This window comes from Longimicrobium sp. (assembly GCF_048594345.1).
Lineage (GTDB): Bacteria > Gemmatimonadota > Gemmatimonadetes > Longimicrobiales > Longimicrobiaceae > Longimicrobium.
The window spans coordinates 1-47,319 of the sequence record NZ_JBMDXM010000080.1 but is presented as its reverse complement, the minus strand read 5'-3'; the positions used below and the strand labels follow the sequence as shown (position 1 = coordinate 47,319).

Genomic DNA, 47,319 nt, shown 5'->3' with positions numbered 1-47,319 from the left:
ACCTCCGCGCAGGCGGTGGGGAGCCCGGCCGCGCGCCAGGCGCCGTGGGCGGAAGGCGACCGCTTTGTGCTGTCGGAGCCGGGGACGGCGGCGGTGCATGCGCGCGTGGTGCGCGTGTACGGCGGGCACCTGGTGTTCGCGCTGGCCGAGGGCGAGGAGCCCGCGGGCGGCGTGGAGGCGTGGACGGCCCGCGCCGACAGCGCGTTTCGCCTGCTGGTGCAGCACGGCTACCCGGTGATGGAACGCGCGCTGACGGCCACGCGTCCGTCCAGCGGCGCGGGCGCGGGGCAGCTGCTGGTCGTGGCCCGGCGCGAGGCCAGCGCGTACCTGGGCGCCACCGTCACGGTGGGGGCGGAGGGGCGCGCGTACCCGTACGTGCTGGCCAACAGCGCCTACGCGTTCAGCGCGGCGGGGCTGCTGCGCACGCTCTCGCACGAGGTGGCGCACGCGTGGCAGACGGCGTGGGCGTCGGAAACGCGCCCGGCGGGGACGCTGGGCACCGGCGCGCCGAGCTGGGCGGTGGAGGGGAACGCCGACCTGCTGGCGTGGGCCACCCTGCGCCGGGCGCTGGGCATTGGCGCGGCGGAGAACTGGGAGTGGGCGGGGCGGATGACGGACGCGTCGGTGGCGCCCTACGCGCTCCTTGCCGCCGGCGCGCGCGGCGACCTGACGGCGGGATACGCCAGCAGTGCGTCGTTCCAGGCAGACCTGGCGCTGCGCCTGGTGCAGGGGGGGATGGACGAGGGCGACGCGCTGGCCGAGGTGACGCGCGGCGTGCTGGAGGGGTGGCACGGCTGGGACGCGGCCGGCGCGCGGCGGTCCGGCCTGGCGGGGCGGATGCGGGCGCGGCTGGGCGGTGCGTGGGAGCCGGAGACGGCGTTGCTGGGATGGGCGCTCAGCCAGGCCGCGGACGACCTGACGGCCAATCCCGCGCTGCAGAACCCGGCGTTCGCGCGGGTCAGCACGGCGGCGGGGGACGCGGGGCTGGGATGGCTCCCCGCGGCGGTCCTGCGCAGCGGCGGCACGGCCGGCCGCGCGGATCCCGCGGCGCAGGCATCGCTGGCGGGGAACGCGGCCACGGTGGCGGCGCGCTACGGCAGCCCCGGCTACGTGCTGATCGACGACGACGGCTTCGGCGGCGCGTACACGCTCACCGCTTCGGCGGGCGGTGCGGCGCTGGACGCGGCGTGGATGATCGTCCGCATCCGCTGACAGTCATCCATCCAAACAGAACGGGTACAGAGGAACGGAGAACAGCCGGAGATGCAGAGGAAAACGAAAAAAAGAGGAAGAATCCGTCTTCCTCTTTTCCTCTTTTCCTCTGCATCTCTTTTTGAACCTCTGTTCCTCTGTACCCCCAGCCGTTGTGGATTCAGAAGTTGAGCACGGCAGCGGGGATGCGGGAAGATGGGGCCGGCTGGGAGATGGGAATGGCGTGCTGCAGCCAGGCCGCCAGGCGGGGCAGGAGCGAGGCATCCTTGCGCATGGATCCCGATCCCCCCGCCGCGCGCGCGCCGTCCGCCAGCGTCCCCGTCGCCAGCGAGCTGACGAAGACGCAGGGGATGTCGGCGTACGCGGCCAGCCGGCGCAGCTCCGTGCAGACCGCAAAGCCGTCGCTCCCCGGCATCTCCACGTCCAGCAGCACCGCCGCGGGCACCTCGCGCTCCTCGCGCGCCCACTCCAGCAGCGCGTCGCCGGTGACGAAGCAGCGTACCTGATAGCCAAGGCTGGTCAGCCACACGCACACGATCTCCGCGTGCATTTCATCGTCGTCCGCCACGGCGATCAGCGGGGGTGCTGCATCCTGCATGCTGCGCGGCCTTCGGTGAGATGTACGTCAGGGAATGATGATGATGATGTGACCACGTCGGCCGGACAGGCCCAAAGTCGATCGCGGCAACCAGTCATCCTGAGAGGGGTGTTGAGAAACCGCAGTTCTTCGTACGAAGCGCACAGTCATCCTGAGGGAGCGCCACGCGGAACCTTCAGGAACACAAGAGCTTACGCGCGACCGAAGGACCTTCTCTCCGCCACCGTGAGGCCAGCTGCCGGGCATGAAGCCAGCCTTACGCTTCTGCCGGCAAGGTCCTTCGGTCGGCGCCAGAGTATCGTGTATGAGCAGGTTATGGAGCGGCGCCTCCCTCAGGATGACTGGCACAGATCCGAGGTTTCTCAACGCCCTCTGAGGAAGGCGCGTGCGGATCGGTAACACCCCACCACGCCTCAGGCAGTCAGCTCTGACGATCCAACGACACCCACTCAGGGGTCGCGGGCCAGGCGGCGGCGCCAGAAGGTGCCGGCGTCCTCCAGCAACCCTTCGGTAAAGCGGATGCCCAGCGTGGCGTAGAAGCCCTCGCCGCCGTGCGCGGCAAAGTCGGGGTCCACCAGCCCGCCGAAGCGGTAGCCGGCCTCCAGCTCCACCCCGCCCATCCCCGCCGCCACCGCGGGCGCCAGGTTCCACGCGCGGGCGCCGCCCTCGGCGTCCACCAGCAGCCGGCCGTCCAGCCGCAGCCGGAAGCGATCGTCCAGCACCTGCTCGGCGCGCGCGCCGGCAAAGTGCGCCATGGATCCCAGGTCGGTGAGCCCCGCCGTGCTGTCGCTGCGCATGGACCAGCGCGTGGCCCAGCGCGCCGCCAGCTCCGTGCCAGGCCGCACGGCCCACACCGCGTCGGTGGCGCCGATCAGGCGGCGGTCGTCGCCGGCGCCGGAAAGCAGGCCCGTGGCGCCGCCCAGCGCGCCGGCGGTGCGCCGCCACTCCAGCTTGGCCAGCACGTTCAGCGCGTCCGTCCCCGCGGGGCGCATGGCCAGGCCCACCAGCGAGCGGTCGCGGCGGCTGTCCATCGTCCCACCGGTAAGGTCGTTGCGCTCGTCGCGCAGCCAGTCGTGGCGGGTAAGCAGCGTCATCCCCCGCCCCACCGGCGCGTCGCCGGCGATGTCCCAGCGGTAGCCGCGTGATTCCAGGCCGCCGTGCACCTCGGCGCGGGCGCTGAAGCGCGGCGTGCTGTCCGTGGGCAGCCACTCCAGCCCGGCGCCGGCGCTCCAGCGGTCGCGCTCCGTCTGCGCGAACGGCAGGGCGCGCGACGGGTCCAGCAGCGGCGCGCGGCTCAGGCCAAAGCGGCGCTCGTACATCCCCGTGGCCGACCACCCGCCCGCGATCGCCAGCCGCTGGCTCCATCCCAGCACCGCGCTGTGGTTGGCCTGGCCGTCGTCCGCGCGCTCCAGGCCGCCCCACACCTGACCGCCCAGGAACCGGTCCAGGCGCAGGTTCATGGAGGTGAGGCCGTACGAGAAGGACGTGTCGCCGCGCACGGTGACCCAGCGGTGGCCGGCGTCCACCCGCACCCCCGGGAACACCCGGTAGGCGGCGCCCACGCCGATCTGGTCCGGGCGCGACGTGGACAGGTCGTCGTCCGCGGAAAGCGAGCGCGTTCCCTCCACCCATACGTCCATCAACGGCGTGGCGGCAAAGGTCAGCTTGCCCAGCGCCGAGCTGCTGCTGGCCGCGCCCTGCGCGTCGCCGCTCACCCCGCCCTGCACCGTGAGCGCGCGGCCGGCGACCGACTGCTGCAGGGAAAGCATGGTGTTCTTGCGCTCCACGTCGTAGCCGTCGAAGCGCTGGCGCTCGTGGGTCAGGCGAATGCGCGACCCCTTGGCCACGCGGGTGTCGGCCGAGACGCGCAGCTCCTGCACGCCCGCCGCCAGCCGCGGGTCCGTGCCCGGCGCAAAGCCGGCACCCACCCGCAGCCACTCCGCCGCCACCCGCGACCGCTCGCCCGGCGCCGTCCACGACAGCGTGGCGACCCCCGCCATGGCGCTGCTGTCGGAGCGGAGCGAGCGCAGCAGCTCGCCGCCAAAGGCCAGCCCGCCACGGCTCAGCCGCAGCCCCGTGCCCACCAGGTTGCGCTCCGACTCTTCCGTCGCGCCTTCGCCCGCGTCGTGCAGCCCCATCAGCGACACGCGGACGCTGTCCCAGCCGCGGACGCGCAGGAAATCGCGGGCGTCCACGTCCATCCGCAGGCCGCCGACGACCTGCCGCTCGCCGCCGGAGCGCCGCTCCGTCATCGCCACCACGTAGACCGGGTTCCCCGCCGCGTCCGCGGCCGGAACCGGGTGGTTCAGCAGCACGTCGCCGGTGGCGTAGTCGATCTGGTAGTCGGCAAAGCGCTGCAGCTCCTGCCGGGCGATCACCCGGGCGGCGTTGTCGATCGCGCGCACCTCGATGGCCACCCGCTCCGTCCCGGGGCGAATGCCGCCGCCAAAGCGGTAGGGGCCGCTTACGCCCTCGCCGCGGCGCTGCTGCTGCGAAAGCACCTGGTCGGTAAGGCTGGCGTAGCCGCGCCAGGTGGCCGCGCCCGTCGTCATCCGCCCGCTCACGCCGGTCAGCGCGCGCTGGTACACGCCCAGCCGCCCGTCGCCGCCAAAGTCGGCCGTGCGCACGTCGCCCAGCTCCACCCAGTCAAAGCCGTTCTCCACGCGCGCGCTCAGCGTCTGCGTGGCCCCGGCCAGCACCCGGCGGTCGCTGCCGTCGCCCATCGTGGGATAGCGCGACTCGTCCAGCGGGTCGTAGCCGCCGGCAAAGAACTCGTCGTCGGGGTTGGCGCGGCGCGAATCCCAGGTCACGCTCACCGTGGTCTCGCGACCCACCGTACCGCGCGCCGTCACCGAGCCGAAGGCCTCGGGCGCGGCGCCCACGCCCACCTCGCCGGCGCCGGTGACGATCAGCGGGCGCAGGTTGGGCAGGACGTGCAGCGTCACGCTGGCCTCGGCGTCGCCGCTGGCCAGGCGCAGCTCGCCCACGCCCACCTCGTGCCCCGGGCGCACCAGCAGCTCGGCCCAGCCGTCCGTGCCCACGGCGGCCTGCACGCCCACCGACGCCACGTCCGCGTCGCCGCCCTCCATCTCCGCCAGCCCCGCCTCGGCCGTCACCATGGCGCCGCCGGCCAGGGGCACGCCCCACTCGTCCAGCACGCGCACCCGCACCGCCGTGCGGCCGCGGCCGTCCGCGCGCAGCTGCACGGCGTCCGACGGCACCTCGATCTTCGCGGGAAGGCCGGAGCGGTGGACGGTGACGCTGTCCCAGCGCTCCGTGCCCCACGAGCTGGTCATCGACGCGCGCAGCCGGTGCGGCCCCTCCGACAGCTCCAGGCCGATGAAGTCGATCTTGCCGTCCGGGCGCAGCGTGCCCTCCGCCACCTGCTTCTGGCCGTCGAACAGCTTGACCGCCGCGCCCGGCTCGCCCGCCAGCCCCACGTACAGCCGGTTGGACGAGACGACGGCGCCGTCCATGGGGCTGAACACGCGCACCACCGGTCCGGTGGCGAACGTTCCCGCCTCTTCCGTAGCGCGCTCTTCCGCCGTCCGCAGCGGCGCCACCCGCAGCCGCGGCGTGGAGTCGGCCACGGCGGACGCGGCGGCGGGGGCCACGGTGTCGGCGGCGGCCGGGGCGCCCAGGCCACCGGCGATGACCAGGATGGATGCGGTCGCGGGCTCCGGCTCTTCGACGTCGTCGTCTTCGGGCCGCCACGCGGGCGCGGCGGCCGCCAGGACGGAGCCATGGGGCCCGGACCCGGGCGTTTCCGTGACAGCGCCGGGGGTGCCCGGCACGGCGCCGGCGGACCGGCGGCCGTCGCCGGACGGCGCCAGGCCGGACCCGGGCGCGTCGCCGAACGACGAGGCGGCCGAAACCGTCGCGTCCACGGCGGGCGCGGCGTCCGGAGCCGGCGCCGCAAGGGCGGACAGGGCCAGCGGCGCGCCGGCGCGGGGCACCAGGCGGAAGTCGGCGCGGGGCATGGTCCACCCGTCCAGGCGCACGCGGACGATCACGTCCGCGGCGCGGGCCAGGCCGGTGCCGGCGGGAACGCCCAGCGTGTCCAGGCGAAGCGCGTGCATCCCCGTGCGCAGGTTGGGGAAGCTGTAGCGCCCCTCCGCGTCGGTGGTGACGATCTCGCCGTCCTCGCTCCAGATCTCCACCCCGGGCACGCCGCGCTCGCCGCCGCCCTGGCGCCCGTCGCCGTCCTCGTCCAGCCACACCTTGCCCACGATCACGCGCTGCTGCATGGCGTAGCCGCGGCGCACGCGCAGCCAGGCGCTGGCCGGCGCGCTGCGCACCGCCCCGCCCTCGGCCGTGACCACCACGCGGTTCTCCACCACCGACGCGCGGCCGGGGGACACCAGCGTTACGGCGTAGCGCACCACGTGCTCCGCGCCCGGCGCCAGCGGCCCCGCCAGCCACAGGGTCAGCGCGCGCCCGTCCACCCGCGCCGAGTCGGCGCCGGACAGGTGCTCCGGCAGGTACCGCACGCCCGCGGGAAGGGTGTCGTGCAGGACGATGCCGGACAGCGGCGCCAGGCCCACGTTCTTCAGCGTGACAGCGTACGGCACCGCCTCGCCCAGCCCGGCCTCCAGCACGCCGGCCGCCTTGACCACCTCCAGCTCGTCGCCCTGGAACGGCTGCACGTCCAGCCCCGCCGCCGCCGCCGAGACGGCCGCCGCGTTGGCCCCGCGCAGGGTGGCGTGGTTCACCAGCATCGCGCCCTCGGCCGCGCGGCCCGTGGCGCGGGTCACCAGGTTCACGGCGCCCGTCTGCCCCGGAGCCAGCGTTCCCAGCGTCCAGCGAACCTCCTGCCCGTCCACCTGCGGCTGCCCCTCGGCGCTCACGAAGGTCAGGCCCTCGGGAAGCGTGTCCACCAGCACCGCCTCGCGCACCGGCACCACCGCCGACGCGTTGGCCCAGGTGAGCCGGAAGTGCACCTCGCCGCCCAGCGGCACGGAGGCGTCGCCTACCAGCTCCTTGGCCACCGACAGCTCGGCCATCGAGACCGTGGTCCCCACCGCCGGCGAGGCGACCGCGACCGAGTCGGCCGTCGCTTCGCCCAGGCGGTAGCGCAGCGTGGCCACGTTGGTGAGCGTGGCGCCCGCGTCGGCGCCCACCACGGCGCGCAGCGTCACCGTTCCCGCCGCGGCGGGAAGCAGGTCGCCCAGCACGGCGTGCACCGTCTCGCGCCCGTCGGCCGCGCGCTCCACCCGTCCCGCGTCGCCGTCCGCCTCGTCCGTGAGCGCGGCGCCGTTCAGCCGCAGCGATCCGGGGACGTAGCGCACGCCGGCCGGCAGCGGGTCGGACAGCGAGGCCGCCGGGGCCGCCGCGTCGCCGCGGTTGGCGTAGGAAAGGGTATAGGTCAGCGTGTCGCCGCTGGTGGCCTGCGCACGGTCCACCGACTTGCCCATCGAGACCGCGGGGAGCGGGCGGTGCACGTTGATGTCGTCGCGCACGCTCGCCGTCACCGCGGCGTCCATTCCGCTGGCGGCGGTGACGGTGATCGCCACGGCCGGGTCGTCCGGCGCGTCGGCGGGCACGTCCACCACCAGCAGCAGCGCGGCCGTGCCGCCGCGCTCCAGCGGGAGGGGGCCCGAGACCGGCGTGTCGCCGGCCCCGAGCACCCCATCCCCGTCAAGATCCAGGTAGAGCGAAACGCCCCACCCGGCCGGACCCGCCACGCGCAGCGTGTACGCGTCGGGGCCCGTCCCCATGTTTTCCAGCAGGTGCGCAAGCACCCGGCGCTCGCCCGGGCGGGCGGTCGCCTGCCGCGGCGGGGTAAGGGCCACCCCGGCCGTCAGCTTCATCACCACGGTCGCGGCCGCCGTATCGACGCCCGAGTGGGTTACCCCCGCGGCGGTATACGTCACGGTGGCGCGGTTCACCACCGGCAGGGTGTCGGGAACCTGGGCCGCCGCGCGCGCGGTGGTCCCCAGGACGAGCAGCAGGGCGGCCGCAAGCCCCCGCCAGGCCGAAGCCTGGCGGTGCCCGCGGTCACCCGCGCCCGAGCGCATCACGTAGAAGCGCATCCCCTGAATCCCTGAGATCGTCTGGAGGAGTGGTTACTTGATCCGCACGCGGACCCAGAAGTACCGGCTGGCGCTGGCCGCCAGGGTACCGCCGAGCGTCGCGGAGACGGTGCCCGCCGACTCGCTGATGGTCCAGCCCGCCGCGTCGGTCGAGGTCGACACGTAGGTCACCTGCCCCGGCAGCACGTCGCTCACCGCCACGGTGCTCGCCGCGGCGCCGCCCGTGTTGGTGACGGTGATGCGGTACTGGATGTACTCGCCCGGCAGCACGCGGTCGGAGCCGGTGATGGCCGTGGTCTGGTCGTCGCGGAAGGCGACCTTGGCCATGCTCAGCGCGGCGCGCACCACCTGGATGGTGACGTAGCCGGGGTCGCTGATGCTGGCGTTGTTGGCCGAGGTGGCCGTCAGGTTCAGGTTCTGCGTGGCGCCCGCGGCCACGTTGCCCACCGTGTAGACCACGGTGACCGTGGTGTTGCCGCCTGCGGCGATGGTGGCCGAGCCGCTGGTGCCCGCCACGCCGTTCACCGACACGATGGTCAGCGCCGAGCCGGTGCCCAGGCTGGCCGCCAGGCTGAAGGTGTCGCCGGCGTTGCCGTTGTTGGTCACGGTGAACACCTGCGAGTACTGCGTGCCGTTGCTGGGCAGGCGCTGGATGGTGCCGCCGTCGGGCGTCACGCTTACCGCGGCCGCCACCGGCGGGATCACGTTGGTCGTCGACGCGTCGCTGGTGGTGGGCGTGCGGCGCGAGGTGGCCGTCATCGTCACCGGCGTGGTCAGTCCGCCGCGGCCGGGGGCCACGGTGTACACCACCGTCACCGTCACGCTGCTGCCGGCGGTGATCTGCGTGCCCGCCAGCGCGGCGTTCAGCTCGGCCAGGGTGGCGTAGGTGGTGCCGCCCACCTTGTAGCCGGTCACGGTGACGCCCGTGGCCACCGTAAAGGCGGCGGTCACGCTGTCCACGCCGTTGCCGGTGTTGGTCACGGTAAAGGCCAGCTCGTTGCCCGTGCTGGGCGAGGCCGGGGTCACCGTGGCCGGCGACGTCACGTCGGGGCCGGCCAGAAAGCCCACGATGACGGAGGCGCTGGCGCTGACCGACGCGTACGTGTTGCTGTTGGCGTCGGTCCAGCTGGCCGTCGCCGTGTTGGTGATGGTGGTGCCTTCGGGCGTGGGGGTCTGCGCGCTGGCGCGGCCTGGCAGGGCCAGGGGCGCCAGGAGCAGCACCGCCATGGCGGCACGTCTCAGGACGTGGGTCATCTTCAGGGTCCTCTTCGGGGATTGAGGGGGTTAGCGCCCGCTGTTGGCGGGTGCGGGAGTGCCCGCGCCTACGCGGGCATCGAACTCGGCGACCACGGTTGCGCCGGGGGCAACGTTTCCTTCCACCGTCCAGCGGACGTGGGTGTAGCGCTCGGCCGGGATGGCGCGGCGCACGCGCCGTCCGTCCACGACCACTTCCTCCGTGGGCTGCGCCGCGAAGGTGCGGCCGCCGTCGGCGGAGTACTCCAGGCGCGCGTCGCCGCGGTCGGCGCGCGCCGAGCCGCCCACGAAGCGCATTCCCGCCGCGAGCGGGTTCGCCAGCGTCACCCCGCGCACGGCGCCGCGGGTAACGTTGGTGAAGGTGAGGCGGTAGCGAACCACGTCGCCGGGCCGGGCCCGGTCGTCGCCGCGCTCCGCCTGCGCCGCCGTGCGGTTGGTGGCCGTCACGACAAACGCCTGCTGGGTGCCCCCCTGCGCCGTGGCCGGAACGGCCGCGGCAACGAGCAGGGCAAAGAACACTGCAAGGCGGATCAGGTGCTTCATCGATCCCTCCCGGGAACTGGGTGAACCTTCCACGGCCGACCCTCGGCCGCGTACTTCGTGAACCGTCCTTCAACCATCCAACTGCCCGTCCCGACCTCTCCGGCCCGCCGACCCCGTCCACGAGCCCCGAAAGCCGGAAAGCTACCCCGGCGGCGGTGAACGGAAGGTGACGGATGCATTACGATTCGTTCATGTGGGCGGCGCACTCGCCGCTCATCGTATTCGCGCCTGGAACGTGAACGACGACGCCGACGGCGCCCCCACGGCCAGGTCGCCGGTGAGCGTCCAGCGCACGCGGCGCACGCAGGCGTCGTAGCCCGCGGGGGCGCCGCACCCCTGCGACACCGGCACGTACGTCCAGGTGGTCCCCGTGTTGTTGCTGTAGGCCACCGTGGCGGTAATGCCGGCGGGGAGCGTCTGCCCCACGCTGGCCAGCTTGAACACCACCTGCGGCGGCACCGAGTCCGTCACCGTGACCCCGCGCGCGGCAAACTCGCCCGCGTTGGCGATGTTCATGGTGTAGGTGAGCTCCGTTCCCGGAGCCAGCGTGTTCTGCGGGCTGACCGACTTGGTGATGGTCAGCCGCGGGGCAACCCGCAGCACCTGCGTGTAGCCCGTGTCGGTGGCGGCCGCGTTGGTGGGGTACGTGGTGGACCGCGCGCGCAGGTGGATGAGGTTCTGCAGGCTGGCGCCCTGGGGCACGGTGTACCACACGTTCACGTTGCGGCTGGCGCCCGCGGCAATGGTGACCCGCGCGCTGTCGGCCCGCGTGCCACGCGTGACGCCCGTGCCGGTAATGGAATCGGGGGTCAGGTACACGGGCGCGCCGGTAAAGCGGTCCAGCAGGTTGTAGGTGTCGGAGCTGAGCGACGCGTTCTCGACCGTGAACTGGCGCGAGTACTTGCCGGGCAGCCGCTGCTCCGGCGCCGCCAGGCCGTCGGGGGTCACGTCCACCAGCGACACGTTGAGCGCGGTGACGATCAGCTGCAGCACCACCATGTCGTCGCCGGCGGTAAGCTGCACGTCGGCTTCTCTCGCCCGCGCCGTGAAATAGCTGGAGGCGTCGTAGGTGTCGATGTCCAGCCCGTACACGTTGGTGCGCCCCGGGGACGGGGTGTTCACCGTGCTGTTGAACGGGTTGGTGGTGGAGTTGATGGCGTCGGTGAACGGCGTGCCGTTGAACAGCAGCTGCTCGGGATAGGCGCCGCTCCCCGCGATGTCGGGGTCGCCCTCGTACAGCAGAAAGGTCACCTTGGCGCTGGGATTGTTGGCGCCCAGAAAGCCGTTGAGCGCCACCTGCTCGGTGGCCCGGCGAAACGCGCGCAGCCCGTGGCGCAGCTGAATGCGCTTGATGGGCAGGTTGGTCTGCTGATAGATGACGAAGAGCGCCCACCCCTTGGCCACCGCCTGCGGCGTGCAGTTGGCCGAGTTGGGGTCGCCGTACGGCAGGTCGGTGTCGACGGTCAGATTGCCCACCCCGTAGGTGCCGTTCCCCGTCATGAGGGTGGTGACGTCCTTGTAGGCACCGAAGTACCACAGGTCGTTGCCGTTGTCGTAAAAGTCGCGAAACGGCGTGCCGTCGCCGGTGATGTTCGTGTCCGTGCCCGGGCGCCGGAAGCTCACCGAGTTGTCCGCCGTCTCGCCCGATCCGCCCCAGAACAGGTACGCGGCCACGACGGTGGCGCCGGTAGGCAGCGTCAGGCTGGCGTCCGCGGTGGTAGCCACGTCGCAGGGGCTGTCGTTGTTGCCCGAGGTGCGGAACGAGTTGCCGGTGACCATGTAGTCGTACGGCCCCTCGTGCTGGCGGTACAGCGACAGCACCTGCGCCTCCGCTCGCCCGGCGCCGAACGTCGCCGCCAGCGCACACGCCACGGCCGCGCCCCGCAACCGCATCTGCGGCAGCGGGCGCGCGAACGCCGGGGCGGCCGCCACGCGGGCGGCGGTCCGGCGGAACCAGGAGGTGATGAAAGCGGTCAACGGTGCGATGGTACGGTCAGCGGTCGATGACGGGAGCGGCGCGTACGGAAGCAGGTCCGGCGGCGGCAAGGTTATACACAAGTTCTGCACCCGTGAAATAACCTTCCCAACTACGCTTATCCCAACCATTTACGTATCATGTCGGATTCGGGTTCTCGTTCCCGTTCCCAATTGGGAACCCGACTGTGTTCCCGTTCAGGAACACGTTTCTCCCTGGGCAACTGTGGCCGTGGAGAAAACGACGCGGCGAAGATATCGGATGACGGATGAACGGAACGTGACGGCCGGATTACGGTTTGTTCATCTGCACACCATACACGGGAAAGAGCTGTACTGAGTGTAGATACAACAACTTGCGCACGATGCGGGAGCGAAGGTTCTTACGATTACCGCGTGAAGGAGTAGACCTGCAGCGGACCCAGGATCTCGTCATGCGCGATCGGGAAAACACCTGTCATTCTGCGGCTGAGAGGGTGTCGAGAAACCTCGGATCGTGCCCGTCATCCTGAGGGAGGCGCCGCTCCATAGCCTGCTCATACACACTACTCTGGCGCCGACCGAAGGACCTTGCCGGCAGAAGCGGGAGGTCGGCTTCAATGCCCCGCATCAAGCTCCACGGTGGCGGAGAGAAGGTCCTTCGGTCGCGCGTAAGCTCTTGTGGTCCTGAAGGTTCCGCGTGGCGCTCCCTCAGGATGACTGTGCGCTTTGTACGAAGAACTGCGGTTCTCAACACCCTCTGAGGCTGAGAGGTGTTGGAAACCGTGAATGTCCCCCCAGAAGCGCGGGGTCATCCTGAGGAAGCGCACACCCGCAACGTACGCAACTACAGGAGTTTGCGCGCGACCGAAGGATCTCTGTCGGGTCGCGATGGACCAGCCCTCGGGGAGCCATTCAAGGCTCCTGGTTCTGCAGGCAAGGTCCCTCGGTCGGCGCCAAAGCGTTGTGCATCCGCAAATTGCTCAGCGGCGCCTCCCTCAGGATGACCGGGGGTCGAGGTTTATCAACCTCCTCCCCGAATGACAGGTTGGGCGGATTCCGTACTGTTTCTGGATTTCCCCGCGCGCGCGCAGTCCGCGGATTACAAGAGCGGGTTCGCGGTGAACGCGCCGCTTTTCCCGCGGACTCTCTGCCGATTCCGCGAACTCTGCCTTGAAACCGTGCGCCTGTTCCGCACGGGAAAGCGGGGCCGCACGCCGTGGACGGAGAGTGGATGTGACAGCGCGGGAATCCGGCATTAGTTTGTTCCGTATCTGATCCGCGAATCCCCCCCTCTTCGCTCACCCTGCACCCGCGCCCGGAGCCCCACGCGTTGAAGCTGCTGGTGATCGACGACGATCCCATGATCGCCGATTTCATTCGCCTGTCCCTGGGGGAGCGGGGGCACGTGGTGGACGTGGCGCACACGGGCGACCACGGGCGCATGCTGGCAATGGTGTACGAGTACGACGCCCTGGTGCTGGACTTTGTGCTCCCCGACACCACCGGCGTGGACGTGCTGCGCGAGTTGCGGGGGCGTGGACGCGCCGTCCCCGTGCTGATGCTCACCGCCCGCAGCGGCCCCGAGCACGAGGTGCACGGCCTGGACGCCGGCGCGGACGACTATCTGTCCAAGCCCTTCTCCATGGAGGTGCTGGAGGCGCGGCTGCGCGCCCTGGTGCGCCGCGGCGGCGGCGCCTCACAGGCCGGCGAGGCCACGCTGGGCGGCCTGCGGGTGGACCGCCTGCGCCGCGCCGTCACCGCCGGCGGCAAGCCCCTCAAGCTCACCCCGCGCGAGTACGCCCTGCTGGAGTACCTGCTTTCCCGCCCGGAGCGGGTGGTGACGCGCAGCGAGCTGCTGGAAAAGGTGTGGGACATGAGCTTCGACCCCGGCAGCAACGTGGTCGACGTGCACGTGGCCCGCATCCGCGCCAAGCTGCAGTCCGCCGCCAGCGGCGCCGCGCTGGTCACCCTGCGCGGTGCCGGCTACATGCTCACCGCTTCCGGCGAAGGCTCCGCAACGCCGGAATGACGGTGGCGCTCTCCGTCCCCGGCGTAAACCGGGAAGAATAGAAGTGTCACGGGGAGGGCGCGGTGAATCTCTTCCGCGTCTCCGCGCCCTCCGCGTCTCCGCGTGAGCGCCCTTCTTCGCCGCGATCCGGAATCAACATGAAGGCTGCGATCCAGGATCCGGGATGATGCGGCCCCCTCGCAAGAAGATGCCGGCCCCGCTCCAGGTGAGCGGGGCCGGCATCTTGTTCCGGTCCGTCAGATCACTCGATCCGCGGCGCTACTTGGTGCGCACCACGATCAGCGAGAAGGGACTTGTGGGCGGCACGCCGCCCGACAGCGCGGTGAGCCCCGCGAACCCGCCCGTGGGCACACCGAAGCGGGTGAACGCCGTTCCTCCGCCGCGCGAGTACGAAAGCGTAAGCGCGGTACCGTTGCTCAGATCGCGCCTGCCGTACACGTTCACGAGCCCGCCCAGCTGGGCGTACAGTGAGCGGAAATTCCAGCTCGTGACCTGCTGCGCCGGACCAATTCCCGCCACCGCGTCGTCGACATACATCGCAGAGGTGAAGTCGCGCAGCCACTCGTTGGGATCCACACCCAGCGCCGTCTGCAGGTTGGCGGTGCCCGTGGCGGTGGTGTTCACCAGGTTGAACCACAGCGTGGCGTCGTCGCCGTTACGGCGGTCGGCGGCGTAGCGCAGGAACGCCCAGTTGGCACCGCGCGCGGTGTTCGTCTCAGTGCTCTTGAACGCGCCCGACGTGTCGGGGCGCTGCAGCCAGGTGCGAAGCCGGGTGAAATTGTCGTTGGAGTAGGTGTTGAACGCCGCCACCCGGCGCGACGCGAACGTCCCCTGGGTGAGGTTGGCCAGCACGATGTTGCCGCGAGGCGCCAGCCCCACCGAGGTGCGGTAGAACATCAGCTCCTCGGTGATGGAGCTGAGCCCCTCGTTCAGCCACCCCTCTTCCAGCGGCGCGTCATGCAGGTAGACGCGGCGAGAGGCGTTGATCAGGTGCTGAAGCTCGTGCGCCATCACGCGAGACGTGCGGCCGCGCACCTCGCTGACCCCGCGCACGTTGCTGTTCACCGCGCCCGTGGGATCCGGCACCAGCATGTACAGGATCTCGCCCACGTTGCTGCGCGTGCACCCCTCGGCGCTCGCGGCGTACAGGTCGCGCGCGAAGAAGTAGCCGTAGTTGACCGCGCTGGTGGCCGGGGGCGACATCTCGTTCACCCCGCGGGTAAAGAACGCCACCACGCGCTGGTTGTTGTCCGTGTCCGTGGGCTCGCCAAAGTTGGCCGTGTTCACCGGCCAGGCCAGCGAGTCGAACTCCAGACGGATGCTGTCGTACTGCGCCGTGGTGAACCCGCCCGCCGGATTGGCCGTGTCGGCCACGATGATCAGGCGCTGGCCGATGGAAACCACCCGCCCCGTGCGCAGGTCGGGCGTGCCCGAGCAGCCGGAGGCCACGTTCAGGTTCCACAGGTCGCCCAGCGCGGGCGTGCCGGGGGTGACCGCCAGCCGCGCGCCGCCGCGCGCCGCCGCGGTCCGGCCAATGCGGGCGCCGGGGCGGCCCCGCAGTTCGGCGGCCAGCCGCCTGTCGCGCTCCAGCACGGCCATGTGCATGGCGTCGCCCCGCTCCAGCTCGGCACCCGACGACAGCGACATCAGCGGCCCGCGCGGCGCCAGCGACGGCGAGGGCTGCCCGGTCGCGCCGATGATCCCCGAGCCCGTGATGCTGAGCGACAGCGACGAAGACGACGACAGGTTCACCGGCATGTAGGCGTACTCGCCCTCGCCAAAGCAGATGGACGAGGCCCCCGGCATGGTCGCCGTGTACACGCCGCCCACCGCCAGGTTGGGGCACACCGCCAGCGTGGCCGACCCGCTGCGCTGGCCGCTGGTGGCGGTAATGGTGGTGCGTCCCGGCGCCACGGCCGTCATCAGCCCCGCCGCGTCCACGGTGCCCACGGCGGGGTCGGACGTCCCGAACGTCACCGTGCCCGACACCGCGGTGCCCACGACGTTGCGCACGGTGGCCGTAAGCGCCTGCGTGCCGCCCTCTACCATGGTGTCGGCCGCGGGCGTCAGGTCAACCCATCCGTTGGGAAACTGTACCCGCGTCGACACGTACACCTTGAAGCTGAACGACGCCACCCCGACCGGAACCGAGAACAGCCACGGCTTCGGGTTCGACGTTTCGTTGGGCGACAGCACCTCGTCGTACTGAAAGTACGGCTGCACGCCGGAAAGGAACGGCGCCACGTCGGTCGCGTTGGCCACCGACACCGGCAGCCCCGAGCCGTCCGACGCCATCGGGTCTTCCGCGAAGAAGATGCGGACGCCTTCACCGTGCGGGGTGGCGCCGTCCGCGGTTCCCAGCGGCTGGGGGATCAGGTTCTGCACCGTAACGTCGATGCCGAACGTCCCGCCGACTGCGTCATAGCTGAAGTTGGACGCCGACAGCGACACGTACGAGCCCTGCCCGCCCACGATCAGCGCGCTGGCGTCGCCCGTGCCCGGGGCCGCCGACGTGCAGCGCAGGGCGCCCGTGGCCACGGTCACCCGGCAGTCGATCTGCGCCAGCTCCACGGGGGGCGGCGTCTGGGACGAGGGCGCTACGGGATCGTCGCCCGTACACGCGCCAAGCGCGGAGAAAAGCAGAAGCCCGGCCATGGCCGGGCGTACAAACGGGGGCATGGTCCTCTTTCGAACGGGGGGACTCGCTGCGCGAGCGGGGATACATGCAGATCGCGAAATCTCTAAAAAAGGACACCCCCTGTCAACCGGCTTGCGCAAACCTGCTACAAAACGGCCAAACTTCAGCCACTGGAAGACGTTACGGGCCGGGGGACGGGGGGTCCGGAGATCACGAAAGAGTAAAACGGTGACGTCCCGGATTCGCAAAACACGGGATTTCCGGCGGAACGCGAACGCCCTCGCTTCCCTGTGTGTTCCCACCCGACGGGAAGAACGCCGGCCCCGCTCCAGGGAGAGCGGGGCCGGCGTCCAAAGTGCCCGGAGTCGGACTCGAACCGACAATCCCTTGCGGGAGGCAGATTTTGAGTCTGCTGCGTATACCGATTTCGCCATCCGGGCACGGTGGGGAATCTACTGCACCTGCGGCAGCGAATCAACGGGTACACGGCGGACAGGGCCCACGGTGATCCCCTCGGCGTCCAGCAGCTGCAGCGCGTACACGGCACGGCGCAGCGCGCGCAGGCTGTCGCCCGTGGCCAGCCCCTCGCGCGCGTCGGCCAGAAGGTGGCGGGCGCGGCGCACGCCGGCGGTCTGCCCCACCCCCGCCGCCAGCCGCGTCTCCACGGCGCCCATCAGCCGCAGCCCCACCGCCAGCGGCGCGTGCCCGCGCGCGGCGATGGCCCCGCGCGTAAGGTGCACCACCGCGCGGCCGGTGTCGCCCGCGGCCATTCGCGAACGCGCCGCCTCCGCCTGCGCGGCGACTTCCAGCACGGCGGCCGACAGCTCGGGGTAGCTCCCCGTCTGCAGCCGGGCGCGGGCGCGGTCCGCCCACTCGTCCAGCGCCGCCGCCGAAGCCAGCAGCGCCGCGGGCTGGGGCATGCGGGCCAGCGAGCGCGCGGCGGTGCGCATCATCTCGTCCTCCAGCTCCAGCGCGTCCTCCACCCGCCCGGCGGCGCGCAGCCGCACGGCCTGCTCGCGCGTCACCCGCAGCGCGGCCGCGTCTTCCGCGCCCACGTACGGAAGCCAGGTGTCCGTCCGCGGCAGCGAGACCGGCTCCGTGACCGCCACCCACACGCCCCCGGCCGCGTGCTTCACGTACGAGGTGGGCGCCATGGGCGCGTCCTCGCAGGCGGCAAGCAGCAGCAGGGCGGCCAGCGCGCCGGGAAGGGCGCGTCGGAGAGCAAAGGTCATGCGGAGGAGGACGGGAAAGATGACCGCGGGGCGCAAAACGGCACGCTGGTGAAGTGTAGGCAAAGGCGCCCGCGCGGTCAACGGCGGGGGCTCCGTGCGCTTGACACACTTTCCGGCCACGGGATAGGTTGACGGACGTTCGAACCACGATCCATGACGCTGCACCGGGGCCGATGACCGACGAGAGAAGCGCGTACGACGAGAAGCTGGAGAGCATTCTCCGGACCGCCGCGCAGATCTTCGCGGAGAAGGGCTACCACCAGGCCAGCATCCGCGACATCGCGCGGGCCACGGGGGTAAGCCTGTCGGGGCTGTACTACTATTTCAACAGCAAGGAAGAGCTGCTCTTCCTCATCCAGGACCACGCCTTCGGCACGCTGATCGCCAACCTGGACCAGCTGCTGGCGAGCGAGACGCAGCCCCTGCGCCGGCTGCGCATCCTGATGGAAAACCACCTGCGCTACTTCATCGCGAACAAGTTCGAGATGAAGGTGCTGTCGCACGAGGCCGAGGCGCTTACGGGCGACTTCCGGCGCCGGGTCAACGCCAAAAAGCGGCGCCTGACCGAGATCGCCATGGAGATCCTGTCGGAGCTGCGCCCGGCGGGCGACGTGGACCCGCGCGTGGCGACGTTCGCCATGTTCGGGATGATGAACTGGCTGTACAACTGGCACCGGCCGGAGCGGGACGTGCCGCTGGACAAGATCGTCGACGACATGTACCGCATCTTCGTCGAAGGATACCTCCCCGCGGGCGCCGTGGTGCCGGCGGGGGCGACCGACGCCACGCCGGGCGACACCGCCCCGAGCATCTGGCGCACGCCGGGGGCCGACGAGCAGCCCTGACACCCCGGATCCGTGCGCACGTTCACCTTACCTATCAGACCAGACGAGACGATGGCTACCGCGACCGCTGAAGTCCCGACCGAGAACCAGACGCTGGTGCACTACGAGGTGCAGGACGGCGTCGCCATCTTCACGCTGGACGACCCGCCGGCCAACACGTACACGCACGAGATGATGCGCCAGCTGGACGCGTGCATCCTGCGCGCCCGGTTCGACAACTCGGTGGACGTGATCGTGATCACGGGAAAGGGCGAAAAGTTCTTTTGCGCCGGCGCCAACATCAACATGCTGCAGAAGGCCGACCCCACCTGGAAGTACTACTTCTGCCTGCACGCCAACGAGACGCTGCTCAAGCTTGAGCACACGCCCAAGCTGGTAATCGCGGCGCTCAACGGCCACACGGTGGGCGGCGGGCTTGAGATCGCCATGGCGGCGGACCTGCGCATCGCGCGCCGCGGCGCCGGCAAGATCGGCCTGCCCGAGGTGGCGCTGGGCGTGCTTCCCGGCACCGGCGGCACGCAGCGCCTCACCAAGCTGGTCGGCACGTCCAAGGCGATCGAGCTGATGGTGCAGGGAAACAACATCGACTTCGACGAGGCCGCGGCCATGGGCATCGTGAACCGGGTGCTGGACGCGGAGGGCCGCGACGCCTTCCTGGCCTCGGTGCTGGAGTACGCGCGCCAGTTCACGCGCCCCAACAAGGCCACCTTTGCGGTGGGCAACATCAAGCGCAGCTGCCAGAGCGGCGCGGAGCTGCCGCTGGAGCAGGGGCTGGCGCTGGAGCGCGAGCTGCAGGCGCTGCTGTTCAACTCGCAGGATGCCAAGGAAGGCCTGAACGCCTACGTGGAGAAGCGCACGGCGTCGTTCACCGGCAAGTAACCTGGACGATGGAAGGCGAAGGCGCCCGATCGGCTGATCGGGCGCCTCTCGTCGTTGGGGGCCTCACCCCGGCGCGGCCCTCACCCCGGCTCGTTCCTCGCCTGCCCCTCTCCCACAAACTGCGTGGGAGAGGGGATAGACGGCACGGGCTGCAGGGCGTTCAGACAGTTCGGCGCGAGGGGCAGCGCCCCCTCCGGGCCGGCACCACCGGCCCACCTCCCCCAAAAAACCCGGGGGGGGGTTGGTGTAAGACAAGGGATGTCGTACCGGGATCGACTTCTCCCCTCTCCGTGAGGAACGAACGGGGAGGGGCCGGGGGAGGGGCACCCCGGCGGACGCAGTTCGATCCCGTTCGCCGAGCCGGGATCCAACGGCAAGCATCAACCTCCCCCAGGTTGTTTTGGGGGGGATGGGCGAGGTTTACGAGCCCGGAGGGGGCGCCCGGGACACGCGACGAATCCCGTCGAGGCGCCACGCCCAAAATCGTGCAGTTGCAATCCAGGACCATCGAGCAGCCAGTCTGCACTTCTGAGATAACGGACAAGATGACCGACACGGCGACGCTGGAGATCCAGCCGGGACAGCTGTTCATCGGGGGCGAGTGGCAGGACGCGGCCTCGGGTGAGACGTTCGACACCATCAACCCGGCCACGGCGGAGCCGCTCACCCATGTGGCCGCGGCCGCCGCGGACGACGTGGACCGCGCGGTCAAGGCGGCGCGCACCGCGTTCGAGGCGGACAGCTGGCAGAAGCTGGATGCCCGCAAGCGCGGCAAGCTGCTGTACGCCATCGCCGACAAGCTTGAGGAGCGGGCCGACGAGCTGGCCCGGCTGGAGACGATGGACAACGGCAAGCCCGTGCGCGAGGCGCGGATGATCGACATCAAGGAGTCGATCGACTGCTTTCGCTACTACGCGGGGTGGGCCGACAAGATCAGCGGCGACGTGATCCCCGTTCCCGGGCCGTACCTCAACTACACGCGCCGCGAACCCGTCGGCGTGTGCGGGGCCATCATCCCGTGGAACTACCCGCTGCAGATGGCCGCGTGGAAGGTCGCGCCCGCCATCGCCTGCGGAAACACCGTGGTCCTCAAGCCCGCGGAGCAGACGCCGCTTACGGCGCTGGAGCTGGCCCGCGCCGCGGCCGAAGCCGGGTTGCCGGCCGGCGTGCTGAACGTGCTGACGGGCTTTGGCGAGCCGGCGGGCGCGTCGCTGGTGAACCACCCCGACGTGGACAAGATCGCGTTCACGGGCTCGACGGCGGTGGGCAAGATCATCCAGAAGCAGGCGGCCGACACGCTCAAGAAGGTGTCGCTGGAGCTGGGCGGCAAGAGCCCCAACATCGTCCTGGACGATGCCGACATCGACGCGGCGGTCAAGGGCGCGTCCATGGCCATTTTCTACAACACGGGCCAGGCGTGCACGGCCGGCAGCCGCCTGCTGGTGCACGAGAAGATCCGCGACGAGTTCGTGGAGAAGCTGCTGAAGCGCGCGTCCGGCTTTGTCCCCGGCGACCCGCTGGACCCCAAGACGCGCCTGGGGCCGCTCGTCAGCGCCGAGCAGCTGGACCGAGTGATGGGCTACATCGCGCAGGGCAAGAGCGAGGGCGCGGAGCTGCTGCTGGGCGGCGACCGGGTAGAGGTGAACGGCAAGGCCGGCTACTTCCTGAACCCCACCATCTTTGGCGACGTGGAGTCGAAGATGGTCATTGCCTGCGAGGAGATCTTTGGCCCCGTGCTGGCGGTGCAGACGTTCAGCGACCTGGAGGAGGCGATCCAGATCGGCAACAACACCGAGTACGGGCTGGCGGCGGCGGTGTGGACGCGCGACGTGCGCAAGGCCCACCACGCGGCGCACCAGCTTCGCGCCGGCACCGTCTGGATCAACACCTACCACAACCTCGACACGGCCTCTCCCTTTGGCGGCTACAAGCAGTCTGGCTACGGCCGCGAGCTGGGCCGCTACGCGCTGGACCTGTACACGCAGGTCAAGAGTGTGTGGGTGAACCTGGGGTAACTGCAGGATCAAGTGCCAAGTGCCCAGTGTCCGGGAACGGCGCTGGGCACTCCGTGTCTCATCCCCGCGGTGAACGGTGCTGAAGCGCCTGCGCGAGCTGCTGGCCGATTATTGGAGTGATGCCGTCGCCGTGCTTTGTGTGCTCGCGGTGGCCGCGGCGGTGGTCTTCATGCTAGGGGGCTCTCATCGCCAGGGTGTACGCGGCTGCGCGAGGGAATACGCGCGCGCGACGAATGCGGCTGATTCGGCACGGGTAGACGCGCAGCCGGTTCCCGGGACTATCCGCCCCGGCGATACCTGTGGGCGGCGCCGGGCGAGAGCCGAGGTCCCGCGAGACACTACTTGGTGATTCCCAAAAGGCGTATCTGATCCCTGGAGGTGGTGAATGCGGCTGGAACTTACGGCTGTATATCGAAAGGTGCCCGAAGGCGGATACGTCGCGTGGGCAGAGGAGTATCCCGGCGCGCTGACGCAGGGAGACACGCTGGAAGACGCACGCGCGAATCTGGACGATGCCGTACGGCTGCTTATCGAGGCCAACCGCGACATGCACGCGACTACGGAGAATGAGCAGCAGGTGATCCGCGAGCCGCTGCTCATCGCGGACTGATCCGGACTTCCCCGCGCTGCTTTGCGGGTATTGGACATCAAGGCACAACCACTTCTCTGTCTATGACCGACGCATACATCCTGGACGCCGTCCGGACGCCGGTGGGGCGTTTTGGCGGCTCGCTTGCTTCCGTGCGGCCGGACGACCTGGCCGCCACCGTGGTAAAGGCGATCGTGCAGCGGACGGGGATCGATCCGTCCGTGGTGGACGACGTGATCTTTGGCTGCGCCAACCAGGCGGGCGAGGACAACCGCAACGTGGGGCGCATGGCGCTGCTCCTCGCCGGCCTCCCCGTCACCGTGCCCGGGCAGACGGTGAACCGGCTTTGCGGATCGGGGCTGGAAGCGGTACGCAGCGCCATGCACGCCATCCGCGCGGGCGAGGGCGAAACCTTCATCGCCGGCGGCGTGGAAAGCATGACGCGCGCGCCGTGGGTGACGCTCAAGCCGGAAGAAGGCTACGCGCGCGGCGTTCCGCAGATGGCGGATTCGCTTCTCGGCTGGCGCTTCGTCAATCCGAAGATGCCGCCGGAGTGGACGGTTTCGCTGGGCGAGACGGCGGAGATCGTGGCGGAGGAGTTCAACGTGTCGCGCGAAGACCAGGACGCGTTCGCCTTCGCCAGCCAGCAGCGCGCCGCGAAGGCCATCGCCGCGGGCCACTTTGCCGGGGAGATCGTTCCGGTCGAGATCCCGCAGCGCAAAGGTCCGCCCAGGGTGGTGGATACGGACGAGCACCCGCGCGCGGATACCACGCTGGAGTCGCTGGCGGGCCTCAAGACGGCGTTCCGCAAGGAGCGCGGGACGGTGACGGCGGGCAACGCGTCGGGGCTCAACGACGGCGCGTCGGCGCTGCTGGTGGCGTCGGCCACGGCGGCGGAGCGGCTGGGGCGCCGGCCCATGGCGCGCATCGTCGCCAGCGCGGTGGCCGGGGTGGAGCCGCACCGCATGGGGATCGGCCCGGTGCCGGCCACGCGCAAGGCGCTGGCGCTGGCGGGGCTGTCCATCGACGACATCGGGCTGGTGGAGTTGAACGAGGCGTTCGCGGCGCAGTCCGTGGCCTGCGTGCGGGAGTTGGGGATCGACCCGGAGATCGTGAACGTAAGCGGCGGCGCGGTGGCGGTGGGGCACCCGCTGGGCTCGTCGGGCGCGCGGATCCTGACGACGCTCGTCCACGAGATGCACCGGCGGGGCGTACGCTACGGGCTGGCGTCCATGTGCATCGGCGTGGGCCAGGGGATCTCGCTGATCGTGGAACGGGTGGACTCGTGAGCCCGGCCGCATCCGCATCCAGCGACCCGGTCCTGCTGCGCGTGCACGACGGCATCGCCTGGATCACGCTCAACCGCCCCGACCGGCTGAACGCCTTTGCCGGCACCATGCGCGACGATCTGCACGACGCCATCGACCGCGCGGCGGCGTCCCCCGACGTGCGGGTGCTGGTGATCACCGGCGCCGGCCGCGGCTTTTGCACCGGCGCGGACGTGGAGGTGATGAGCGACCTTCTGTCGCGCGGCGACGACGCCACGTTCGAGACGCTGGTGCAGGCGGGGATGCGCGTGGTGCAGCGGCTGCGGACGGTGGAGCAGCCGGTGATCGCGGCGGTGAACGGTCCCGCGGCGGGCGCGGGCGCGTCGCTGGCGCTGGCGTGCGACTTTCGCGTGGCGTCGGAGCGCGCGACCATCGGCCTCACCTTCAACCGCATCGGCCTGCACCCGGACTGGGGCGCCACGTGGACGCTGCCCCGCCTGGTGGGCGCCGGGCGTGCGGCGGAGCTGGTGATGAGCGGGCGGATGGTGGAGGCGCGCGAGGCGGAGCGCATGGGCCTGTTCGAGCGCGTGGTGGCGGAGGACTGGTTCGAGGACGAGGTGAAGAAGCTGGCGAAGGAGCTTGCCGCCAAGCCGCCGCTGGCGCTGCGCCTGGCCAAGCGCACCCTGGCCGCCTCGCTGGACTCCGATCTGGACGCCATGCTCGCCGCCGAGCGCGAGCAGCAGATGCGCTGCTTTCGCAGTGCCGACGCAAAGGAAGGCATCACCGCCTTCAACGAGAAGCGCAAGCCGGTGTTCCGCGGTGAGTAGCCTGGATCCCGTTCCCTACGCGGAGGCGCCGCGGGCCATCCGCGCCGCGCTGGAGCCGTTGCGGGGGCTGCGGCTGCGCACCGTCACGCGCGCGGCGGAGATGCTCACGCTTGGCTTTGGCGAGCTGGAGATGGTGGGCAAGCGGCAGGTGGCGCAGTACGCGCTGAACCTGCAGGCGCCGTGGCGGCTGGACCACCTGGCAACCGGCACCGTCACCGGCCGCTCGGACGTGTGGGAGCCGCTGGAGCTTCCCGCGCCGGATGGCTGGCACTGGGACGAGGGTCCCAACCTGCGCGACCACCTGCTGGGCCAGCTGTTTCCGCTGAACGAGGCGAAGCGCCGCTTCGAAAACCAAAGCGACGACTTCATCGTGCGGGAGATCGAGGCCACGGCGGCCGGCGACCTGACGATCCGTTTCGCCGGCCCGTACGAGTTCCGCGTTCTGCCCCAGAGCACGCGCCAGGAAGCGTGGCGCTTGCTTCGACCCGGGGACTTCAGCCCACACTTCGTCTTTGAGGCCGGCCGGGCGGGATACGAGCAGTAGTACCGAATCCGGAGAAACAGTGCGTATGGACGATCGCCGTCGTTCTGAGGCTAAGAGGGTGTAGAGAAACCTCGAATCGTGCCAGTCATCCTGAGGGAGGCGCCGCTCCATAACCTGCTCGTACACAATACTCTGGCGCCGACCGAAGGACCTTGCCGGCAGAAGCGTGAGGCTGGCTTCATACCTCGCATCAAGCCCCACGTGACGGAGAGAAGGTCCTTCGGTCGCGCGTAAGCTCTTGTGTTTCTCAAGGTTCCGCGTGGCGCTCCCTCAGGATGACTGTGCGCTTCGTACGAAGAACTGAGGTTTCTCAACACCCTCTGAGCCTGAGCCTGAGGCTCAGGCTCAGAATGACACCGTCCGCCGAGCCTGTTAGGCCGATTATGAGCGGTCCGGCATCATCCGCCGGGTGAGGCGGTAGCCCAGCCGCACCAGGTCGAGGACGACGTACGGGACGCGCATCCGCAGTCGCATGAAGACCGGGCGGTAGACGCGGAAGTACGCCTTTTTCAGGTCCTTCCACTTGGTGCAGTCCTCGTCCCGCAGAAAGTCCGACACGTCCACCACCAGGCCGCGCCCCTCGTGCATCATCACGTTGCGGCCGTGGACGTCGTGCGGATGCAGGCCGCGGTCGCGCGCGTAGTCCAGCGCCCGGTCGATGTCGCGGATCACCTGCTCCGGGATGGGCAGCCCGCGGTGAACGCAGTCGTACAGTGTGACCCCGTGCAGGCGCCGCAGGACCAGGAATCCATCCTCCGAGTACAGGCACGCGGAGTACGCGGGATGCTCGCCCAGCCGGCGGTAGACCTCCCGCTCCGCTTCCACCCCCGGCCGGCCCGGCGCGTACACCTTCACCACCAGTTCCGGGTGCTCGGGGTGAACCAGCACCGCCGCGTAGTTCCCGCGCCCCAGCACCCGCCACGGCGCCGGCGCGTGGTGCACGACCACCGGGTCATCCGGCGTAACGCTCTCCACGCGGAGTTCCGGCAGCAGTTCCCCATGGACAAGCCCCGCCAGCCGCGCGGCGGATGCCCGGAGCCCGTGCTCCCCGCGCCGCCCCGCCTGCACGTGCGACTTGCGTCCCCGCTGCCCTCCCGGAGCGCCAGCCGCCCGCCGGGCGCCCTTCGATCGATCCCGTCCGTCCTGCTTCACGATCCTTCGCCTGCGTCTGGTTCCCCTGCACCTCTCTTTTCCCGTACCCGGCACCCCACGGAAGGTGCGACGGGAGCACGCGGGGTCCAGAGAAAGCGCTACAGGAACTCCGGCGCGGCGTTGGGCTGCCCTTCGGCGAAGCGGGACGGGCGCAGGGGATGGACGTCCATCGAGGATGCCGATCCATCCAGGATCATCTCCGCCATCAGCTGGCCCAGCGCGGGGGAGTGCATCACCCCGTGGCCGGATGAGCCGTTGGCCAGGTACAGGTTCTCCACGCCGGGCGCGGGCCCCAGCAGCACGTGGCGGTCCGGCGACATCTCGTACAGCCCGGCCACGCACGCGGCGCGATCCACCGTCGCCTGGCGCAGGGACGGGATCCAGCGGTGCGCGCGGGCGGTGACCTGCGGCAGCCAGCCGTCATCGAACGCGACGTCAAACGGGTCGGCCGTGTTCGGCTGGTCTGACCAGAGCAGCAGCACCCGGCCGTCGCGCACGCGCAGATGGAACTCCGCCTCCACGAAGATGGTGAGCGGCATGCACTCCGGCAGGCCGGCGAACGGCTCCGTCAGCGCCACCTGCCGCCGCAGCGGATACACGGGGATGTCGACGCCCGCCATCGCCGCGACCTTCCCCGCCCACGGCCCCGCCGCGTTCACCACCGCCCCCGCGCCCACCTCGCCCGCGTCCGTCCGCACGCCCACCACGCGTCCGTCCTGCACGCGCAGGCCGCGGACGGCGGCGCCGTACTCGAACCGCACACCCAGGCGGGCCGCCGCCTCCGAGTAGCCGCGCAGGATCTCCCTCGGCCGGATGAAGCCGTCCGTGGGGGAGTAGACGCCGCCCACCAGCCCCTCCACCGCAACCGCGGGGTTGATCTCCAGCGCCTCCTCCACCGTCACCGGCCACGCCTCCGCCACGCCCAGCGCGTGCTGCATGGCCTGGGCGTCCAGCAGCGCCGCGAGCGTGGCTTGACGCTCCACCAGAAAAAGGTAGCCACAAGGACGGTAGCCGGGATCCACGCCCACCTCGTCGGCGAAGCGCAGCAGCTTTTCGCGCGCGAGCAGCGACAGCCGCACGTTGGGCTCCGACCCGAACTGGCAGCGAAAGCCGCCGGTCGCCGCCCCGGTGCTTCCCTCCCCCGGACCCGGCGCGGCGTCCAGCACCAGAACGCGCGTGCACCCGCGCACGGCCAGGTGCCACGCCACGCTGGCCCCGATTACCCCGCCTCCCACGATCACCACGTCGTACGTCTCCACCGCGCACCTTTCGCCAGGGCACGCCAGCCGCACGGACGGTAGTTCCGCCGCGTTCCGGGGCATTATCACGCATCTGCAGTGGGAGCGAAAGAGAAACCCTTGACGTCCCTGCCGCGGTAGTGAGCGGCGCGGGCCGTGCATACGTTGGCGAAGCGTATCGGCCGGTGTCCCGGGCAGGGTCGCCGTCCGCCGGCTGCCGGCACGGGGAGGGGATGGATGGATGTAGAGCTCGGCATCATCGAAGGCTTTTACGGGCGGCCGTGGTCGTGGGACGAGCGGGCGGCCACGATCGCCTTTCTTGCGCCGCACGGCTACGGCTTCTACCTGTACGCGCCCAAGGTGGACACATACCTGCGGCGCCGCTGGCAGGAAGACCATCCGCGCGAGATGGCGGACGAGCTGGCGCGGCTGGCCGGCCGCTGCGCGAAGCTGGGTGTGCGTTTCGGGATCGGCATCAGCCCGTTCGAGGTGCGGGATTTCGGCACGGCGGAACGGGACGCGCTGGGAAGAAAGCTGGCGTTCTTCGACGCCATCGGCGTGCAGGATCTGGCCATCCTGTTCGACGACATGCGCGGCGACGTCCCCGGCCTGGCGGACCGGCAGATCCAGATCGTCGACTGGGCCGCGCAGCACACGTCGGCGAACCGGATCATCGTCTGCCCCAGCTACTACACGGACGATCCGGTGCTGGACCGCGTCTTTGGACAGCGGCCGCCCGGCTACCTGGAGCGGCTGGGGGCGGCGCTGGACCCGCGGATGGAAATCTTCTGGACCGGCGAGGAGGTCTGCTCGCGCGAGTACTCGCCGGGGCACCTGCGCCGCGTCGCGGACCAGATCCGCCGCAAGCCGTTCCTGTGGGACAACTACCCGGTGAACGACGGCCAGCGGATGTCGCAGTTTCTGCACGTCCGCGGCGTGACCGGCCGTCCGGCGGCGATGGCGGATCTGGTCGCCGCGCACGGCGTGAACCCGGCGCTGCAGCCCACGCTCACCCGCATCCCCGCCCTTACGCTCGTGGAAAGCTACCGGCGCGGCGAGGCGTACGAGTACGGCCAGGCCACCCTCCGCGCCGCCGTCGCCGTCATGGGCGAGGAACTGGCGGAGCGGCTGTACGAGGACGTGCTGGTGCTGCAGGACATTGGCCTGGACCGGCTGGACGACCGCGAGGCCGCGCTGCGCGAGCGCTGGACCGGCGTGGACCATCCCGCCGCGCGCGAGATCATCGCGTGGCTGGACGGCGAGTACCGCATCACCGACGAGATCGTCCAGACGCAGTAGCGCCCGCGCGCACACTTCACGCGACCTTCCGCGCGCCCTCCCGCATCGTTCCCCGGATCGCGCTCCGCGGCTTCCCGCCTCCCTTCTGGCCGATCCGGCGGCCCGCCGGGATTTGCCGATTCGTCACGCCCGCCTCCCGCCCAACCGCTCGCCCACAGCCTCCGAACACAATCCGAAAGTATTGCTCCGGCAAGGAAAAGCCTCAGCTTTAGATCCGTTTTCCCTCACACGCGCAGCGCCCGCGGCCCGTCCGCCCCGTCGTCCGGACGCACACGCGCACGCGCCCCCCCCGCTTCATCATCCCCCCGCCCCACCCGACACCCCCGAGGAGCCGTCCATGAAATTCGCCATCGAAGACCTGGAAGCCGAAAAGATCCTCCAGAAGATCCTGCACACCGCGGCGGAGCAGGCGCCGGTGGGAAGCGGGATCATCATCTACTTCGTGGACACGGTGCTCTTTCCCGAGCCCAAGGACAACCTGTGGAGGCAGATGGAGGGGAGGGTCGAGGCGCTGGTCAAGGAGCGCCTGGACGAGGTGGTCACCTCCATCGCGAACAACGCGGCCACCAGCCTGCTTATCCGCCTGCGCTCGCTGGGCGACCAGCTGCGCCAGTTCCGCTACCTGACCGACGTCGCCGAGCGCAAGGCCCGGCTGGGGTTCCTGCTGTCGCAGATCGAGTCGGCCGCGGCCGAGTGCGCGGCGCTCCCCAACGCACACCTGCTCACCGCCGCCGCGGTGCTGCGTCCGCTCACGCTGACCCACGTGGCGGTGCTGATGGAGCAGAAGCAGCTGGAGCCGCACCGCTACGAGCACCAGGCCGCGCTGAACCACGCCGCCATCATGTACTCGGAGCTGGCGGACAAGCTGTACGAGCGCGCCAAGTGGTGGCGGCAGTCGCTCATCGCCAGCGGCAACGGCATCATCCACATGACGGACCTCTTCGTGAACGAGATGGCCCGCACCAAGCGGGTGCAGATGGTGTTCTACGACCGCTTCGCCAACAACCGCTGGCAGCCGGGCGAGCGCGGAATGGCCGTCAAGACGATGACGACCGGCACCGTGAAGATGGACCAGCGGAGCGAAGACTTCGAGAACGTCAAAGCCGCCATGGAGGAGGCCATTCCGGTGTACGCCAGGCAGGTGTTCGACGAGTACGAGGCGCTGTGGAACAAGATGCTGCTCAACTACACCAAGGAGATGCTGAACCTGGTGGACTGGCCGGTGGTGAACCGCGAAAAGGCGGGCGAGGTCGTCTTTCCGCGGCGCGTCTACACCTTTCCGGTGGTCCCCGCGCCACACCGGGGAAAGACGGCCGGCGTGCTGGACCGCCTGGACCTGTTCCTGGAGCAGCAGATGGACCAGTTCACCGTGGCCGGGCCGCGCTACGTGCAGACGTACCGCCTTCCCGCGGCGCAGCTGGAGGGAAAGCACGGCGAGATACACCACCGCGCCGACACCTACGACACGGCGGTGGCCTGCATCTACTTCCAGGCGCGCGGCCAGATGGACCGCGCCCGCGACCTGGGCGACGCGCTGGTGGTGGCCCTGAACCACGACGCCATCGGCGGCGGCCGCATTGTCGCGGCCACGCGCGCCGGCGAGCTGCTGGACCGCGGGCTGTCCAGCACCACGTCCATCTTTCACCGCGACGGCGGGCGGCGCGACGTGGGGAACATGTGCTGGGCCGGCCTGGCGCTCACCCGCCTGTACCACCGCACCGGCCGGTACCGCTACCTGCACGCGGCCGAGACCATCGGCCACCACATCCTCGAGAACTGCGCGGTGGACGACGCGTGGGGCGGCTTCAGCGGCGGGGAGGACCACTGGGGCACCGTCTACCGCTGGCGTTCGGTGGAGCACAACGTGGACGCGTTCTCATTCTTCGCCAACCTGGCCCACCTGACGGGCGAGGCGCACTGGGCGGAGGCGTCGGCCAGCGCGCGCAAGCTGGTCCTGGCCTGCCGCGTCACCGATCCCAACAAGCCCAACGTCGTCTACTACTGCACGGGCACCAAGTCTCCGCCCACGGGCAAGGAGCTGGAGGCGCTGGTCCAGAGCGGCCGCCTCAAGCCCGGCGAGACGCCGCCCCCGGAGCTGAACGACACGGTGGTTCCCACCGACACGCAGAGCTGGACGGCGCTGGCGGGGATCGATCCCGGACCCAGCGAGGGGTACAGCCTGATCTACATGATGCACAACATGCAGGCGGAGAGCGCTGGCTTCTTCGGTTTCCGCTTTGCGCGTGCCGGCACCGAGGTGCAGAACGAGGCCACCGCCGGCGCGGTAATGGCGCTGCAGCTGAGCAAGGCGGGGCTGCAGCACGCGGCCGGCCGGTGCTATGACAGCTTGCTTCGGCAGATCGAAAAGGCGCCCAACGCCGACGGCTACGGCCTGGTCGCCACCCCGGCTCCCGAGGCCACTACCGGCCCCGGCTTGGGCTGGTCGTACTTCAACTTCCTGCACGTGGCCTCGTCCGCCTGGACGGGGCTGGCGCTGCTGGCAAAGGAGGATGCGAGCGCCAACCCCTACGCCTCCCTTTCCACCGTTCCGAAGGGCTGATCCTGATCCCGCGTCCGGAAACCAGCGTCACTCCGAGGAGGGTGGCGCGCCAAGCCGGATCGCAGATCCGTCCAAGGACCGCAACGGAGGAGGGTTACAGAGGAACAGACAAAAGCCAGAGATCCAGAGGAAAATCGGTAGTCCCCTGATCCTCTGGCTGTTCTCCGTCCCTCTGCGTCATCGCCGAAGGCAACTCCTCGGTCGGCGCCGACTTCGCGCGCGCGCGGAAGGGTCAGGCGGACGCGGACATCGCAATGACACCCGATTCCCACGGTTCGTGTTTTCCCGGGTTCGGCATGACGCGGAGGTGCGGATGGATGACGAAGAGGACGCGGAGCACCGTGCTTTGCGTCTTCTTCGCCCGGCTTCCCGGTCCTTTCGGAACACGCCTCTGCTCTGGCGGAGGCGTTTGGCGGACCGCATGTTGTGCGGCCGCGGCGCGTCTCGGGCGCTCCTGAAATCAACCAGAAACACACTCCAGTGGCAGACGATCGCAGCATTCACCGCGTGGCCGTCCTGGGCGCGGGAACCATGGGCAACGGGATCGCGCAGGTGTGCGCCATGGCGGGCTACACCGTCGCGCTGCACGACCCGCAGCCCGGCGCCGTGGAGCGCGCGCTGGGCACCATCCGCGGCAACCTGGACAAGGGCGTGGAGCGCGGAAAGGTGACCGCTGACGCGCGCGAGACGACGCTCGGCAACCTGCGCGACGCCGCCGACCTGCACGCCGCCGCGGCGGACGCGGACCTCGTGATCGAGGCGGTGCCGGAGCGGATGGAGATCAAGACCGGGCTGTTCGCCGAGCTGGACCGCATCTCCCCCGCGCACGCGATCCTGGCGACGAACACCTCGTCGCTCAGCGTAAGCCGCATCGCGAAGGCCACGGGGCGGGCGGAGCGCGTGATCGGGCTGCACTTCTTCAACCCCGTGCACATCATGAAGCTGCTGGAGGTGGTGCGCGGGAGCGATACGTCGCAGGCGACGGTGGATGCCGCGCTCGAGTTCGCCCGCCGCATCGGCAAGGAGCCGATCGTCGTCACCGACACGCCGGGGTTTGCCTCGTCGCGGCTGGGCATCGTCCTGGGGCTGGAGGCCATGCGGATGGTGGAGCAGGGCGTCGCCACGCCGCGAGACATCGACAAGGCGATGGAGCTGGGCTACAACCATCCCATGGGCCCGCTCAAGCTTACGGACCTCGTCGGCCTCGACGTGCGCTTGGGCATCGCCGAGTACCTGCACGGCGAGTTGGGCGGCGACCAGTACCGCCCGCCGGAGCTGCTTCGGCGGATGGTGGGCGAGGGCAAGCTGGGAAAGAAGAGCGGGCAGGGCTTCTACGACTGGACGGGGGAGGGCCGGTGAGCCTGTACGAGACGCTGCGGGTGGAGCAGGACGGCGCCGTCGCCATCCTCACCATCGACCGCCCGGAAAAGCGCAACGCCCTCAGCGGCCAGGTGCGCGCGGAGCTGGTCGCCGCGCTCGACGCCCTGCGCGACGACGGCCTGGTACGCGTGCTGGTGATCACCGGCGCGGGCGACAAGGCCTTCGTCGCCGGCGCCGACATCGCCGAGTTCGCCGACCGCACTCCGCTGCAGCAGCGCGCCACGATGACCGGGCGCCGCGTGTTCGACGAGATCGCCGCGTATCCCAAGCCGGTGATCGCCATGATCAACGGCTTCTGCCTGGGCGGCGGATGCGAGCTGGCCCTGGCGTGCGACGTCCGCATCGCCGCGGATACGGCGAAGCTCGGGCAGCCGGAGATCAACCTGGGCATCATCCCCGGCGGCGGCGGCACGCAGCGCCTGCCGCGCGTCGTGGGCACCGGCCAGGCGATGCGGCTGATCCTGTCCGGCGAGATCATCGACGCGGCCGAGGCGCTGCGCATCGGCCTGGTGGACGTCGTCCACGCCGCGGCCGACCTGCGCGAGCGGACGATGGACTTCGCGCGGGCGATGGCCGCCAGGTCGCCGGTCGCGCTGCGCATGGCCAAGTCCGCCGTCCGCGCCGCCGCCGAGATGCCCCTCGCCGCCGGCCTGCAGTACGAGACGGAGCTGTTCGTCACCTGCTTCGCCAGCGAAGACAAGCGCGAGGGCGTCGCCGCCTTCCTGGAAAAGCGCCCCGCGTCGTTCACGGGGCGGTAGCCGCGGCATCGGCATACCGCATCAGTTGAGAAAGGCTGAGAGCTGCGTGCCCCCGGCCTTTCTGTCGCTTGATTCCAGCCGTAGCGCCCTGCTTCGCTACCCCGGCGTCGGCCGGCAGCTTGCGAGCTTCCTTGCCGACCACCGGCAGTTCCGCGCGCCGGCAAGGTTGTCGGCCCGACTGTCGCGCGGTGGGATCGCGCCGTAGATTCTGGGCCGCCGCACGCATCCCGCCCTCCGCGCCGCGGCCCTCTCCCCAGCCACGCACCCCGATCCACACGCCCATGCTCGAGACCTTTACCATCGAAACGTTCCAGCCGCGCCTCGGCGAGATCTTCACGATCGTGGTGGACGAGGAGAACCGCCTCCCCACCAAGCTTACCGAGGTGTTTCCCTGGGGCGAGGGCGCCGCCGCCGGGCGCGACCGCCATCCGTTCTCGCTCGTGTTCCATACGATCCCCGAGGCAGTGGTTCCGCAGCAGATCTACCGAGTGGAGAACGACAACATGGAGCCGATGGAGATCTTCCTGACCCCCATCGGCCCCGACGAGCGCGGCATGCGCTACGAGGCCGTGTTCACCTGACGCGCTGATCTGGATTACCATCCGGTACGGGCACATCACAGCGTGATGAACTACGGGCCTCCAACCATGCGGTGAGAGGCCCGTAGTCCGATCTGAACCAGGCCGTCAACGGCCGGCGTTTCTCAGAGCGAGCAGTTGCTGAACCCCGACGTAGCGGAGAGCAGCTGCGTACCGCCGCCAGCCGGGTTCTGAGCGTTCACATACGCTTCCACGCCCGGCGTGGCCGTGGCCACCATCCCGTCGATTCCGAACACGTTTACGGCGGGGTTGGTGCCCTGCTTGCGCAGTCCGATCCCCAGCGCACTTCCCGAACCGGCGCTCTGGTTACCAGCGATCTGCAGGCACACCGTGGCATTGCCTGCCGCCGTACCCGCATCGATGCGGATGCCCTGGCGCACCCCCGCGAGCGGCATCGCCACCACGTTGTTCTCTACCCGGGCCCGCAGGACGGCGACCGAGTTGCGCGCCCCCGCCAGGATGCCGTTCCCATCCGTCGTGGTGATGGCGTTGCCGGTGATGGCCACCTCCAGGTTCGGCGCGTCGGTCACCGCGAACGCCTGGTCCGCGCCCACGCCAATGCCCTGCGATCCAAAGGAGTTGTTCGCCACCACGTAGTTGTTGGCGATGTTGGCCTTTACCGTCACCTGTCCCAGCGCCGAGTGCTGGATGGTGGTGCCGGCGGTGTAGCCCAGGGGGTCCGCCGCGGTGCCGTTGCCGGAGATGTCGAAATTCCCCTGCGCCCGGCCGCTGACAATCGTCACGATGGCGCCGCTGCCCATGCGCGCGGCTGCCTGCCCGCTGACGCGGTTGCCGGTGATGGCGATCACGTTCGTGGCGTTGCCCGGTACGCCCACCGTGGCGACCGGTCCGCCCGCGGTGGTGTTGCCGCCTTCCACCTGGATTCCGGCGCCATTGGGAAAGTTGCGGACGACGTTGCCGGTGATGGATGCGCGAACCAGGTGCGCGGTTGCCGCCCCGGAGCCGCGGGCCACCAGGCGGATCCCGGAGCCCGTCGAGGCCGCCGTGGAGATCGAACTGGTGACGGCGTTGTTGGTGATTGTCACATCCGACAGCGTACCACTGTAGTTAACGATGTCGATGCCGTGCTGGTACGCAGACGACAGCGTGTTCCCGCTGATGGTCACCGTGCCGTCCAGGTTGCTGGCCGTCCCCATGGGACCCGCGTTGAAGCCGATGTTCGAATCCCCGGCTCCCATCGCCGTCCCGGAGCTCTGGATGGTTCCGTTGGTGAAGGCAAAGTCCGTCACCCCGGTTCCGCCCACGCCGCTGCCCCCAGTGGCGGAGATGGTCATGTACGCGAACGACACCCCGTTTACGTCCTCCAGCTCGATCCCGCGCCCGCTGGTGGACTGGATCAGTCCGCCGCTGCCGGCGACGCCGGTGCCCGTGACCTGCAGCGTGTTGGGGCCGCTGGTGTTGCGCAGTACGATCCCGCTGGTCCCGCCATCCGCCGACACGCTGCGGAAGGTGATCCCCGTTGCGGCGATCGTCACGTCCTTCACGTGCACGGCCACGCCGCCCGCGCTCGATACGGTGTTGCCCGCCCCGGTCACCGTGACCGTCCCGCCATCGGCTGCCAGGAAGCCGGTTCCCGTCGTCGTACCGATGGCCAGCCCGCCGCCGCCGAACGAGATCGTCGCGCCGGCGTTGTTGGTCAGGCTCACGCCGGGGTTCGTGCCCGTCGACAGCGACTTGCTGCCGCCGGTAAAGGCGATCGTCCCGCCCGAGTTGTTCTGCACGGAGATGCCGTTCCCCGTCGAGGCGATCGTCCCGCCAAAGGTCAGCGTGCCACCCGTGCGCCCCGTCACCGACACCGCCAGCGGCCCCGCCACCGCGATGTCGCCGCCGTAGGTGAAGGTGCCGGCGCCCCCCGTCACGTCCGCGCCCGCGCCCGCCGAGCCCGTGATCGAACCGCCCGCGGCCGAGAAGCTGCCGCCCACGCCCACCAGGCGGATCCCCGCGCCCGTGCTCCCCGCCGACGACAGCGCGTTGAACGAGCCCACCACGTCGCCCGCGGACAGATCCAGCGCCGGCCCGCCCGTCGCCGCCACCGCGGTGGAGCCCACCGTCAGCGTGCCGAAGCCGGTCCCGGCGATCCCCGCGCCCGCCGTAGAGGTGACGTTGACCCCCTGCACCACGTTGTCCGTCGCCAGCTGCACCGTGGGGCCGGCCGTCGTACGCGTGACCGTGGGCGCGGCGCCGGCGGCCAGCAGCACCACCGTCTGCCCGTTCAGCGTGGCCGTCACGTTCGCCGGCACGCCCTGGCCCGTGAGCGACTGGGCCGTCTTGAGGGTGATCCCGCCGTCGTACGGTGCCGCGCCCGTGCGGATGAGGATCGTCTCCCCCGCCGTGGATACGGCTTCCGCCTCCGCCAGCGTGTTGAACGGCGACGCGTCGCGCCCGTCGCCCGGGGCCGCCGCGTTGTCCACGTACCACACGCGGTACGCAGATGTCATCGTCACCGTCGCGGTCGCCGAGTCCTGCCCGTCCGTCACCGTGTAGGCAAAGCTGTCTTCGCCGGTAAAGCCCGCGGCGCTCAGGTAGCTGAAGCTGCCGTCCGCGTTCACCGTCACCGTACCGCCCGACGCCGTCGCGAACGTCCCTGGCACCGCCTGCAGCGCATCACCTTCACCGTCCGTGTCGTTCGCCAGCACTCCGGGCGCGGCCACCGGCACCGTCACGTTGCCGATCGCCTCGAACGCATCGTCCTGGGCCACCGGCGGCGTGTTGGGATCCACCACGATGAGCGTTGCGCTCCCCGACGCCGCCTGGCAGGTCGCCGTGATGATCGTGGACCCGGGCGCGACGCCCGTCGCCAGCCCGCTTGCGTCCACCGTGGCCACGGCCGGGTTGCTCGAGGTCCAGGTGGGCGTGCAGGCGAGCGTGTTGCCGTGCAGGTCCAGCACCGTGGCAGTGAACTGCTGCGTCTCGCCCGGGGCGATCTCGGCGGAGTCCGGCGACACGATCACCTGCGCGGCGATCCCCGTCTCGATGCGGAACTTGATGGGAAGCGTGCGCCCGTCCTTGAGCGCGATGTACTCGTCCGTATCGACGTTCTTGAGCTGGTTGCCGGAGCTCACCACGTCCACGTCCGCAAAGCCCAGGCGGAACGTTCCCACGTACACCGAGATCCGGTAATGTTTGGCGGGGTCCAGATTGAACTGGTTGGTGTGCCAGTTCACCTGGTACGACGACGTGCCGGTCTGCACCATCTCCCCGCCGGTGCCGCTGGCTTCCGTGTACTGCGCGATGACCGCCCCGCAGGTGGTGCCCACGAGTTCGCAGATCTCCACGCGCGGATCCAGCCCGCTGTCGAAGGTACCCGAGTACGAGGGATTGGGCACCATTGGGGGTAGGAAGTAGAAGCCGGGTACGGCCCCGGCGTGCGCCGCGTCCGAGATGGTGGCAAGCGGCTGGGTGCCGTCGGGACCTAGCGGCGATCCGGCGTCGCCGGTGCACGCGCCGATGCCCAGCATCAGGGTCAGGGCGGCGACTGACTTGAGACGAAACATGATGCTCCTGAGAAGCAGGGGGTTTGAGGGGTGCCGGCTCCTGGATCGACAACTGGCATCGTCCGCACGCTGGCGTGAGACGAGCGCAAACATGAGTTGTCGGATTCTGGAGGCCGAAGCCGATTGCCGGGAGAGAGGCCGAGCACGGGGCGCGGGGGAGCGCCCTCGCAATCAGGTTCCGGCGGGGCAATGATTTGGCATGAAGCAGGCCGGGTGCGGCGCTGCTGAAAGATTCGCTCCCTGTCAGGCTTTCACCTGTTCAACCGTCGTGCCGGGGGAGACGCAGGGCGTAACGGAGTGTGACACCGCTGTCCCATCCTGTGGCAGGATGCGGGCAGTCCGGGCGCCATCAGGAGGGGATGTGCGGATCCCTGGGCGACAGGAGAGACGGAAGGAAGGCAGGGGAAAGCGCAACGATGAAACGGCGGAAACGACGCGGCGAACCTCCACGGCGTCGCGCCGCGTCGGCCCTCAGGCCGGAACCGCCGCCGGGTAGCGCTCCATCAGCAGGTACACACCCTTTTCCTGCGCCTGCACAAACCCCAGCCGCTCATACAGGGCACGCGCCGGATTATAGATCTCCACGTGGATGCTGACCTTGCGTCCACTGGCGTCGCCCTCCGCCAGGATGCCTCGCAGCAGACGCGTTCCCAGGCCTCCGCCCCGGTGCTCAGGCATCAGCGCGATGTCGACCACGCGGATGTCGTCGGGCCAGCGGGCCACGTACAGACGCCCCACCGGCTCACCGTCCAGCAGGACCAGGTCCCACGAGGTGTCGGTGTAGTTCTCGTGCCAGAACTGGTGCTGCGCGTGGAACTGCTGGCTTACGAAGGCCGCCTTCTGCTCGTCCGTCCACGGCACCTGCTTGAGCTCGTCTTCGCGGGTGGTGGCGTACAGCCGGTGCAGAAAGTCGAGGTCGGCGTCGGTAGCGGGGCGCAGGGTGACATTCATGGAGGTGGCCGAATGCGGTTCGTGTGTGGCACGTCTACGGTGGAAACGAATCTCTCTATCCGACACGACTGTTCTCCAGTAGGCGCGAAGGGGGCGGCCCTGTGGCCGCCCCCTTCGCCTTCGCTACGGCCTTCCGCCTACGGCCGCTGGGGGAAAATTCCCTGCAGCGCGATGCAGAAGTTAAGGGTGAGATACGGCTGCATGTTGTTGTGCGGCAGCCCGCCGCCCGCGGGAGGCAGCGCCTGGAACGCCATGGTCGTCAGCGCGCTTGGAGCCGCGTACGTCCCCACGCCGATCCCTTGCGCGACAAGCTGGTCGGCCGGAAAGCGCTCGAGCCCGTCGGACAGCGACGCACTGAGTGTGTGCGTGTGAACCGGGATCTCCGAAACCAGCAGCGTGATCGTCTCAACACCGCTCTGCTCGCCCAGGTCACGCAAGCTCAGGCCCTGCCCCTGCCCGGGCTGCATGGGCGCGTTGTCCAGCATGTTCGGCAGCGCGAAGGTGCTCTTGCCATCGCCCCCGTACGTGGTGCCCAGAAGAGCAAACAGCGCCGTATTCTGAGAGATCGGCATGAGCTGCCCGTTGCAGAACGCCCACCCGGTGGGGGGGAAGTTGAACGGGAAGATGCGGATCTCCGCGAGGAACTGGTCGGACATGTCGGTCGCTCCTCAGGTCTGGCTCGGGAAGATCCCGAACAGGGAGATGATGAAGTTGATGCAGAGGAACGGCTGCGTGTTCTCGTGCGGCTGGCTTCCGCCCGCCGGCGTAATGGATTGGGCGTTCAGCGGGGCCAGTGGCTGGTCGCTCCCGTACGGCAGCACGGTCGCCGAGTTGGGCGTGGCGAGCACGTTGCCACCAACGGTCGTCAGGGTGGCGAGATCGTTGCTCGCCAACAGCGGATGGGTGTGGTTGGGGATCTGCTGGGTCGTCAGCGTCTCCTGCTCCGTTCCCGCCATCTCCCCGATCTGATACGTCGTCCCGTCCGGCCCCGTGCCCATGTGCATGGGAATGCGGCTGGCCAGGTTGGGCAGGTTGAACGTCTCCTCGCCGTCACCACCGTAGGTAGTGCCGATAAGCTGAAACAGAACGTCGTTCTCCGAAATGGGCAGCGTCTGGCCCTCGCAGAACATCCAGCCGTTGGGCGCAAAGTTTCCGGCGAACATCCGGATCTCGCCCACGTAGGGTTGTGCCATGGGTGTGGTCTCCGGATCAGTTCTGGGAGGGGAAAATGCCCTGTAGCGCGATGATGAAGTTCAGCACCAGGTAGGGCATCATGTTGTTGTGCGGCTGGCTGCCGCCCACGCTCGACACCGCCTGGGCCGACATGGCCACCAGGTTGGCGGGGGGCTGATACGCCTGCGACGCCGTGGAATTGGCCAGCATCACCGTGTTGGACGGCGCGTTGGTCGTCGCCGGCGAATTGACCGCCTGCAGGAAATGCTGGTGGGTGGGAAGCTGCTGGATGTTCACCGTCACGCTGGTGCTGCCCGCCGCTTCGCCCAGGTTGTGCGAGGCGCCAAAGTGGATCGGCACCCGGCCGCGCAGATTGGGAAGCGCGAAGTTGGTCTGGCCGTTGCCCCCGTACGTGGTGCCCAGGAGCGCGAAGAGCGCCTGGTTCTGGTTGATGGGCAGGAGCTGCCCATTACACAGCGCCCAGCCTTTGGGTGGAAAGTTGAACGAGACGATTTTGATCTCGCTCAGGAATGGTTCGGACATCAGGCGGGTCTCCTGGAGGGAGGGTGTGAAAAAGGGACCTGCACCTGCAACGATGCCCCCGAACCGCGGGGCGGAGGGGGCCCGCGCGCGGAAGGCGTGCGGGCCCTTTCAGCAAGAGCGTAGGAGGCTTAGAACGCGAGCGTGCAGCTGGTGAACCCGGTCGACGCGCTGGCAAGGCCCACGCCCGCGGTGCCAAAGCTGCCGGACGTGCTCGTATTCTTGCCGCCCACGTACGATTCTACCGTGGGGGTGCCCGCCGGGGAGGGCGACAATCCGGTGATGCCGAACACGTTCGGACCATTGGTAACCGAACCGCTCTGCCGCCGCAGCCCGATCCCCGGAAAAGTTCCGCCCGGACCCGCCGCGACGTTGTTGCCGGTGATGTCGAAGCACACCGTACCCGTATTTGTGGTGCTGGCCGCGCTGCGGAGTTGGAGTCCGTACGTGCTCGTGGCCGGGGCGCCAATGACGTTGTTCGCGTACCGCGCGTTCAGCGTCCCGCTGCGCGAGGCGATGCCCAGGATGCCGCTTCCGTTGGTCGCGCTGATGTTGTTGGAGCTCACCACCGCGTTCATCACCGTGGTCGTGGTGAACCCGGCCGCGCTGTCCACGCCCATGCTGATGCCGTTGGACCCCACCGTGTTGTTGGCCACGATGCGGTTGTTGTGCACCCGGACATTAAGCGTGGCCGCGCCGAACGAGCTCAGGTTGATCACGTGGCCCGCCACGTTGGTGATCGGCTCGCCGGCAGTGCCGTTGTCCAGCACGCGGAAGAAGCCGGTCCCGCGCCCGTTCACCGCGATGTTCACCGCCTGCGTGTTCATCAGGGTCGAGGAGTTGTGGCCGCGGATCCGGTTGCTCTGGATGGTGATCGAGTCCGCCGCCGATCCATAGCTCCCCGAGGGCCCGCCGGTGTTGGCATTGCCCAGGCTGAACAGGATCCCCGCGTTGCCGGGGAAGCCGGTGATGACGTTGTTGCTGATCGTGCTGCTGGTCAGGCTGGCGATCGTCCCGCCGCTGCCGATCAGGTTCACGTTCACCGCCGTTCCCTTCGACGCCGTGGCACCCGTGGACCCCACGCTCGACGTGGCACTGGTGAACGTGTTGTTCGACACGTTCAGGCTGGCGATCGTCCCGTCGTACTGGGTGATGTTGATGCCGTGGTGCAGCGCGTTGGTCAGCGTGTTGCCCGTGATGGTCACCGTGCCGGTGACGTTGCGCTCCGTGCCCGTCCCGGCGTTCTGGTAGAAGCTCACGTTCGACTCCTGCCGGCCGGCCACTTCGCTCGTCCCGGAATTCGTGACCGTGCTGTTGGTCAGGCTGAAGTTGTTCACCAGCGCGCCATAGATCCCGTGCGAGCCGGTGTTCTGCACGATCATCCGGCCAAAGCTGGGGCCGGTAGTGCTGGTCAGCGAGATACCGGCGCCGGTCGTGTTCTGGATGGTGCCGCCGCTTCCCGCGCTGCCGGAGCCGGTCACCGTAAGCCCGCCGGTGGTGCCGGTGTTGTTCAACACGATACCGTTGGCGCCACCGTTCGCCGCGACGGTCAGGAAGTTGAGGCCGCTGCCGCCGATGGTCGTGTTGGTCACGTTTACGGCCACGCCACCCGAGGTAGCGTTCACCGTGTTGTTGGCACCCGTCACATTCACGGTCCCGCCGCCCGTGGCGGTGAAGCCGGCGCCCGAGGTTACGTCGATGTCCAGGGTGCCGCCCGTAAAGTTCACCGTGGCGCCGGTGTTGCTGGCCAGCGTGACCGCCGCGTTGGACCCCGTGGTCAGCGACTGCGTGGCGTTGCTGAACGTCATGGTGCCGCCGGAGTTGTTCTGCACCAGGATCCCCAGCCCGGCCGTCGCGTTGATCGACCCGCTCACGGTCACCGAGCCGCTCAGCACGTCCTCGATCAGCACCGGGCGCCCGGCGTTGGTGGTGATCGAACCCGCGAAGCTCACGTTCGCCGCCTGGTCGCCACCGGCTCCGTTGAAGATCCGCAGCGCCTCGCCCGACGGGTTGGTGATGGCCGTGCCGCTCCCGAAGACGATGTTGCCGCTGGACCCGGAGACGATGTCCACGCCCGCGTCACCACCGTTCAGCGTGACCGTGCCGTTGAAGTTCACCGCCCCGTCCGCGTTGCTCAGCGAGATGCCGGTGCTGAGGTTGCTGCTGCTGGTGGCGCTCAGGGTGCCGGTGTTGAACGTCACCGCGCCGGTCGCCGTCTGCTCGCCGATCTCCACCAGGCGGCCCGTGCTGGTTCCGCTCTTGGTGATGCTGCCGCTGTACGTCACGTTCGCCGGGCTGCCGTACACGTTGACGCCCGTTCCGCCGGAGTTGGTGATCGCCGTGCCGGTGCCGACGGTGAAGGTGCCCGCGGACCCGTTGGTGATGTCGATCCCCGCGTCGGTGCCGCCCAGCGTGGTGGTGCCGGTGAAGTTGTAGATGCCCTGGGCCGCGTTGAACTGCAGCCCCGCCCCGTTGGTCGCCCCCACCGTGCCGGAGAATGCCAGCGTGCCGGTGTGGCTCCCCTGCACGTCCACAAGCGCGGCGTTGTTCGCCTGGCTGATGGTGCCCGGCCAGGTCACGTCCACGTCGCCACCGCTCACGAAGAACGCCGACTGGGCCGCGCCCGAGATGCTGCCGGCGGTGAAGGTGATCCCGCCGTTCACGTTGGTCAGGCTGATGCCGCGGCCCGTGCTCCCCGTGGAGCTGACGTTGGCGAACGTGCTGTTGACCGTGCCGTTCTGCAGGCTGATCGCCGGCCCGCCCGAGGCCGCGATCGTGACGCCCGTGATCTGCGGCGTACCGAAGTTGCTTCCGGAAAGCGCCGTTCCGCCCGTGGTGGCGATGGCGAAGCCGTTCAGCACGTTGTTGCTCCCCAGCGCCACGCCGCCGGACGCGCCGGCGATGGTCACCGCGTCGGCACCCGGGTTCATCACCGGAAGCGGATCGCTCCCCGTGGCGGGCGTGACACCCGTGTGGGCGGAAAGGGTGCCCCCCGCGTCCTGGCCGATCAGCTTCTGATCCGTCAGCAGGGTTACCGGGCCCGTGTAGCTGGACGCGCTCTCGTACAGGAAAATGTTGTCGGCGGCCGCGGGGTTGTTCCCCGTGCCGTTGTTCTCGGCCTGGAAGGCGGCCAGCGTGCTGTACGGGTTGGTCAGCCGCCCGCACCCGTTGGCGCGGCTGGTGCACGCGGCGGCCGCGTTGTTCACGAACCAGATCATCCCGTTCACCGGCAGTTCCACCTTGGCCGACGCGGACGACGAGCCGCCGCCGCTGTCGATGGTGTACTCCAGGCTGTCCACGCCCGTAAAGCCGGCGGGCGGATTGTAGGTGAACTGGCCCATCCCGGCGCCGGAGGTGGTCATCACCACGTCCCCGCCCTGCTGCGTCTTCCCCGCGGTCCCGGACCAGCCGGCGAAGGTGATGGTGGTCGACGGGCCGAGCTTGTCGTTGGTCGTGACGCTGAACGCCGGGTCGGTGTTCGCCGAGTTGATCCGCACGTTGCCGGTGGTGACCGTCCCGAACGCGTCGTTCACGGCCTGGATCCCCACCTCGAAGGCGAACACGTACTGCCCGGGCATGAAGTTGGGCCCGTCGTTCGTGTCCACGTCCTCCACCTGGTTCCCCTTCACCGTCACCTCGCAGGCCGTCCCCGCGGGGAGGTCGGCATCGGGAGTGACCGTGATGGTGGCGGTCCCCGAGCCGGCGATGGTGTACGGCAGGGCAGAGCCGGCGGCGGGGCACTTCAGGTCGAAGGCCGTCGCGCTGACGGTGACCGCCTCGCTGAAGACCACCACGATGTCGGTGTCCGGAGAGATGTTCACGCCGCCGTTCGCCGGCGTGGTGCTGACGACCGTCGGGAAGCGGTCCACGACGATGTTCTCCGACGCGGCGGTGCGCGTGGGCGTGGTCGCGTCCGTCGCCGTAATGGTCGTGGCGCCTTCCGTCAGCGTGGTCACCAGGCCGGTGGTGGGGTCGACGGTGGCGACGGCGGGGTTGGAGCTGGTCCAGCTGAGCACGTCCGCCGTGTCCTGGGCAAGATGGTTCACCGCCCGGCTCGGGATGGTGAACGTCGTGTCGGTCCGGACCACGGAATCCGCCAGCGCGGTGAGGATCACCCGGCCGCGGTCAAACGGTACCGGCGTGGCAAGGAGCAGCTGGTAGGAGAAGGTGGTCACCCGCGCATCGTACACGAAGCTGACCTGTTCCGCCGCCGACTCGTTCTGCTCCAGCACACCGTCGAACTGGTAGAACTGCCGGTTGTTCCACGAGGTGCCCTGCGCGCTCGAAAAGCTGCCGATCGAAGCGCCCACGGGCGTCACGCCCAGGTTCTTGAGCGGGCGGGTGTTCCCCGGCACCGCGCCGGTCGCGAACGGAAGCTTCACGAAGAACAGGCGGCTGCCGGCGGGATCAGGGTTCACGCCGTCGGTGGTCCCGATGGGCTGCGCCATGGTGTTCGTCAGCGTCCACGTCCACGTGACCGTGTCGGGGTTGGCCGCGTTCCCGTTCGAAACCGACGTGCCGCTGGTATCCAGCTGAACGCCTTCACTCCCCACGATGATGTTCAGCGACGCGGCCTCGCTGCCGCCGGTCACCGTGCGGCAGCTCGTGGCGCCGGTCGCGGCCGAGGTGCTGCAGTCGAACAGCACCAGCTTGCTCCGCGAGATGTCCGTCTCCTCCATGCGCTCGTCGCCCACCCGCCGGCCCACGGGAAAGCGCGACACGTCCACGCCCGCCGCGTAGCGGGAGATGAGCGCGGCGTCCGCCGCCGTGACCCGCCCGTCGGCGTTGGCGTCGCCCGCGGGCATGATGCTGCGCCCTTCGGGCACCGTACCGCGGACCAGGTAGGCCCGCACGGCCTCGGCGTCCGCGGCGGTGATCCGGCCGTCGCCGTTCACGTCACCGCGAATCTCGGCCGCGACGGCCGACGCGTCCTGCGCGTGCAGGCCGGGCGCGGCGAGAAGCAAAAGGCCCATCGCCATCAGCGCATGGAGCCGAGTGTTCAAGTACGGCATTGGAAGGCACCAACGTAAAGGGAAAGAAGCCGCCCCAGGGCCCGTTCAGGGCCTGGGGAGGCGTCGAGGCAGCGGATCAACCGCGGAGGCGGGTCACCGGGGCTTAGCGGCTCTGAAAGAGCAGCCGGTCCGAGCGGACCGTCGCCGTCAGGTCGTCGAACTCGGCACCGCCGGTAACTTCCTCGAAGCGCACCGTGAACATCTCGCGCTTGAGGGCGCCCTTGCGGCCCGTGAACACCAGGTCCAGGAGCGGCGGCTCGGTCACGCCGTCCATCATGGTGCCCACAAAACGCACGCGGCCCGGGGCCACCTCGAAGGCATCGCCCTCGACGCCGGCGGGGAGGACGGCGCGGGCAAGCTGCAGCGAGGCCGCGTCGTACGTGATCTCGCCCTGCACGCTGGCGAGCTCGATGCCGCCGGGCACCTGCTTGAGCGACAGCGTGACCACGCTCTCACCCGTGGCGCCGGGCGCCTCGCTGAGCAGCGGGTAGAAACCCGGGTCGGTCAGCGTCGGCAGGGGGCCGGTGCCGCTGTTGGGGCCCGCGTCGGCGCAGCCGAGCACGAACGCGAACGCCAGCAGCGGCGTCGCCAGACGAAGGAGCGTGCGGATTCGCATGGTCATACTGTAGTGCTAGAGGAAAGGCAGCGGGAACGGCTCAGGTGTGGATACGGCGCGCCGGGTCCGGAACGGCCGGGGAACCTGGGACGCTTCGTCTCTGCCGAACGGACCGGCACGGCAAAGTACGAAACCGCTCACGGCGGGTGCGGAACGATAGTCGAACGGCGGTGGCGCGAGCGGGTGGGGCCTCCAAGAAGCGTACAACGCTGCGGATAATAGCGGCGTGGTCCGGGATTGACAAGTGCCTTGTGGATACCGATTTGGAGCAGTACGTAGCAGCGGGCGCACACCCCTCCCGCAGGAGACAAAACGCGGAAATCAGGGTGGAGTAACGGAATGATACACCTGCCGTTACACCCGCGCCCTCACGCGTGCCGGCCGCCCCCGTTCAGTGAAAGGCGAGCGGAGAACGAGCAGAGTGCATCGGGAGAACGCGCGGCAGGAAATCCGCGCGATGCCTCCGTGCATCCGTCCCCGACCCGCGAGTTCTCGCGGAATCGATTGTGTAACGAAATGATCCATGCGTGCGTCCGCGTGCCGGTGCGGGGCAAGGAAGCGCGCACTTCCCGCCCGCTTTCCCGGCGGCTACGCGGCCGCCTTGGCGCGCCGCAGAACGCGCCCGATGCGTGCTCCGGCCTCGCGCAGGCGCTCCTCGGGCTCGATCAGCGCAAAGCGGACGCTTCCCTCCCCCTGCGGTCCGAACCCCACGCCCGGCGAGACGACGACCCCCGCCTCGCGCAGCAGCATCCGCGCGAACTCGATCGAGGGCATCCCCGCGAACGGCTCCGGGATCGGCGCCCAGATGAACATGGTGGCGCGCGGCGCGGGAACGTCCCACCCCGCGCCCTGAAGCCCCTCGCTCAACGCCGCCGCGCGGGCACGGTACGTATCGCGCGTCTCCGCCACGCACTCCTGCCCCGCCTGCAGCGCGTGCGCCGCGGCGATCTGGATCGGCTGAAAGATCCCGTAGTCCAGGTAGCTCTTGATCCGCGTAAGCGCGCCCACCATGGCCGGGTTCCCCACGCAGAAGCCCACGCGCCACCCCGCCATGCAGTACGACTTGGACATGGAGAAGAACTCCACCGCGATCTCCTTGGCCCCCGGCACCTGAAGCACGCTGGGCGGCTCCTCGCCAAAGCCGAAGTCCGCGTAGGCAAAGTCGTGGATCAGCAGCAGCCGGTTGCGGCGGCACACCTCCACCGCCCGCTCGAAGAACCCCGGGGGCGCCTGCAGCGTGGTGGGGTTGTTGGGAAACGAGAGAAGCAGCGCCTTGGGGGGCCGCGCGGTTGCCCGGCACGCCGCTTCCACCGCGTCCAGCAGCACGTCGCCGCGTACGGATCCCTCGCCGTCTCCCTCCATCGGGATGGGGATCACGCTGCCGCCCGCGAACGTGGGAGCGTAGCTATGGATGGGGTACGCGGGCGACGGCAGGATCATCGTGTCGCCGGCTTCCAGGATGGCCAGCATCAGGTGCGCGATCCCTTCCTTGGCGCCGATCGTCACCACCACCTCGCTCTCGGCGTCCAGTTCCACCCCGTAGCGCGTGCGGTAGTGCTCGGCCATCCCCTCGCGCAGACCGTAGATGCCACGCGACGCGCTGTAGCGGTGGTGCTTCTTGTCGCGCGCGTGGGTCACCATCTCCTCCACGATGTGCCCCGGCGTCCCCAGATCAGGATTTCCCATCCCCAGGTCGATCACGTCTTCGCCCGCGGCGATGCGCTCCGCCTTTTCAGCGTTCACCTGCGCGAACACGTACGCCGGCAGGCTGCCGATGCGCGCAAAATCAGCGGCGGTGCGGGGCGGCCAACTGGCTTCGGACGATGGCTGCGGGACGGGCGCGGACGACGGAACGGCCATGGATCCTCGGTCGGTGATACCGTGACAGAAACTGGGAATGGGACGCGGATCGCGTATGCAGGATTCTCGCCGGGGGACGAGTGTAGGGGTGTGAGGGTGTGAGGGTGTGAGGGTGTGAGGGTGTGAGGGTGTGAGGGTGTGAGGGTGTGAGGGTGTGAGGGTGTGAGGGTGTGAGGGTGTGAGGGTGTGAGGGTGTGAGGGTGTG

The 47,319-nt window shown here is 69.7% G+C and carries 31 protein-coding genes and 1 tRNA gene; 14 read left to right on the top strand and 18 right to left on the bottom strand.

The features are described 5' to 3' along the window. The coding region (locus ACOJUJ_RS08795) for a hypothetical protein (RefSeq protein WP_420126487.1) at nt 1-1,212 on the top strand (1,212 nt) is incomplete at its 5' end. Between the two features lie 160 nt (nt 1,213-1,372). Here the strand turns inward: ACOJUJ_RS08795 and ACOJUJ_RS08790 are convergent. The 5 genes from ACOJUJ_RS08790 to ACOJUJ_RS08770 form a co-directional block, all read right to left on the bottom strand. Beyond that, nucleotides 1,373-1,810: a response regulator gene (locus ACOJUJ_RS08790; RefSeq protein WP_420126486.1), complete on the bottom strand. Its 438-nt coding sequence runs from the start codon at nt 1,808-1,810 to the stop codon at nt 1,373-1,375. Nucleotides 1,811-2,259: 449 nt separating this feature from the next. Beyond that, entirely contained in the window at nt 2,260-7,842 is a 5,583-nt protein-coding gene (locus ACOJUJ_RS08785; protein ID WP_420126485.1) for an SdrD B-like domain-containing protein, read from the bottom strand. 33 nt (nt 7,843-7,875) lie between these two features. Next, nucleotides 7,876-9,096, bottom strand: coding sequence for a hypothetical protein (locus ACOJUJ_RS08780; RefSeq protein WP_420126484.1), 1,221 nt, complete (start codon nt 9,094-9,096; stop codon nt 7,876-7,878). A 30-nt stretch (nt 9,097-9,126) separates the two neighbouring features. Then, on the bottom strand, nt 9,127-9,639 hold the full coding sequence (locus ACOJUJ_RS08775; RefSeq protein ID WP_420126483.1) for a hypothetical protein: 513 nt from the start codon (nt 9,637-9,639) through the stop codon (nt 9,127-9,129). 213 nt (nt 9,640-9,852) lie between these two features. Next, complete coding sequence (locus ACOJUJ_RS08770) at nt 9,853-11,616, bottom strand: hypothetical protein (protein WP_420126482.1); 1,764 nt, start codon at nt 11,614-11,616, stop codon at nt 9,853-9,855. Nucleotides 11,617-12,925: 1,309 nt separating this feature from the next. Between ACOJUJ_RS08770 and ACOJUJ_RS08765 the strand changes: the two genes are divergently transcribed. Beyond that, nucleotides 12,926-13,624, top strand: a complete 699-nt coding sequence (locus tag ACOJUJ_RS08765) for a response regulator transcription factor (protein ID WP_420126481.1) — start codon at nt 12,926-12,928, stop codon at nt 13,622-13,624. Nucleotides 13,625-13,882: 258 nt separating this feature from the next. Here the strand turns inward: ACOJUJ_RS08765 and ACOJUJ_RS08760 are convergent, their stop codons facing one another. The 3 genes from ACOJUJ_RS08760 to ACOJUJ_RS08750 all read right to left on the bottom strand — a co-directional run bounded on the left by ACOJUJ_RS08760 (nt 13,883) and on the right by ACOJUJ_RS08750 (nt 17,494). Beyond that, nucleotides 13,883-16,303: an Ig-like domain-containing protein gene (locus tag ACOJUJ_RS08760; protein ID WP_420126480.1), complete on the bottom strand. Its 2,421-nt coding sequence runs from the start codon at nt 16,301-16,303 to the stop codon at nt 13,883-13,885. A gap of 315 nt (nt 16,304-16,618) precedes the next feature. Further along, a tRNA-Leu gene (locus ACOJUJ_RS08755) sits at nt 16,619-16,702 on the bottom strand. 12 nt (nt 16,703-16,714) lie between these two features. After that, nucleotides 16,715-17,494: a hypothetical protein gene (locus ACOJUJ_RS08750; protein ID WP_420126479.1), complete on the bottom strand. Its 780-nt coding sequence runs from the start codon at nt 17,492-17,494 to the stop codon at nt 16,715-16,717. A gap of 173 nt (nt 17,495-17,667) precedes the next feature. Here ACOJUJ_RS08750 and ACOJUJ_RS08745 point away from each other — a divergent pair, with 173 nt between their 5' ends. The 7 genes from ACOJUJ_RS08745 to ACOJUJ_RS08715 all read left to right on the top strand — a co-directional run bounded on the left by ACOJUJ_RS08745 (nt 17,668) and on the right by ACOJUJ_RS08715 (nt 24,461). Further along, nucleotides 17,668-18,339, top strand: a complete 672-nt coding sequence (locus ACOJUJ_RS08745; protein ID WP_420126478.1) for a TetR/AcrR family transcriptional regulator — start codon at nt 17,668-17,670, stop codon at nt 18,337-18,339. 51 nt (nt 18,340-18,390) lie between these two features. Next, entirely contained in the window at nt 18,391-19,218 is an 828-nt protein-coding gene (locus ACOJUJ_RS08740) for an enoyl-CoA hydratase/isomerase family protein (RefSeq protein WP_420126477.1), read from the top strand. Nucleotides 19,219-19,763: 545 nt separating this feature from the next. Next, entirely contained in the window at nt 19,764-21,233 is a 1,470-nt protein-coding gene (locus tag ACOJUJ_RS08735; protein ID WP_420126476.1) for an aldehyde dehydrogenase family protein, read from the top strand. A 385-nt stretch (nt 21,234-21,618) separates the two neighbouring features. Further along, nucleotides 21,619-21,843, top strand: coding sequence for a type II toxin-antitoxin system HicB family antitoxin (locus ACOJUJ_RS08730; protein WP_420126475.1), 225 nt, complete (start codon nt 21,619-21,621; stop codon nt 21,841-21,843). Between the two features lie 62 nt (nt 21,844-21,905). Continuing rightward, the gene (locus ACOJUJ_RS08725) at nt 21,906-23,111 is read left to right on the top strand and encodes a thiolase family protein (RefSeq protein ID WP_420126474.1); all 1,206 of its coding nucleotides are present in this window, start codon (nt 21,906-21,908) and stop codon (nt 23,109-23,111) included. Beyond that, a complete protein-coding gene (locus tag ACOJUJ_RS08720) occupies nt 23,108-23,917 on the top strand; it encodes an enoyl-CoA hydratase/isomerase family protein (protein ID WP_420126473.1) in 810 nt (269 codons plus the stop codon). The genes ACOJUJ_RS08725 and ACOJUJ_RS08720 overlap by 4 nt, the downstream gene beginning before the upstream one ends. Then, nucleotides 23,910-24,461 (top strand): hypothetical protein, encoded by a 552-nt coding sequence (locus tag ACOJUJ_RS08715; RefSeq protein WP_420126472.1) that lies wholly within the window; start codon nt 23,910-23,912, stop codon nt 24,459-24,461. Before ACOJUJ_RS08720 ends, ACOJUJ_RS08715 begins: the two co-directional genes overlap by 8 nt. 381 nt (nt 24,462-24,842) lie before the next feature. On the opposite strand, the gene ACOJUJ_RS08710 is transcribed toward ACOJUJ_RS08715, so the two are convergent. Beyond that, a complete protein-coding gene (locus ACOJUJ_RS08710; protein WP_420126489.1) occupies nt 24,843-25,478 on the bottom strand; it encodes a serine/threonine protein kinase in 636 nt (211 codons plus the stop codon). A gap of 233 nt (nt 25,479-25,711) precedes the next feature. Further along, complete coding sequence (locus ACOJUJ_RS08705) at nt 25,712-26,935, bottom strand: NAD(P)/FAD-dependent oxidoreductase (protein WP_420126471.1); 1,224 nt, start codon at nt 26,933-26,935, stop codon at nt 25,712-25,714. Nucleotides 26,936-27,088: 153 nt separating this feature from the next. Here ACOJUJ_RS08705 and ACOJUJ_RS08700 point away from each other — a divergent pair, with 153 nt between their 5' ends. From ACOJUJ_RS08700 to ACOJUJ_RS08680, 5 genes are all read left to right on the top strand, one after another. Continuing rightward, a complete protein-coding gene (locus ACOJUJ_RS08700) occupies nt 27,089-28,150 on the top strand; it encodes a beta-N-acetylglucosaminidase domain-containing protein (RefSeq protein WP_420126470.1) in 1,062 nt (353 codons plus the stop codon). A gap of 337 nt (nt 28,151-28,487) precedes the next feature. Next, nucleotides 28,488-30,710, top strand: coding sequence for a hypothetical protein (locus ACOJUJ_RS08695; RefSeq protein WP_420126469.1), 2,223 nt, complete (start codon nt 28,488-28,490; stop codon nt 30,708-30,710). Between the two features lie 480 nt (nt 30,711-31,190). Then, the gene (locus ACOJUJ_RS08690) at nt 31,191-32,069 is read left to right on the top strand and encodes a 3-hydroxyacyl-CoA dehydrogenase family protein (protein ID WP_420126468.1); all 879 of its coding nucleotides are present in this window, start codon (nt 31,191-31,193) and stop codon (nt 32,067-32,069) included. A 2-nt stretch (nt 32,070-32,071) separates the two neighbouring features. Then, nucleotides 32,072-32,848, top strand: coding sequence for an enoyl-CoA hydratase/isomerase family protein (locus ACOJUJ_RS08685; RefSeq protein ID WP_420126488.1), 777 nt, complete (start codon nt 32,072-32,074; stop codon nt 32,846-32,848). Between the two features lie 281 nt (nt 32,849-33,129). Continuing rightward, complete coding sequence (locus ACOJUJ_RS08680; RefSeq protein ID WP_420126467.1) at nt 33,130-33,429, top strand: DUF6916 family protein; 300 nt, start codon at nt 33,130-33,132, stop codon at nt 33,427-33,429. A gap of 122 nt (nt 33,430-33,551) precedes the next feature. Here the strand turns inward: ACOJUJ_RS08680 and ACOJUJ_RS08675 are convergent, their stop codons facing one another. The 8 genes from ACOJUJ_RS08675 to ACOJUJ_RS08640 all read right to left on the bottom strand — a co-directional run bounded on the left by ACOJUJ_RS08675 (nt 33,552) and on the right by ACOJUJ_RS08640 (nt 47,114). Next, the gene (locus ACOJUJ_RS08675) at nt 33,552-36,962 is read right to left on the bottom strand and encodes a beta strand repeat-containing protein (protein WP_420126466.1); all 3,411 of its coding nucleotides are present in this window, start codon (nt 36,960-36,962) and stop codon (nt 33,552-33,554) included. A gap of 471 nt (nt 36,963-37,433) precedes the next feature. Next, nucleotides 37,434-37,913, bottom strand: a complete 480-nt coding sequence (locus tag ACOJUJ_RS08670; RefSeq protein ID WP_420126465.1) for a GNAT family N-acetyltransferase — start codon at nt 37,911-37,913, stop codon at nt 37,434-37,436. A gap of 137 nt (nt 37,914-38,050) precedes the next feature. Then, on the bottom strand, nt 38,051-38,569 hold the full coding sequence (locus ACOJUJ_RS08665; RefSeq protein WP_420126464.1) for a phage tail protein: 519 nt from the start codon (nt 38,567-38,569) through the stop codon (nt 38,051-38,053). Nucleotides 38,570-38,581: 12 nt separating this feature from the next. Next, on the bottom strand, nt 38,582-39,106 hold the full coding sequence (locus tag ACOJUJ_RS08660; RefSeq protein WP_420126463.1) for a phage tail protein: 525 nt from the start codon (nt 39,104-39,106) through the stop codon (nt 38,582-38,584). Between the two features lie 16 nt (nt 39,107-39,122). Next, entirely contained in the window at nt 39,123-39,629 is a 507-nt protein-coding gene (locus ACOJUJ_RS08655; protein WP_420126462.1) for a phage tail protein, read from the bottom strand. A 128-nt stretch (nt 39,630-39,757) separates the two neighbouring features. Further along, on the bottom strand, nt 39,758-44,605 hold the full coding sequence (locus ACOJUJ_RS08650) for an Ig-like domain-containing protein (protein WP_420126461.1): 4,848 nt from the start codon (nt 44,603-44,605) through the stop codon (nt 39,758-39,760). 136 nt (nt 44,606-44,741) lie between these two features. Further along, on the bottom strand, nt 44,742-45,254 hold the full coding sequence (locus tag ACOJUJ_RS08645; protein ID WP_420126460.1) for a hypothetical protein: 513 nt from the start codon (nt 45,252-45,254) through the stop codon (nt 44,742-44,744). Nucleotides 45,255-45,842: 588 nt separating this feature from the next. Further along, nucleotides 45,843-47,114 (bottom strand): aminotransferase class I/II-fold pyridoxal phosphate-dependent enzyme, encoded by a 1,272-nt coding sequence (locus tag ACOJUJ_RS08640; RefSeq protein WP_420126459.1) that lies wholly within the window; start codon nt 47,112-47,114, stop codon nt 45,843-45,845. Nucleotides 47,115-47,319 lie beyond the last annotated feature (205 nt).

Excerpts from the sequence above, each read along its gene's own strand:
- ACOJUJ_RS08790 (WP_420126486.1), bottom strand. The coding sequence starts at position 1,810 with ATGCAGGATGCAGCACCCCCGCTGATCGCCGTGGCGGACGACGATGAA.
- ACOJUJ_RS08785 (WP_420126485.1), bottom strand. The coding sequence starts at position 7,842 with ATGCGCTTCTACGTGATGCGCTCGGGCGCGGGTGACCGCGGGCACCGC.
- ACOJUJ_RS08780 (WP_420126484.1), bottom strand. The coding sequence starts at position 9,096 with ATGACCCACGTCCTGAGACGTGCCGCCATGGCGGTGCTGCTCCTGGCG.
- ACOJUJ_RS08775 (WP_420126483.1), bottom strand. The coding sequence starts at position 9,639 with ATGAAGCACCTGATCCGCCTTGCAGTGTTCTTTGCCCTGCTCGTTGCC.
- ACOJUJ_RS08760 (WP_420126480.1), bottom strand. The coding sequence starts at position 16,303 with ATGCCCCCGTTTGTACGCCCGGCCATGGCCGGGCTTCTGCTTTTCTCC.
- ACOJUJ_RS08750 (WP_420126479.1), bottom strand. The coding sequence starts at position 17,494 with ATGACCTTTGCTCTCCGACGCGCCCTTCCCGGCGCGCTGGCCGCCCTG.
- ACOJUJ_RS08745 (WP_420126478.1), top strand. The coding sequence starts at position 17,668 with ATGACCGACGAGAGAAGCGCGTACGACGAGAAGCTGGAGAGCATTCTC.
- ACOJUJ_RS08740 (WP_420126477.1), top strand. The coding sequence starts at position 18,391 with ATGGCTACCGCGACCGCTGAAGTCCCGACCGAGAACCAGACGCTGGTG.
- ACOJUJ_RS08735 (WP_420126476.1), top strand. The coding sequence starts at position 19,764 with ATGACCGACACGGCGACGCTGGAGATCCAGCCGGGACAGCTGTTCATC.
- ACOJUJ_RS08730 (WP_420126475.1), top strand. The coding sequence starts at position 21,619 with ATGCGGCTGGAACTTACGGCTGTATATCGAAAGGTGCCCGAAGGCGGA.
- ACOJUJ_RS08725 (WP_420126474.1), top strand. The coding sequence starts at position 21,906 with ATGACCGACGCATACATCCTGGACGCCGTCCGGACGCCGGTGGGGCGT.
- ACOJUJ_RS08705 (WP_420126471.1), bottom strand. The coding sequence starts at position 26,935 with ATGCCCCGGAACGCGGCGGAACTACCGTCCGTGCGGCTGGCGTGCCCT.
- ACOJUJ_RS08700 (WP_420126470.1), top strand. The coding sequence starts at position 27,089 with ATGGATGTAGAGCTCGGCATCATCGAAGGCTTTTACGGGCGGCCGTGG.
- ACOJUJ_RS08695 (WP_420126469.1), top strand. The coding sequence starts at position 28,488 with ATGAAATTCGCCATCGAAGACCTGGAAGCCGAAAAGATCCTCCAGAAG.
- ACOJUJ_RS08680 (WP_420126467.1), top strand. The coding sequence starts at position 33,130 with ATGCTCGAGACCTTTACCATCGAAACGTTCCAGCCGCGCCTCGGCGAG.
- ACOJUJ_RS08675 (WP_420126466.1), bottom strand. The coding sequence starts at position 36,962 with ATGTTTCGTCTCAAGTCAGTCGCCGCCCTGACCCTGATGCTGGGCATC.
- ACOJUJ_RS08670 (WP_420126465.1), bottom strand. The coding sequence starts at position 37,913 with ATGAATGTCACCCTGCGCCCCGCTACCGACGCCGACCTCGACTTTCTG.
- ACOJUJ_RS08665 (WP_420126464.1), bottom strand. The coding sequence starts at position 38,569 with ATGTCCGACCAGTTCCTCGCGGAGATCCGCATCTTCCCGTTCAACTTC.
- ACOJUJ_RS08660 (WP_420126463.1), bottom strand. The coding sequence starts at position 39,106 with ATGGCACAACCCTACGTGGGCGAGATCCGGATGTTCGCCGGAAACTTT.
- ACOJUJ_RS08655 (WP_420126462.1), bottom strand. The coding sequence starts at position 39,629 with ATGTCCGAACCATTCCTGAGCGAGATCAAAATCGTCTCGTTCAACTTT.
- ACOJUJ_RS08650 (WP_420126461.1), bottom strand. The coding sequence starts at position 44,605 with ATGGCGATGGGCCTTTTGCTTCTCGCCGCGCCCGGCCTGCACGCGCAG.
- ACOJUJ_RS08645 (WP_420126460.1), bottom strand. The coding sequence starts at position 45,254 with ATGCGAATCCGCACGCTCCTTCGTCTGGCGACGCCGCTGCTGGCGTTC.
- ACOJUJ_RS08640 (WP_420126459.1), bottom strand. The coding sequence starts at position 47,114 with ATGGCCGTTCCGTCGTCCGCGCCCGTCCCGCAGCCATCGTCCGAAGCC.